Raw genomic sequence first — 57,671 nt, 5'->3', positions numbered from 1 at the left:
GTGCCAGTGATGAAAGCCCATTGATCAATACCATCGTTGAGCTTGAAGGTATTGTAACGGCGGATCTACAGGCCGACGATCAACTCAATGGCTTTTTTATCACCTCGCTTGATGCTGATATTGACAACAACCCACTGACCTCTGAAGGTGTATTTATTTACGCTAATACTACTGACGTTAATGTGGGTGATCACGTTCGTGTTAAGGGCAGTGTCGCTGAATACTTCAACGCAACACAAATTGGCGACGTTAGCCAAATTAAAGTCTGTGCAGCAGACTTAACATCTACAGCAACAAAAATATCTTTACCTGTTGCTGATACGAATGATTTTGAAGCCTTTGAAGGTATGTTGGTCACATTAGAGCAACCTTTAGTGGTCACCAATAACTATGCGCTAGGTCGTTTCGGTGAAGTTGAACTCGCCACGGAACGTCTATATCAGGGTACGCAAGTTGCCTTACCTGGTGATGCAGCCAATGCCCACGAAGCTGAGAACCTTAAAAAACAAATTTTAGTCGATGACGGCTCAACGAAGCAAAACCGCGATCCAATCGCTTACCCGGGTGTTGGGCTTGATGCTTATAATACGTTACGTTTAGGTGACTCTGTTAATACGATTACCGGAGTATTGGGCTACAGCTTTAATCGCTACCGTCTTCACCCAACGATTGCACCAACATTTATTGCTACCAACCCTCGCCCAGATGCACCTGCATTAAACGAGCAAGCCGACTTACGTATTGCCAGCTTCAACGTACTTAATTACTTTAATGGTGATGGTCAAGGCGGTGGTTTTCCAACAAGTCGCGGTGCAGATAACGAAGCAGAATTTGTTCGCCAACAAGCAAAATTAGTCAGTGCAATTACAGCGCTTAAAGCCGATGTTATTGGTTTAATGGAAATTGAAAACGATGGTTTTGGTGAATTTAGCGCCATTGCCAGCCTAGTTAAAGCACTCAATGATGAAGATGCTGAAAACCAATACGCTTTTGTTGATTTTGCTGTAAATCAAATTGGTACAGATCAAATCACTACCGCATTAATTTACCGCGCTAATAAAGTAGAAGAAGTAGGCACTGCGGCCATAACAACGCAAACACCATTTGATTACAGTAACCGTGCGCCTATTGCGCAAAGCTTTAAATCACTTAGTACCGAAGAAGTATTTACAGTTGCTGTCGCCCATTTAAAATCAAAAGGCGGCTGTCGTAGCGCAGAAGGTAACAACGCTGATTTAGGTGATGGTCAAGCTTGCTGGAATGAAATTCGCGTTGCGGGTGCAAATGCTTATGCTGACTGGTTAAACAGTAAACCTACCGGTATCGATGATGAAGATATTATCCTTGTCGGTGATATGAACGCATATGCAATGGAAGATCCAATTCGCGCATTTGCTGATAAAGGGTATAAGAATGTTGTCGCCGAACTTAATGGCAACACTTTTAGTTACTCTTATAGCTTCTCAGGACGATTAGGTAGCTTAGATCACGCTGTAGCAAGCCCAACCCTGCTTGCAAAAGTAGTCGCTGCGACAGATTGGCATATCAATGCTGATGAGCCTATTAGCTTAGATTACAACCTCGAATCAAAATCAGACACACAGCAAGCAAGCTTATACGCAGACAACGCATACCGTGCATCAGATCATGATCCTGTCATTATCGATATAAAATCTGAGCCACCAGTTGAGCCAATCCCAGAACCACAAGCGCCTGTTTTAGCGCCTGAACAAACCTTTAGCATTGCAGAGAATAGTGCGGTAGGTGCCGTAATAGGCACGCTTAATTTTAGTGATGCAGATGAAGCATACACACCTGTAGTTAGCTTTGTTGTATCAGGTAATGATGCCGTTACAATTGATGCACAAGGTCAGCTTATTCTCGCTACAGAACTGGATTACGACCTTGAACGTAAAATTACCTTAATGGTACAAGCTCAAGATAGTGCCGGGAATTTATCAGCAGCACAGTTGGTATTTATTAATATAGATAAAGTGGATGAAAAGAAGAGTAACTCTGGCTCATTAGGTTGGTTAAGTTTGCTCGCTTTACCATTATTAGCAAGAAGGCGTATTAAAAAGTAACTTACTAAATCTACATAACGAAATAGACCGCTAAAAAGCGGTCTATTTAATCTCAAGAATCATCATCTTTACTTAAGCATTACAGCGTTGATTGCTTTCTTTTTTACTGCAAGCCAAACTACGCGCATACAAATCCAGAATGCCCTTCATTTGCTCTTCATTAAATTGCCAATTGTAGAAAGACTCAACCTTTCCAGATGCCAACTGAACTTTAAACTCAGTAATAATGCTATGTCGCTTAAAAGTAATGGCTGTTATTTCATCCGCATTAATATATTGCCGACCTAAAATACCAGAATAATAAATACCCGCTTTGTAGCAATGCAAAAATCGTAATTTCATTACATTAAACAAAGTAAGCACAAGAAAAGTGGGAATAATTACCATAGTAACTATTTTCAAATCCATTACAGCTACAACACTGTATGTTGTAACGAGGGCAAAAATAATTTTAATTGCTTGCAACATCCAGTTCGGACTTAATTTTACTATATTCATATTAAGGCTCTTTTGTTTGCACCCTCTTCTGAGGAAGGTTTCCTTTTTTATTAATAGTTAAAAACTATAAATCAGAAGAGAATTTTACCCTTATAGAAACAGGTACACAAGAGCATTTACACTACCTTTTACCTAGACCTAAAGTATTTATTCTAAGCCGTTAATAAGCCACAAGTTAATTAATTATTTTTTTTAAAAAGAGAGTCTCTAAAAATGAACTAGCTCAATCCTTTTAGTTGAACAAATTAAAAACTATTAGGGCGTGTTGACCTTTCGTGATTGATTTTGCAGCTGTATGTTTGGTTTTTAGGCAAGGCAGAGCCTATGTAGTGTGGTTATTCCCCATTAATAGGCGATAACGCAGCATAAATGCCAAACATGCGCTGCCCTCCGGGTTCTTTCTAGGGACAATTAACTCTTTGTTGCTCGGTTTTTACTTAGCCCACTAGGTTACAAACCTCGCGCCGCGATTAAATTCCCCCTAGATTGAACAAATTTCAATCCACAAAGGTCAACACGCCCTAAACTAAAGTTCCAATAATCAACAAGTGAAGAAAAACAAATCAAGAAAAAGAGTTTCTCAAAAAAAAGTTGTACCAATCGTGTTAAGTTAATGGCCATTTATAGCGAAAGATAAATACAGTGATAACAAGGCAGAAATTTTGACATGGTGTTATTCTCGGCCATTGCTCCTGCATTGCTCTACCTCCTGCATCCATGCAGTCGTACATGAAAAACTTATAACGCTGTTAGCGCTTTATTTAGCCCGCTAGAATGGTTAAATATTTTTAGTGTTAGGCAATAAAAAACCCGCAACAAGTGCGGGTTTTTTCAAAGATTTAAAAGGCTAATTACTTAGCAGCTTTTTTCTCTTTTTCTGCAGCGATTACTGTATCAGCTACGCTTTGTGGGCACGGTGCATAGTGTGAGAACTCCATAGAGAACTGACCACGACCTGATGTCATTGTACGTAGTGTACCGATGTAACCGAACATTTCTGATAACGGAACATCAGCTTTAATACGGATACCAGTTAAACCAGCTTCTTGGTCTTTCATCATACCACGACGACGGTTAAGGTCACCGATTACGTCACCAACGTGATCTTCTGGTGTGAACACGTCAACTTTCATGATTGGCTCAAGAAGTTGTGCGCCCGCTTTAGGGATCGATTGACGGAAAGCGCCTTTAGCAGCGATTTCGAACGCGATTGCAGATGAATCCACGGCATGGAAACCACCGTCGAAAAGTTCAACTTCAACGTCAAGTACTGGGAAGCCAGCTAGAACACCTTCGTTCATCATTGACTTAAAGCCTTTCTCAACTGCAGGCCAGAATTCTTTAGGTACGTTACCACCAACAACTGATGATTTAAACGTGAAGCCTGAAGCAATTTCACCTGGCTTGATGCGGTAGTCGATTTTACCGAACTGACCAGAACCACCAGATTGTTTCTTATGCGTGTAGCTATCTTCGATTTCACGAGTGATAGTTTCACGGTAAGCAACCTGTGGTTGACCAACGATAAGGTCTACGCCGTAAGTACGCTTAAGGATATCAACTTTGATATCTAAGTGAAGCTCACCCATACCTTTAAGGATAGTTTCGCCTGAATCTTCATCAGTCTCAACTTGGAAAGATGGATCTTCTGCAACCATTTTACCGATAGCAACACCCATTTTCTCATTACCGCCTTTATCTTTAGGCTGTACAGCAATCGAGATTACTGGAGTTGGGAATACCATTGGCTCAAGTGTTACTGGGTGCTTAGGATCACATAAAGTGTGACCAGTTTGCACGTTTTTCATGCCTACGATAGCAATGATGTCACCAGCTTGTGCGCTAGTTAATTCGTTACGGTCATCTGCTTGCATCTCAACCATACGGCCAACACGCTCAGTTTTACCAGTAAACGCGTTAAGGATAGTGTCACCCTTATTTAGTTTACCAGAGTAGATACGTACGAATGTTAATGCACCAAAACGGTCATCCATGATTTTGAATGCTAACGCTTTGAATGGTTCATCAGTAGATACTACTGCGAACTCGCCATTTTCATTACCTTCTTCATCCATAAGAGGTTGAGGATCAACTTCTGTAGGACACGGTAAGTAATCAACAACAGCGTCAAGAATTAGTTGCATACCTTTGTTCTTGAAAGCAGAACCACAGTATGTAGGGAAGAAAGCAAGGTCACGAGTACCTTTACGGATACAACGCTTGATATCTTCAAGAGAAGGCGCTTCACCTTCCATGTATGCTTCAAGAAGTTCGTCGTCTTGCTCTAAAGCAGTTTCAACAAGCATTTCATAGTATTCGTCAGTTTTCTCTACCATGTCTGCTGGAACGTCTGTGATCTCGTAGTTCTCTGGAAGACCAGTGTCATCCCAAACGTATGCTTTTTTAGTTAGAACATCTACAACACCAACAAACTCATCTTCGATACCGATTGGTAACGTCATGATTAGTGGGTTTGCACCAAGTACTTTACGTACTTGCTCAGTTACACGGTAAAAATCAGCACCCATACGGTCTAATTTATTTACGAAAATAACACGTGCAACTTCTGATTCGTTAGCATAACGCCAGTTAGTTTCTGATTGTGGCTCAACACCACCAGAACCACAGAATACACCGATGCCGCCATCAAGTACTTTTAGTGAACGGTATACTTCAACTGTGAAGTCAACGTGTCCAGGAGTATCGATAACGTTAAAACGGTGATCTTTCCAGAAACAGCTTACAGCCGCAGACTGGATAGTAATACCGCGCTCAGCTTCTTGTTCCATGAAGTCAGTTGTTGATTCACCATCATGAACCTCACCAGTTTTATGGATTTGACCAGTAAGCTTTAGGATACGCTCAGTAGTCGTGGTCTTACCCGCATCAACGTGCGCGAAAATACCAATGTTTCTGTACTTCGATAAATCTGCCATTATTTTACTCTTAATAAAGTCGAAAAATTATTCGGCGGGAGTATAGCATTACTTATAGCGAACATCACCATACATGTCGCTTAAAATGCAATCAATTTTATAATATTTCACTTTCTATGGGTTTTGAAGCCAATAGCTACACTAAAGCCGTGCTTTTTAGCCGTTTTGAGCATCCCTAAAAAAGCATTGGCGACCTTTCACATAGGTAGCTTGAATACTGAAATCATTTTTTAAAACAGCAAAGTCAGCCTGTTTACCACTCGCTAAAGAACCAACTTGGCTTTCAATATTAAGAAATTGTGCAGGGACAATACTGGCCATATTTATCGCTTCACGTAGTTCAACGCTGCCTAATAGGTGCATATTTTTAACAGCGCGTTCCAGCGTTAGCGTACTACCAGCCAAAGAGCCCGATGCCGTTCTCGCCACGCCATCGTGAACAAAAACATCCATTTTACCTAATTTATATTGTCCATCAATTAAACCACCTGCATTAATACAATCACTGATCAACGCGATTTTTTGCGGGCCTTTGAGTCTATAAATTAACTTTAAAATAGTAGGATGAAGATGCACACCATCAGCAATAACCTCCACCAGCGCATTGTCATCCATTAATACCGCCCCCGCGCAACCTGGATCGCGATGGTGAATGCCGCGCATGCCGTTAAATACATGCACACCACCACATGCACCATGCCCAAGCGCCTGCTGCGTTTGTTCATAAGTGGCATCACAATGACCTAACATCACTCTAACACCTTGTGCTGTAAGGTATTGGATCAGCGTATTGGCACCGGGTTTTTCAGGTGCTAATGCCACCACCTTTAAGCTACCGTTGGCCGCCTTAATCATCGCTTCTAAATGCGGCTGCGATAATTCTAAAAAATAATCTTGGTTATGCGCACCTTTATGTATTTCACTAAAAAACAAGCCTTCGCTATACCCCCCCAAAACCTGTGCACCACTAGGTTGCTGCGTATATGCTTGGCCAATTATAGCCATCGCATTAAGGGTTTGTTGCCAGTCAGTCGTTACCGTTGTCGCTAAAAACCCCGTCACTCCATGCTCTGCAAGTGAGCATGAAATTGTTTCAATGCTACTCATTTTACAATCAATGACATCGCAGCCCTCGCGACCATGAATGTGTAAATCAATTAAACCGGGAATAATCGCAGCATCACCGTAATCATGAATTGGCACATCCGCTTTGGGGCTTTCTGTAAAGTCACTAATACGACCATTATCAATTAACATTAGGTGGTCTTTCAGTACGGTCTCTTGGCAATATATAGTCTCTGCCTTAACGTAAAAGACTGGCTCAGTCATGATAATACTCCAACTTGCGCTTTAGCTAAAATTGCAGCGCCACGGGCACCGCTAGCATCACCAAACTCAGCTAACACAATTTTTGGCACGCGAATATCAGCAAAAACATACGGTACTATTGCCTCTTCTAAGTTACTTACTAGCTCGTTAACTAATGACATACCACCACCGATCACAATTACCTCAGGGTCATACGCCATAATGATTGCCGCAAAGGTACTCCCCATTAAATCCAAGTAACATGCAAAGCTCTGCTGACAAAATACATCGCCTTTTCGTAAGCCTTCCACAATTTCAAAGGTGGTGAGTTCTTTTCCTGAAAAGTGCCGATGGATTCGCGCTAACCCGGGGCCAGCGATATAACTTTCAACACATCCTGTTAAACCACAGCCACATTTTAAAATAGGCAACTGGTATTTTTGTTGTAGCACTGCTGAAAGTGAATAATGCCCATATTCGCCAGCAATACCTTGCGCACTTTTGTACAGCTCACCATCAATGCATAACCCGCCACCGGCCCCAGTACCAATAATTGCACCAAACACACGAGTATGTTGTAAACCAATCGTGCTTTTTGCTTCAGAAAGTGCAAAACAGCGGCAATCATTTTCAATGGCGACTGGCCGGTTTATTAATTTTGCTAAATCTTGCGCTGCATTTTGACCTGTTGCATGAGGAACATTCGCGGATAAAACCTCTTGGTTCGCATTAATAATACCTGGCATGCCAATACCTACTGCACCACAGCACTGATATTTATGATCTGCACTTGAAATCATTTCCACTAACGCAGTTAAAAAATCTTGGTAACTCGTTTGCGGTGTTGCAATACGCCGTGACCCTAGTTGTTTTAATGAAGCGTCAAATACCGCAAGTTCAATTTTACTGCCGCCAATATCAATGCCATAAATATACTGCTTAGTCATTAATATCACCTTGTGAGAATGGATAAATAGTCACCCCTTGCACCACTCGGTTTACCTCACCGGTTGGACATGGGTTATCTACCGTAATACCTAGTTGCCACGCTTTATAGAAGGATATTATTTGTGCGCACACCATATAATACAGGCCATTAAATACATCATCTAACTGCTCAGCTGAAGCCTCACTTGGTAAGGCTAACGTATGTACTGCAATCGCTTGATTATCGCCTTGCAGCTCATTTAGAAGGTCAGTATCATATTGTTTTGTATAGTTATTATTTGAACCAAATAAGACGATTAACGTTTTATCATCAACTAATGATTTTGGCCCATGGCGAAAACCAAGCGGGGATTCAAAATACCCCATTACTTGGCCTGCACTTAACTCTAATAGCTTTAACGCCGACTCTTGCGCATACCCTTTTAATGACCCAGCCCCTAAATACACCAGCCGATGCATTGGCAACTCAGCCAACTCTTTTAATTGAGTTAACTTGCTCGGAATATTTTTATCAATACTGTCAGCCATCGTTAAAACGGCATTATCCACATCGCTAAATACCGCTAAGCTTGCCACCAGCATCGACGTAAAACTACTGGTCATTGCAAAGCTTTGGTCAAGTGTTTGTGTTGGCATCAATAACGAGAAATAGTGCTCATCCTGCGCCGCTTGCTTATTCAGTGCGCCATCAGGGTTACAGGTAATAAATAAATGAGCACAGTGTTTTACATAGTTATTCACTACACCAACAGCAGCAACACTTTCAGGGCTATTACCTGAGCGTGCAAAAGAGACCAATAACGTTGGCCTATTTTTTTGTAAATACTGCTGCGGGCAAGCCACTAGCTCGGTGCTACTAATACTGAGACATGGAATATCTAACTGTTGGTTTAAGTAACCAACAACCGCCTCGCCAACATACGCAGAGGTACCGGCCCCAGTAAAAACTATTTGCGCATTAGGCTTATCCAACACATTTGCAAGCCAAGCATCTAATTGCTTGCGTACAGCACTTACCAAGCTGAGTGTTTCTCGCCAGCAGCCACTTTGCTGCATAATTTCTTTTGCTGTCCATGCACTATTTCTAGCTTCTAAAAGCGTTTCATCAATTGCTAAATAACTCGACATTGCTACCTCACTTACGTCTATTATTGTTTAAAGCACGCATCTGCGTAGCGACTGGTTACTTGCATTATGTGATGAAGTACCAAAGATTTAGGGTTGTTCTGAAGTGTTTTATTACGTACAGCTAGATACTGTAACGGCATATACTGGCTTAGTAGTGGCAAGGGGATCGGCTGTTTTTGTAAGTTACTAAATAGCGTTTCAACCGCATTTTTATTGCCTTGCTGGCCCCAATAATAACGAATACGATCACTAAAGCTAAAGCGGCGATATAGCTGCTGCAGTGATTGTTCGACTTGATAAAAACGCTGCCAGTTTTTTGGAAACTGCTGCATATCGGCATCAACTACAGTGCGTAAATGCGAGCACTGTTCAGTACCTATGAGCGCATCTTCAATATGGCTTAATGCAAATAAAGCTTCACGTAGTGCAAATGTAAGCTCAGGGCCTACTTTTAAAATCGCGAAATGGTCATTCACTAGCTGCTGATATGCCACCGGCGTTTGGTAATCCGTTGAATGCGCCTCAAAGGCAATACCTTCAACGGTTGTTATGTACTGTTTTAGTTGCTGTGCTTTACTGCTGTCGTAATCAAATACTTGGGTATTATCAAATTCAACCCCCGGCTGTACAACTAATCCCACTACACGCTGCCATGCAGATGATAAACCGAGCTGTAAAAATGCATCGTGATGCAGCGCTAAGGTACTTGCAACATGGGCAGTTTGCGTAACAGCGAGCGTGTCAATATGCTCATCTGCTCCACCTGGTGGGGGGACTTCAGTGCCTATCACGTACACCAAATCACTGTGACCAAATGTATCAACGGCTGTTTTTTCAGCCACAGCACACAACTGCGCCGCACGTATTGCCACCGTTTCATCTGCTAAAATTGCGTCGTCATCAGCGCAGCGCATACTGGTATCTAGGTGGATTTTTTTGAACCCTGCCGCCACATAACCAGCAATTAACTGATCAGCCTTTTGCATCGCTGATCCAGCATCCTCGTCACACCAACACACTGGGCCTAAATGATCTCCACCTAGGATCAGTTTATCGACCGCAAACCCCTGCTCAGTCGCTAGCTGCTCAACAAATGCTATAAAATCAGTAGGCAACATGCCGGTATAACCGCCAAATTGATTAACCTGATTAGCAGTCGCTTCTATTAGTAGGTAACTGCTGTCTTGCTTGGCTTGCAATATGGCGGCTTCAAGCACCAATGGATGCGCCGAACACACGGCATAAATACCTTGTTTTTCACCCCGTTTATTCGCTGCGATTAATTGCTGTAATATCGTCATTGCAAGCCTCTATGTTGGTTAATCTTTTGTAGTTATGACTAAAGTCAAAGGTCAATTATGTGTAGCTGTACACCCGCATTCTCGATGGCCGTTTTAATCTCAGCTGGAATGCCACTGTCTGTTATCAATACATTTACTTCACTGGCGGCTATAATTTTATGCACGCCTTTACGGTTAAATTTACTGGAATCGGTAACAACAATGATCTCTCGCGATACTTCGCACATCACTCTGTTTAATAAGGCTTCCAATTCAAAATGCGTCGTGATCCCCACATCTTTTTCAAAACCATCAACACCTAAAATCAACTTATCAAAGTGGTACTGCTGCAAATGCTGCTCAGCTTGGCGGCCATAAAATGACAATGATTTTTTACGTAGCGTGCCGCCAGTCATTAATACTTCAACGGATGGTGCATTCAACAGCGAATGTGCGACATTCAACCCGTTAGTCATCACCACGACACCATGGTGATTGGTTAAATTTTTAGCGACCTCTTCCGTTGTGGTCCCTGAATCTAAAATGATCGATTCACCATCTTTAATTAAGCTTGCAGCAAATTTGCCTAGCCGCTCTTTAATTCCGCGATTTGCGTCATGCTTCTCTTTTAATGACAACTCTTGCGTAAGGCGATTACTCATTACAGCACCACCGCGAGAGCGCACCAACAAACCTTTTTCATCCAATTCATTTAAATCATTTCGAATAGTAACCGTCGATACGCCAAACAGCTGAGCAAGCTCAGGAACCTGTACGCGTTCTTGCTTGCAAACTAATTGCACAATTTCATGACGTCTTTCGATAGTGTTAAGCATGCCCGCTCTCTTTCATTATTTACTTTCATTCATTGTACTCAGCTTTCACTTACTTTCAATTTAATTTATTTACATTTTTTATTTATTAACAATAAATAACACCAAACAATTGAATTAAAACAATTTAAATGCAAATTAAAATTACACACCGCTAAAAGTGAAAGCAAATGAAAGATTTTTATCTTGCTTTGATGTTTTCTTGGGTGTACAAATAAAAGACTACGAAAGCGAATTCACAAATAATAAACATATAAGGGCAATGTCATGGGCGATCTCAACCGTAGACGGTTTTTACAATCAATGGCCGCAATTGCAGCAACAAGCGCAGCTTTAGGCTGCGCTTCGACAGTAAATCCCAAATCAATACTCAGAACGCCGCAACAAGGACGTTCAACCCTTGGCTTAACAGTGCCAAAAATGGATGTAGTAAGAGTGGGCTTTATTGGGGTTGGTGAACGCGGAGTTGGCGCTGTAAAACATTTTTGTCATCTTGATGGCGTTGAGATAAAAGCTATTTGTGACACCCATCAAGCCGTAGTAGACAGAGCTGTGAAAGTTGTTGTTGATAAAGGCTTTAAAAAACCAGATACCTACGGTAAAAGTGACCTCGATTATAGGCGTATGTTAGAACGCCAAGACATTGATATTGTCATTATTTCAACACCGTGGCAATGGCACACCCCCATGGCTGTCGATACCATGGAAAGCGGTAAACACGCTTTTGTTGAAGTGCCCGCAGCCGTTACCGTTGAAGAAGCATGGCAGCTTGTTAATACCTCTGAGCGCACACAAAAAAATTGCATGATGTTAGAAAATGTTTGCTACGGCCGTGACGAGCTCATGGTGCTTAATATGGTTCGCCAAGGCGTTTTTGGAGAGTTATTGCACGGTGAAGCGGCGTACATTCATGAACTTCGCTGGCAGATGAAAGAAATTGATCATAAAACAGGTTCTTGGCGCACCCCTTGGCACGCAGCTGTTGATGGTAATTTATACCCAACTCATGGTTTAGGCCCAGTGTCCCAGTATATGAATATTAACCGTGGCGACCGTTTTGACTATATAAGCTCAATGAGCTCGCCATCATTAGGGCGCGCCGCCTACGCTAAAAAAGAATTTCCCGCAGATCATAGCCGCAATAAGCTTAACTACATTGCGGGTGATATGAACACCAGTATTATCAAAACAGTAAAAGGTCGTAGCATTATGGTGCAACACGACACCACCACGCCACGCCCTTACTCTCGTCACAACCTAATTCAAGGCACTAACGGCGCATTTGCAGGCTTTCCAAATCGAATCGCACTTGAGCAAGGTGGCAGTAAAAGCTACCACGAGTGGGATTACGACATGGCTGATTGGTATAACAAATACGATCACCCGCTCTGGCAAAAAATGGGCGCTGAGGCTGAACGTAACGGCGGCCATGGCGGCATGGACTTTTTAATGTTTTGGCGCATTGTGTTTTGCCTGCGTAACGGCGAACCACTTGATCAAGATGTGTATGACGCAGCCGCATGGTCTGCTGTTTTCCCATTATCAGTAGAGTCTGTCGCTGATCGTAGTAACAGCAAGGACTTCCCTGATTTCACTCGCGGCCTTTGGCAGCAAGCAAAGCCACTTGGCATTATTTCGTGATTTCCCCCAAGCGTACTGGAAAAAGACACCCAACACGCTTGGTAATAAACCAATAAAAAATAACCATCAACAAGTAAAATACAGGTAACTATTATGAAAGCACAATTAAAACTGTCCACCCTGTTTTTGTCCATGAGTGCCATTTTCAGTGGTGCTACGCTGGCTGCTGAAGAAGACAAAAAAAAGGAAAAAGAAGCCGAGACCGAGCAGGTAGAAGTAATCGAAGTCAGAGGTGTTCGCTCAAGTATTAAGGAATCCCTGTATTTAAAACAACAAGCCGTTGGGGTTATGGATGCCATAGTAGCAGAGGATATTGGTAAGTTTCCCGATCAAAATATTGCAGAGGCACTGCAACGGATGACGGGGATTGCGATTACCCGTAACGGTGGCGAGGGCCAAAATGTTACCGTGCGAGGTTTAGGTGGTGACTATAACGTAACCACCGTTAATGGTCGGCGCATGGCATCAGAGCATTCCAGCCGTAACTTTAATTTTGACTTAATCGCCCCTGAAATCGTCCAATCCCTCGAAGTATATAAATCCCCACAAAGTAAAACACAAGAAGGCGGCATTGGCTCTGTCATCAATATCAAAACCCGTAAACCTCTCGATTTAGACGGTTTTACTTTATCTGGCAGTGCAAAAGGTATTTATGAAGAGCGTACGGGTGATATAAATCCACAAGCATCCTTTTTGATTAGCGATACTTTTTTTGACGACACCTTTGGCGCATTATTTACCGCGGTTTATTCTGAGCGTACTCAACGAGCAGATTCTTATGAAGGCCAAGGGTTTTATGATCCAGACGAAAATGTAGACGTTCGTATTCCAATCGATAGCAATGGTAACGGTATACTTGAAGATAATGAGCAATCATATCCCTCGATCATTCCAGGCTACGTACGTTATTCAAACTGGCAAGATACCCGTGAACGCCTTGGCGCAAGCCTAGCGCTACAATGGCGCCCCTCTGACAAGTTTGATGTGAACTTTGATAGCATGTACTCACAGTACGAAACCAATGGCGAACAATATCAGATTTCATTTGTCACCTATGATGAATCATGGACTCCCGGCATTCCGGCAATCGGTGAAGTAAAATTTAATGATGATGGCAATGCAAATTACGTAGAGTTAGTTGATGGCGCAATGGCAGAACTGCTTAATGTATCTGTACCGCGTAATACCGATACATGGCAATGGGGCTTTAATACAGTTTGGTATGCCACAGAAAGCTTAACGGTTGATTTAGATATTTCACAATCACAAGCAAAAAATGTGAGTAACGGTAATAACCGCTTTATTGTTGCGCGTGGCTTTGTTGATGGTATCACTATCGACCAAACCGGCAGTAATATGCTACCAGATGTAACAATGACACCAGCGCTTAGTTCTGAGCAACCTTTTGGCGCACATTACAGCTACAACTCCGGCACCGATGTTAAAGACAAAATCGAAGAAGTACGCCTAGCAGCAACTTACATCCCTTCGTTTGAACTCGTCAAAGATGTGCAATTTGGTCTACATTACGGTAAACAAACTAAAGAGCGCAGCGTATTTAAATCTAAAAATGCCTCCATGTTTAGTAACGGTGGTGCTTACTTCAAAAATTCTGAATACGATAGCTTTGATGACTCAAGTGTAGAAGAGCTTGGCGGCTTAAATTTATTCCGCTTACCTGCTGATGTATTAGTCCCTGCTAATTTTGATAACTTCTTAGATGGCGAACCCGGCAAACACCCTGATCCATGGGCAAGCTTTGATTACGACAAGCTGTATGCTTTTTATGAAACAATCAACCCACAAGCAGCTCAAGATAAAATAGTTGCAAAAAACAGCCCTAAAGATTCATTTGCACTAACAGAGCAAACCCTAGCCGCCTTTGTTGAAACAAACCTACAAGGCGATATAGGCCAATTACCGTTTGCACTGAACATGGGCGTGCGGGTTATTAAAACCGATGTAACATCGGATGGTTACACCTTTGATGTTGAAAATGTTCGCTATAATGTGACTGAAAAAGATGGCGCATTAAGCTACCGTGTTGATGGTGATATTGACGATTATTATGCACGCTCAACCACAGAAGAAAGCTACACGGATGTACTGCCTAGCTTAAACTTCAAACTTAATTTACGCGATGATTTATTGTACCGCTTTAGTGCCGCAAAAGTGATCACACGGCCAAACCTTGGTTACTTATCACCGTACAGTTATTTAGATTTTAATAATGCTGAATACCATGCCTCTAACCCAGGTATCAAACCACTGAGAGCAAATCAGATTGATACCACTATTGAATGGTACTTCTCTGATTATGGCGCACTCACATTTGCAGCTTATTATAAAGACATAGAGTCTGTCATAGCCCGTGGCCGTGTAGGCACAGCACAAGTAGGTAATTACTTTAAAGATGGCGTTGCAGTAGACGGCCCTATTTTTACTAAAATTTCACCTACATCAGAAAAAGGCGCAACCATTTTAGGCTTTGAAACAGCTTATCAACAATCTTTTGATGAAATACTCCCAGCCCCCTTTGATGGCTTAGGCGTACAAGTAAACTATACTTTTACAGATAGTAGCTATGACGATGAAGAATTAAACGACCTTCCTTTTGTAGGAATGTCTGAGCATTCGTATAACGCGGTTATTTATTATGAGAAAGGTGATTACCAAACGCGTATTGCTTATAACTGGCGCGACGATTACCTTGTATACCCAGACGCATGGGGCGGCCCAGAATGGGCGGCTGATTATGGTCAATTTGATTTTAGTGCTAGCTACAACATTACTGAAAAAATGCGCGTTGATTTAAGCGTAACTAACTTAACAAACGAACGACAATGGTCGTATGTTAAAACTGAAGAACAGATTCGTCGCTTGGCGCGCTATGGTCGCTCGATTAGCTTGGGCTTTTCGGCATCATTTTAAGCTGATTAGCGCCGTTTATCGGCGCTTTTTTATGGAACACACTATGAGATTTTTACTACTTGCTGCCTCATTAATAGGGAGCTTATTTTCTCCCTTTGTAACGGCGACTCAAACCACTGACTACTTTATTCCCAGTTATGGCAATAGTGCCACCAGCCATAGCATTAAAGAAAACAAAGAACTTATCAGCGATGAAGGGATTACGCATTGGCAAGACCCCACAATACCAATAAATCACTACTTTTACCTGCCAACAAAAACCCCTTTTAATTTAAAATTACGTGTAAAAGTGACCGATGGCAACAGTCAATTAAAAGTCGACTTTAATCAACACAGCCAAGTTATTAAACTCACTAACCAACAATTTCAAGACATCGATCTTGGGAAGTTCAACCCAACTGATGCTGGCTATCAGCAACTCACGCTTAGCGGGTTAACTCGCAGCAGCAACACCTTTGCTGATATTCAAGGGGTTATTGTCACGCTAAATAAAGACGCTGCTGCCCCATTATATGTAAAAAATGATATTTATTGGGGTCGTCGTGGGCCATCTGTGCATTTAAACTACCCAGTAGCTGATACCACTAAAAACTATCAATGGTTTTATTCAGAGCTGTCTGTGCCACAAGGTTACGATAAGCAAGGTTCTTATTTTATGGCCAATGGTTTTGCAGAAGGCTACTTTGGCATTCAAGTTAATTCAGCCACTGAACGGCGCGTATTATTTTCAGTGTGGAGTCCTTTTCATACCGATGACCCTGCTGCTATTCCTGTGGAAATGCGTATTCAACAACTTGCTAAAGGCAAAGATGTTTACACCGGTAAATTTGGTAACGAAGGGTCTGGTGGGCAAAGCTATTTAGTATTCCCTTGGCAAGCAGAGCAAACCTACCGATTTTTACTTAAAGTTAATCCGACTAACAATCTTGCCAATCATACTGATTACAGCGCCTACTTTTATGATCCTATTGCTGCAAAATGGCTATTTATCGCATCATTTAGACGCCCAAGTACCAATACATATGTAACAAGACCACACAGCTTTTTAGAAAACTTTATCCCTGATGCAGGCCAGTTTGAACGTAAAGCACTTTATGGCAATCAATGGCTTAAAGACACGCAAGGGCAGTGGCATGCACTTACTAAAGCACGTTTTACCTATGATGCAACCGCCGCTAAAAAATCGAGAATGGACTATCAAGGTGGCACTGAGAATACGGGGTTTTACTTACGCAACACCGGCTTTTTTACAGGACCTACTAAATTACACAGCGAATTTGAACGCCCAGTGAGTCAAGCGCCTGAGGTAAACTTAAACGCCTTGCCTAACAATTAAAGTTATTTCAACGTCGCGTTTTGTCCAATCCGCATATTTGTCGCTCCTTCAAGCGGCAAATATACTATAGTACGTAATCGACAACTGGCCTTACACGAATGTTTACAATCGATTTTCCTGACGCCCGGTTACAAGCAAATACTGTGTCACTTAAAAATAAAAACACGATAAAATTAATAGTTTTTTCATTATTTTTCTTAATTTTTTTAGAAGGAGACAGGTCTGCAAACTATAAGACCTGTCCTTGAGATTTCATAAAAGGCAAAATGCAAGACCTAACCCTAACACTTTTTTAGTAGCTTTCGAACCATTCATAAGGCGAGACTATCCCCCAAGCCCAGTCACCGAAAAAAAATAAAAAAGCAGCTGAAAAAATAATAATTACAATTATTAGTATTATTATTAAATTTAAAAAAGCCAATCTGGTTCCTTTAAGCCTAGTTATAACCTCAATAAAAAAAGAAACAGAGCCAAATAGTAAAACGACTATTATCAAACCTATTAATTTTGAAAGCTCTTGCTTTTCAAATATAAATTCAGTTACTAGTAACCAAATTAAAAAATAGAGCGCTGAAATATCGAGTACTAAAGTTAAGTCTGTATTTTTCTCTAAAAATAATGAATCAAATTTATCCGTCGCTAACAAGTATATAAACACAACAAAAAACTTTAAGTAAAAGCTAATTGAATAACCGATCTCAAACTTATCAAAATTTAAAAGGTATAAATCAGCCAATAAAAAAAGCGATATAACTAAAACTGATTGTAATATCGCACTTTTGTTAAAGAAATCAGGTCGACTATTCAATTACATACTTCCCATCTAGTCTAACTTTCATTCTTGGCTTTCCAGAACCCATTAAAGGTATTTTCATTCCTTTTCCCTTAAAAAACCTTGAACTTTGCATTACTGCTGGAGCTAAATCTATCAAACTAGTTGGTCGGACAGTTGCATTTGTTAATGTGGTAATCTCTCCGACTAAGCCAAACACTGCCGATCTTTCAGTTCGCGACATAAATGATAATCGCCCAACTCCTTTTCCTATTAAACCAGCTCCTGAATAAACTGCTGATGCAGTAATAGCTGTATCTATGAAAGCATTATAAACATTACTTTGACTTTCCAAGTAGTTACTTCTAATAGCGGCTAAACCAATACTAAAATCAGGTAAATGATCGTTAATCTCATTTTTAAAAGCACTCCAATTATCACCACCTAATATACTTGATACGTCCAAATCACTAGCTAAATCTTTTATACTTTGCAAAGTAGCATGATATAATTCTGGATTTCTCTGCATTTCAGCAATTTGTTTGCCATCAACCGAAAATCCATTCTGAGGCGCACTTCCTGGTGAAGTTGACCCCCCTGCCTCCTGAATTACTTGGTTTATTAGCTCCTTCCTCTACTGTAAGTGAAGGTGTTTCATTTCCACCATCAGTCTTGGTGGTAGCTTGCTCTTTAGGAGACTCTGAAGACTCGGGTACACACCCAGCTCCCGCTGCCATATTCAACATACAATTAACAGCGGCCCCTTTTGCAAAGCTTTTTGCAAACCCACCCGCAAAGTTGGCCATGGCTGTCCCACCACCATCTATCGCCTGAGCAATCCCTATCGCCATTTTCGCATAACCATAATACTCATAAGCCGTCAATATACCACCTATTACCGTGGCTGCTGCCCCTGTGACTATGCCATTGGCAATCGCTGCTTGTAATGCCCAAACCACCAAGGTCGCAAAAATATACCCACTTGGGTCGGTTTTGTTCAGCGGGTTATTCACCACGTACGAGTAACGGTTTAAGTTTTGAATATTCTCAGGTGCTTGCACCATGGGGTCTGCTTGTAAAAAGCGCCCAAGGATTGGGTCATAAATACGCCCGCCCATGTGTACCAGCCCCACTTCGTCCATTTGCTCGTGACCGGTATAACCACGTAAGGTGATTTTACTGGTAAATTTCGCTTGGTCGCTGAAATCCCTTGCCCATGTTTTGGCATCACGGCGCGCACCAAACACATCAAAGCTCATGGTTTGCTCAAGCTTACCATTGGCATCAGCAATCACATGGGTTGAACCTAAGTGGTCGTCTAGCATGTAGCGAGTGGTGGCTTGGTTATTAACCGAAATCAAGGGGGCAAATAAGCTTTTTAGTTTTTAAGTAAAGGCAAAAAGAAAAAGCTGACCCCATTATTTCAAACCATCGTGCATATTCACACCAATCGACGTCATTACTGGATGTATAGTCATATTTAAAGTGAGTTTAAAAAGTAACAACACTTGGTTTTTTGAATAAAAAGATCAAGAAAACACAGCTGCCTGCTTGACCGGAACTTTCTAATGGGTGACCCTATTCACTCTTTTTCCTATTTCTAAAAGCTTAATCTATGCTTCAAAACATCCATATTTAGATATAACCAGGCTGTTACTTGAAAACTCTCTGTACTCACTATTTATTTTCACAAATTCCATAAGCGAAACTATATACTCCTCTTCTGAAATGGTTAATTTATAAATTTTCTCTATTGGGATATCAATAATGAAGATTTCACCGGCTTTAATTTCAACTTCGAAAGGAGTTATTTTTTCATGATGTTTTAAAAAAATTTTCATGAAACTATTTCTATTACCAGTGTTAATGGCTTGCTTATATTCATCGTATTTAAATAAAGCTAACCCACTGAAATCAGTATTGAATCTTATTTTTCTTGAATCTTTTAAATTGTTATTACTGTAGCCTACTAATAAATTAAATTCTTCATTTTCAAAGTTACAGCTTAAATTGACTTTAACATCGACTGCCCTACTTTTAGCACAAGATAAACATGTGAATATCATCAAAGTTACAATAGCTAGTTTTTTAATCAACATAATTTTTCCCCATAATACTATGTTCTAAAACATAAGGGTTGTGCCTCAAATGAGAAATAGCAGACTGTCTTTTACTCGGTGAAAACGATCTATGAGCTACAGAATTAAGAGCCTTTATATCCTTAATCCTTGAGCCAAAACTGGTATCTCCATTATGCACATGACCATAATCAAAACTTGGTAAATGTGATACTTCATGAATAATTGTAGTTTGAGGAACATCACCATATCGAAGGTTACTCTTAAAGTAATTGTTAGAAAACCCGATTTGAGTAGAGCCAGCCTCAGCAAAGTCACTACCTCCAGTCTTATAATGATAGAAGTCATCTCTTCCCATAGAATTCATTTTAGAAACCATACCTTCTAGATCTTTAGAAAGACTCTCAGCAACTGAAGCAAATGCCTCCGCATCCATGTCCATACTCGCATTATAACCATAGTTATACGCAATTCGTTTGTAATCCGCAGAAGTTGGATCTTTGTAATAATTTAAGTTGACACCCATCTTAATTATTCACCGAAAGCAAACTTTAGGATGGGTGTCATCTTTGTTTCCCCCTTGCACCATGGGTTCTGCTTGTAAGAAGCGCCCAAGAATAGGGTCGTAAATACGCCCGCCCATGTTTTGGCATCACGGCGTGCACCAAACACATCAGAGTTCATGGTTTGCTCAAGCTTACCACTAGCATCAGCAATCAAGACCTGATAATCATATAGAAAGCTCCTCGAGTTTTTCGATACAGTTGTGTTGACCAAAACATAAACAGTATCACGAGGAGCTTAGTATGAAACTATATGGTGGAATTGACTTGCATTCAAATAAGCTTACGGAACATTTCAACACCAGTACAAGTAGAACGAGTTGTATCATTGATACCAACAATTTCTACTTCGTCATTGATGCGGATGATACCAGCTTCAACACGACCAGTTACAACAGTACCACGACCTTGGATTGAGAAAACGTCTTCGATAGGCATGATGAATGGCTTATCGATGTCACGCTCTGGCTCTGGGATGTAAGTATCAAGTGCTTCTGCAAGCTCAACGATCTTGTCTTCCCACTCTTTCTCGCCTTCTAACGCTTTAAGCGCAGAACCCGCGATTAGTGGTAAGTCATCACCAGGGAAATCGTATTCAGAAAGAAGTTCACGAACTTCCATTTCTACTAGCTCAAGTAGCTCTTCATCATCAACCATGTCACATTTGTTCATGAACACGATGATGTAAGGAACGCCAACTTGGCGAGAAAGTAGGATGTGCTCACGAGTTTGTGGCATAGGACCGTCAGTAGCCGCAACTACTAAGATAGCGCCGTCCATTTGAGCAGCACCTGTGATCATGTTTTTAACATAATCGGCGTGACCAGGACAATCTACGTGTGCGTAGTGACGTGAAGGAGTATCGTATTCAACGTGAGACGTTGAAATTGTGATACCGCGCTCACGCTCTTCTGGAGCGTTATCGATTGATGCGAAGTCTTTAGCTACACCACCGTATACTTTTGCAAGTACGTTAGTGATTGCTGCAGTTAGGGTAGTTTTACCGTGGTCAACGTGGCCGATTGTACCAACGTTTACGTGCGGTTTTACGCGTTCAAACTTTTCTTTTGCCATGACGGAACCTATCAGTTTTGTGTATCTAGATTACATATGAAAATAATCCACCAGTAGGTAGATTAAGTTAAATTTTTCAAATTTCAAATAGTTTTTTCTGACAGATAAAGGAAGTATTCAAGAAGATTCTTAGACTGGTGCTGATAGGCAGAGTCGAACTGCCGACCTCACCCTTACCAAGGGTGCGCTCTACCAACTGAGCTATATCAGCAACACCAGAAACTGGAGCGGGCAGCGGGAATCGAACCCGCATCATCAGCTTGGAAGGCTGAGGTAATAGCCATTATACGATGCCCGCGTTAGGAACCTGTTCTTAAACTACCTCTAACCGTCAAGAATAAAGTGGTGGAGGGAGCTGGATTCGAACCAGCGAAGGCTGAGCCGTCAGATTTACAGTCTGATCCCTTTGGCCGCTCGGGAACCCCTCCACGATAATTCTTGACTAAACACGACTCATAAGAGAAGTGGTGCCGACTAACCGAGTCGAACGGTTGACCTACTGATTACAAGTCAGTTGCTCTACCAGCTGAGCTAAGTCGGCACTGCTTTAGTACGGGGCGAGATATTAGAGTAAGGTGCGAGTTGATGCAACAGTAAAATTAAAAAAAATATGAATTTATGTGTTAAATGCTCACAAATCAGGCAAAAACCATGTTTTCTCTATTTATTATTCAATAAATACCACTGGTTCAGGCCTTTCATGACTAATTGCGAGTCAAAAACAGCGCCCGAAAACTGCGCTTGTAATAACTTGGCATAACCACCAGCAAAAATTAATTGTGGTTTTTTACCACTTAAGTGCAATTTAGCTTGTTCAACTGCACCAATAGTGGCCACTAATGCGCCATTTTTTAAACCGTTTGGTGTGTTTACGCCTAATTGATTACTAAATTCGGTATGTTGATCATCGAATACCCGCTGAGTATTTTGTGTTAATGAGCGAGTCATTAAATCAAGGCCAGGTAAAATCCAACCACCTAGGTGCTGTCCTTGTGCTGTAAGTACGTCAATTGTTGTGGCTGTGCCAGTGTCTACCACTATGCAATTTTGCTGTGGCCATAATGCAAATACGGCAATAAGTGCAAGCCAGCGATCAATCCCTAAATTATCATAGTGTTGATACGCGCATTGCAAACCGCCGAGCTCTTTACTTACTTTAGCCTCAAAACATGGCACTTTATGCAAATTAGCTTGCGCAAGTAGGGCGTGCAGCTGGTCACTTTTCCCAACACAGGCATAAATAAGCTCGTTAATTTGCGGCCAAGGCAGCGCATTTACATCACACGGTTTAATTTCGCCTTGCTGGTATAACGTCGCTTTAAGTGCTGTATTACCTACATCAATCAGTAATCTCATAGCTGCGCCTTGCGTAACGAAATTTCACCACCGTAATAACTTTTAACCTCGCCATCTTGGCGAATACGAATACCACCGTTAGCATCAATGCCTTCACAAATACCACGCCAGCTACGATGCCCGGTATTTAGTTCCACACACTGCCCAGCAAAGGCGTTGAGTAAATTCCATTGTTGGTACATGTCATGCAACCCCGTTTGGCTGTACTGTGCTAAACGCAGCTCAAGGTGATAGGTCAAATGCGCCACCAGCTGATTTTTATCTATTTGCTCACAGTGTTGATTCAAATCTGTCCACGCTTGGTCGATTTGCTGACTAAAACTCTCAGGCATTTGCAAGTTAATACCAATGCCGATTACTAGCTGACACGGCCCTTGTGGTTGACCATCGAGCTCAACTAAAACACCTGCTAGCTTTTCTTTATTAAGGTAAATATCATTGGGCCACTTGAGCTCAATATCTAACTGGTACAGTGCTTTTAATGTATCGTAAACAGCCAAACCAACAGCGATAGACATGCCCATTGCGGCTTGTAGGCCGTCATCTAACCGCCAGAAATAACTGTAGTACAGGTTTGCACCAAATGGTGACTGCCAAACTCGCCCACGACGCCCGCGCCCTGCCTGCTGCATTTCAGCCACAATTACAGTGCCGGAGTCTAGTGTTTGTTTTGCTGCAATACGACGCATCAGTTCACTGTTGGTTGAATCGATAATAGGATGTACTTCAACTTGCGCGCCACGAGATCCAAGTGCTTGGTAACACTGCGCTATTTTATTTTGATCAAGTAAGCCAACCGTATTATTCAAACTGTAGCCCTTACCGCTGACTTTAAAAATATCTAACCCCATCTCTTGCAGGCTTTGAATGTGCTTACTGACTGCAGCCCGGCTAATACCCAGTTGTTCACCTAATAATTGCCCCGAAATAAAGCCTCCTTGGTTGAGGGCATTCAAAATTGCGAGCTTATTACCATCTGGCGCCTTCATGCTGGCTCCTCTAAATTTATAAGGTACTCAGCATCGCCATTTATCAACCGTACTTCGTGTTGTAATTTTATTTGATAACGCTGCCAAACTTGCTGTTGGATGTATTTAACCATAGTCACAAGGTCGCTCCCTCGACTATTACCATGATTAACAAGTACCAGTGCTTGTTGTTGATGTACCTCAATACCCGCTATGCGGTGACCTTTTAAGCCAGCCTGCTCTATTAACCAACCAGCGGCCACTTTATGATGTTCGCCATCGTAATAATAATGGGGCAACTGCGGGTACACTAGGAGCAACTCATTGAGTAGCGCGTTTGCTATAATTGGGTTTTTAAAGAAGCTCCCTGCATTAGCAAGCACGTAAGGGTCGGGTAATTTGCTGTTGCGTGTTTTAATAACTTGTTCAAAAACCGCTTGCGGTGTGACTTGTTCAAGCTGCTGCAAAGGACCATAGCTTAACTCTGGTTGCCACAACTGAGGCAAAGCGAATGCCACTTTAGTAATTACCGCTTTATTTTTTAATCCGTGCTTAAAAATAGAGTCACGGTAACCAAACTCACACTGCTCGGCAGATAAGCGAATAAACTGCTTACTGGCAATATCAAAATACTCAACATATTCAACAAACTTTGCCAGCTCAACACCATACGCACCAATGTTTTGCACGGGAGCAGCCCCGACAGTACCGGGGATCAGCGCGAGATTTTCAAGCCCAGGCATACCTTGCTTGAGTGTATAAGCAACCAATTGATGCCAGTTTTCACCTGCAGCAATCTCAAGCAAGTAATCATGCACACGCTGCGTTACTGTGATACCTGTGGTAGCCATTTTAATAACCACACCTTGGTAGTCATTTAAAAAAACCGTATTACTGCCCTCTCCCAATATACAAAAAGGCAGGCTAAACGATTGCTGCTGCAATTGTCTGTTGTCGGTGATTACACTTATTTGTGGGCACTGACTCGGTAAAGAAAACGTATGAAAAGGTTGCAGGGACTGAGCCACAAAAGCCTCAAAGGTTACCAATAACTAATCATACTAGTGTAACTCATCATCGTTTATGCAAGCCACCTGATTGTAAAAATTGTTCAACCCTGATGGTCAATCATGATATAAAACCTGCACTTATTATTTCCGTTCAAGGCCAATATGAAACTCACACCTATTTTTTTAAGCCTTGCCATGGCGGGCGCTTGCTCACACGCCACGGCGAATGCTGTTGACGAACACACTTACGCAAACCTTAATGATGTTATTACCACTCACCTACACCTCGACTTAGATGTCGACTTTGCTGATAAGCAATTAGAAGGGTTTGTTGAGCACACATTACAATGGCAAGATAACAGCAGCAAAACGCTCGTACTTGATACGCGCGACTTAGATATTGATAAAATAATGTATCAAGATCAAAACGGCGGCTGGCATAAAGCCTCTTACACGCTCGCTAAGCGCGATGATGTTAAGGGCTCAAAACTGACCATTACATTTAAAAGCCAAGCGCAAAAAGCTCGTATTTATTACAATAGTCGCCCTGAGGCATCTGGTTTACAATGGTTAACACCTGAGCAAACGGCCAGCAAAACGCATCCATTTATGTACAGCCAATCACAGGCAATTCATGCCCGCAGCTGGATCCCAGTACAAGATACACCAGCAATGCGTGTTACTTACTCTGCGCGTATTCATACGCCAAAAGATGTGCGTGCAGTAATGAGTGCCGACAATAAAGATGCGCTTTATAAAGACGGTGACTACATTTTTGATATGCCTCAAGCCATCTCACCTTACTTAATTGCAATTGGTGCTGGTAATTTAGAATTTAAAGCTATGTCTAAGCAAACCGGTATTTTTGCTGAGCCAACTATTTTGGATGCATCGGTTGCTGAGTTTAACGATACCCAAGCAATGATCGACAAAACCAATGCAATGTACGGTGAATATGCATGGGGTCGTTATGACTTATTAATGCTACCGCCAAGTTTTCCATTCGGTGGCATGGAAAATCCACGTCTATCATTCATCACGCCAACGGTTGTTGCTGGTGATAAAAGCTTAGTTAACCTGATAGCACATGAACTCGCTCATTCTTGGTCTGGTAACTTAGTGACGAATGCCACGTGGGAAGATTTATGGTTAAACGAAGGCTTTACCTCATACGTTGAAAATCGCATTATGGAAGAAGTTTTTGGTCGCGACCGCGCCGTAATGGAACAAGCACTCGACGCAGCAGGCCTTCGCGCGCAACTTAAAACGATTGATGCACCAGATACCCGTCTTAACTTAAAACTTAATGGCCGTGATCCAGATGATGCATTTAGCTCAGTACCATACACTAAAGGCCAGCTGTTCTTAATTTACCTTGAAAATAAATATGGTCGCGATAAGTTTGACCCATTCGTTAAGACCTACTTTAACGAATTCTCATTTAAGTCACTCACAACAGCTGAGTTTGTAACTTATATCAAAGCAAACTTAATTGAAAAGTATCCTGGTGTTGTCAGCATGGATAAAGTAAACGAATGGATTTTTGAGCCAGGTTTACCCGCAGACGCGCCAAACCCAACATCAGATGCCTTTGATAAAGTAGATAACGCAACACAAACGTGGTTAACAGGCAGCACAACCGCAGCGCAACTACCGACAAACAATTGGACTGTGCATGAGTGGTTACACTTTTTAAATAATCTACCACGCGATTTAAGCATTGAAAAAATGACCGAGTTAGATGCAGAATTTAATCTTACGCAGTCAACCAACGCAGAGCGTGCTTTTGCATGGTATATGCTTGCAGTAGGAAATGGTTATCAAGCAATCTATCCGGCGCTTGATAATCATTTATCAGGCATTGGTCGTCGTAAACTAATTGTACCGCTGTACAAAGCACTTGTTACACATGGTAAACGTGAGTGGGCAAACAAGGTGTACTTAAATGCACGCCCAGGTTACCACCCTCTTGCACAAGGTACTATTGACGCATTATTTGTTAAGTAAGCATCAAAAGAAAGGGCGATAAATCGCCCTTTTTTGTTTTTAAATAGGCTTTTTGGTTCTTACTTTGTGATTTTTTTGATGAATGCTTGTCGTTCTTGCTCACTGGCTTGCTGCCACCAAAAATCAAGCATCGCTGCTGCATTGGGTACGCCCTCATTTATTGGCGCAGTACGAGAGACTGGTGCATTATTTGTGGTAGTAACAGTTCTATGGCCCGTTGGTGGCGCCTTTTTCTGACCCTTAGTACCAGTAATATCCTCAGCGGCAATGAGATCTAATGGGATCCCCAGTGATGCCCCCTTAGCTTGCAAACTAACTTGTGGAGCCTCGGCGAATACTTTGGCTGCAACTGCATTTTCAGCACGATTAAATACGACATCATAATCAGTGCCTGATGCGATGGTCACGTTTACCCAAAATGGTTCAGAGTCAATCACTTCATGCTCATCGTAACTTAACTCATAAAGGTCTGAATATTTAAGCTTGAATTGATACTGTCCTGGGGCTAAATCTAATTCATCTATACGATTAAAAAATGACTGTTCAATTTTTTTATCCCCGACCTGCAAAGGAATAATTTCCTCCGGAAAATAAACTGTCTCAGCAAAACTAGCTGCACTGAGTAATAACGATACGACACCACCTAATACTATTAATTTACGCATATGAACTCCTTGTTGTTTGATTTGAGTTTGACACTGCAAACAAAGTTTGTCATTAGTGCACTTTACTCCACGTTAATAAAGGATCTCAACCGTGAGCCAAGAAACTATATTTACAAAAATTATTAATCGCGAAATTCCCGCAGACATTGTTTACGAAGACGATCTCGCTCTAGCATTTAAAGACATTAATCCTCAAGCGCCTTTTCATGTACTAATTATCCCAAAAAAAGCGATTGCAACAATTAATGACATTACTGAGCAAGATGCTCCTTTAGTCGGCCATCTATACGTGGTTGCAGCAAAACTAGCTAAACAACAAGGTTTTAGCGAAGATGGGTTCAGAGTAGTAATGAACTGTAATCAACATGGTGGGCAAACTGTTTATCATATTCATTTACATATGCTTGCCGGAAAAAGTATGGGATGGCCACCATACCAAGATAAGAAGAAAGAATTGGTATAGTAATTTTTACTCTAAACTTTTATAAACACGCACAACTTTAATTAAATGTTATAAATGTGTTTATATTCAAATAGATAATCGAAAAAAGTATGGCTAATTTTTAACAACTAATACCTTGAAGCTAGTAAAATTGTATTTTTCCTGCCTATTAATAGGAAATTTCTAATACGAAAGGCGCGGATTGCGTGTTAGGATTAATTAGTCAACTTTATTCAAGAGTAAGTAAGTATGAGTAGTTCAGCCTTTTTGTTACTAGATCTAGAGCCAATCAATACAATTGGTATTAATGTATTAGAGCCTTTATTAAAAACCCAAGGGCTCAATGTTACTACAGGAACTAATATTTTAGACATTCCTGAGGGTACCCGCTTATTATTTATTGAAACATCAAGCCAAGATGCGTGGGGGAAATTAAAAGAACAATTAGTAAACCTACGTATAAAATGCGATATCGTGTTATTCAATTTAGATGAGAACCCTGAGTTAGCTAACCGCGCGCTATTGAGCGGCATCCGTGGCGTGTTTTACACCACGGATAATGCAGATGTATTAATGAAGGGAATTCGTTTACTACTTGAAGACCAGCTTTGGTATCGCCGCGATATAATGTGTAACGCCTTAAACCGCATGCTGCAGTTCAATAAAGACGCTTTACATAAACTAACAGACGGTGATATTGAGCCTGTAAAATTAACCAAGCGTGAAAAAGCCATCATCTCATTAATGAGCAATGGCTCTAAAAATAAAGAAATTGCTGAGTCACTCAGTATCAGCCCACATACGGTAAAAACGCATTTATACAGTGCATTTAGAAAAACCAAATGCCGTAACCGTATAGAGCTTCTTTCATGGGCTCAACAAAATATTCCTGACGAAATTCGCTAATACAGCAATATCATACTCGAATTAAAAACAGGTGCTGCAGCACCTGTTTTTGTGTTTATTAAACAACGTGCTATTTGCTAACATCGGCAATTGCCATTATTCTGAAGCCGTCTCTGTGATTTGCTTGGAATAGCCATGCTCGATTCCCTAACACTCTATTTTGCCAGCGCTGCCATGATGGCAGTTATGACACTGCTTAATTTTTTAACGTGGCGTGCTAATAAGCACACTCCTGGCACCGTACTTTATATATTTTACCCATTGGTATTATTTACCGCACTCATGAGTTTTGCACTACATGGCAATATCGACAGTGTCCTTACCGCGACTTTGGCTAATAGTTTATTATTTAGTGCGTCAATTATACATGGTTTAGCCATTAGCCAATTTTTAGGTTATAAGGGCAAAATCTTCCGTTTATTTGTTGCTGCAACGATTGTGTGCAGCGCAATATTGGTCTACTCAAGTGTTGTTGATCCCAGTTTGCGTATTCGTATTTTAGCCTCCGACTTACAACACATCAGCGAAGCCATTTTTTTACTTTATCTATTTTTTCGTTTTGCCCGCAAACCATACCCAAATGGCAGCATTGTCTATATTTTAATTCTCACCATTGTTTGCTGTATTTTCGCAGGCCGTGCCTTTTTAATGGAAGATATGAATAGCTTTAACCCATTAAAAGAGAACTGGTTTAGTATTACACTACTTGTAAATGGCGTTATTGCACCGATGTTTTATGCCACTGGCATGGCATTACTTTGTAATGAACGCCGCGAGCAAAACCTGAATCAACTAACTTTAAAAGCACAAAAAGATTTAGAAATTCGCGGGCTATTTTTATCCACTATTAGTCATGAAATTCGTACCCCACTCAATGGTATTTTAGGCAGTGCGCAGTTGATCATGAACCAATCCAGCGACCCTCGAGATAAGCCCTACTGCGAAGCTATTATTAACTCGGCCGAATCGCTCAATTTACTGGTTGATAAAGTGCTCGACTACGCCAGCCTAGATCAACACGATGAAGCCCTGTATGAAGAAGATGTAGAGTTTAAAACGTGGTTACATAATTTATGTTTGCTGTTAAGTCCTCTAGCAGAACAAAAGCGCTTACACTTTGAGTTGATTTATGACCTTCCCGAACAAGCGTGCTATTACTGCGATCAGCAAAAACTGCGACAAATCATCATAAATTTAGTCGGTAATGCCATTAAATTTACTGATCATGGTACCGTTAAAATTCGCGCAGAATTGCTCGAAGAACGTCAGCTTGAACATCACATTCGCATTAGCGTCATTGACTCTGGACCGGGTATCGAAGATGACGAAATTGAATATCTAACAGAGCCCTATGTGCAAAGCAGTGCCGGCAAGGAAAAGGGCGGAACAGGCCTTGGTCTTGCAATAACCAGTCGCTTACTCGATAAGTTAAGCTCCCAATTAGATATTATCAGTGAGCTTGAAAAAGGCAGTTCATTTAGCTTTGATATTAACTTAGCGCTAGGGGAGCTCAGTTTAGTGGAACAGCGTCACCAATGTAAAGACTACCTCACAGGCCTAGACGTGCTATTAGTTGAAGACTTAGATCTCAACCAAAAAATAGCCATTGAGTTTATGGCTGACGATGAGCATAAAATAAAACTCGCGCGTGATGGTAAAAGTGCCATTGATTTAATGCAAAAGCATCATTTTGATGTTGTATTGCTCGATATGAACTTGCCAGATCTCACAGGACAAGAAGTACTAAAAACACTCAAAAGAATTGAGCATAAAAACCAACGAACCCCCGTACTCGCATTTACTGCAAGCTTAAGCCCTGACGAAATAAAAGAATACTTTTCTTTAGGTATAAAAGATATTGTCGGCAAGCCAATAAAACAACAAAAATTACGCCAAGCGCTGAGTGATTCGCAAACTAGCCAAGCCCCCAGCATTGCCGTAGAACTCAGTGATGTTCTGTATGACGAAACGGCCGCAAAAACACTCCAAGGTTCATTCACCGACGATGAAGTATCATCTATCTATAATGAGTTTGTTTTATCCGCACGCAACAAGTTAATCCGCGCCCAGCAATTGCTCGATGAAGATAAAGAACAATGCATCAAAGTATTGCATCGCCAAGCCAGCACCGCATTGCAATTGGGTTTTAACCGCTATGGTATGGAGCTGAAAAAAATAGAACGGCGACTACTCGATAGTAAACCTCTAAAAGAATCCCTCACCGAAGCATTGGTGCTATGGCAAAACAGCTTAGAGCAGTATTTAAAGTATGTTCGAAGTCAGTTGGATTAGAGTAGTTAGCAGTATAACGTGTTGTAGTACGCCAATGACAAATTGATTGCTCAATTTATATTAACTTGATGTAATAGGTACTACATTGGATAATTAAAGAGTAGAACTCATGCTAATTTTTAAAGTTTTGATTTTAGTTGCTTTATTAAGGTTACTAATCACCACTGAACGACCTAATTTGTGTGCAGGAATTTACACTGGCCTCGTATTGTTAGTTAATCTTATGTCTGGCTTAGGGTTCATAACAGCTATTGTTGCAACAGCTATCTCAGGTGCATTAGCATTACTTTATTTTTGGCTGCTCAACCATTTCAGAGATACCGCAATTTTCTGGGTAATACTTGTTGTTGGCCTTGTTATCGGTTTAATTTAGTAAAATCATCTCTGTTAATATCGACCGTATACATCTTCGAACCGTTCGATGTCATTCTCATCAAGTATCGCACCGGTTTGAACTTCTATCAGTGTTAGCGGCTCACTTTGAGTATTCGCTAAGCTATGGATTTGACCGGCTGCTATATAACAGGATTGATCGGCTGTTAAAACACACGATTTGCCATCAATGCCTACATCAGCAATGCCAGATACTACCACCCAATGTTCAGCTCGGTGCTGATGGCGTTGGGTTGAAAGCTTGGCGCCAGGGGTTACGATGATTTTTTTTACTTTAAATCCAGTTCCTGCTACCAATACCTGATAACTGCCCCACGGTCGATATACTGCCTGATGGTGAATCAGTTTATCACCATGCTTAACCGCTAGTAGCTTTAATAATTCAGGCAACAGCCCTAACTGATTTCTATCGGCAACTAATGTGGCATCGTGCGTATGAATAATCGCAAGATCACTCACTCCCAGCGCAGCAATAGTATGACCATCTTCACTACTAAGTAAGTTGTTACTGCTATTTGAAACTACATCATCTGTACTTGCATTATTACCTTGCTCATCTTTATCAGCACTTTGCCACAACGCATTAAAGCCACCAACATCATTCCAATCAAGAGCTAACGGCAGTACCGCCACATTAGCACTGCGCTCTAAAATGGCATAATCGATAGAATCACTTGGGCAGTTTTTTAAAGCATCGCTATCTGCGCGGGTAAAACCTAAATCACCTGTAAAGTTAGCGGCTTGCACAATACAGCTCGCTATTTTTGGCGCAAAGCGCTCTAGCTCAGCAAGATATGCACTTGGCGTAAACAGAAACATCCCGCTGTTCCAACTGTACTGCGCGCAAGCAAGGTATTGCTGCGCTAATAAAGAGCTGGGTTTTTCTTTAAATTCATCAACCTCATAGCAATTTGTACCCGCTATTTTTGCGCCTTGTTTGATATAACCATAGCCACAATGTGCTGAATCTGGTTTTATTGAAAAGGTAATTAATTTACCTTGTTCGGCAAGTTTCAGTGCATCAGGTAACTGCTCAACGAGTAATTCAAAGTTACTAATATGATGATCGGCCGGCATCACCAATAATGGTGTATTGATCCCATGCTGTAAGGCAAATTGTGCGGCAAGTGCAATAGCTGGAGCTGTATTTCTCCCCTCAGGCTCGAGCAAGATAGCCTTAGGTTGCACCTGTAACTGTTCGCACTGGCTGCTTGCAATAAAGCGGTGCTGTTCATTACACACTAATATTGGAGGATTAAAACCGTTGTTTGCTACGCGTATTAATGTGCTTTGTAAGAGTGATTCATCGCCCAATAAAGGTAAAAACTGTTTCGGCATCGCGCTACGTGATAATGGCCACAATCGTGATCCAATTCCACCAGCCAATACAACGGGGGTGATTGAGTATGTCATAGCAAACTAACTATTTTGATAATAAAAAACCGAGTTTAACAGACAATCCAGTTTTGAATCATCGAATACCCTGTCGCGTTTTAATAAATGATCCTATAAGTCTGTAAATAAGCTTATTTTCGTTGCCTAATTCGCTTTTCAAATATGCTGTTCTACACTCTATACTATTATTTTATCAAGCGTATTTATTGCTTATATAAGGATGTTTATATGACGAATGCTATTGAGTTAGTAAGCGGTTTCATCCATCGGCTTGGGTTAACTAAAAAACTTATTGCCGGCTTTTTATTGGTTGCCTTAATTCCATTGGCGGTGGTAATAAGTATCGCTCTGTATAGTTCTTCTAACGCATTAAATAAACAAACCTACGCACAACTTGAAGCCGTTAGTGAAATAAAAAAAAGCGCTATTGAACGCCACTTTAAAGACATAAAAGCACAGCTCTTATTTTTATCACAAAGCCCATTGCTTCATCGCGCCGCACATGAATTTAGTGAAGCATTTAAACATCCTCTTCAGGCAAATAATCTTAATAAAATTGAAGAAAAAAAGCTTGTTAACTATTACCAAAATCAATTTTCAACTAAGTACAGCGCTGAAAACGAAGGGATGGCAGCGCCAACACAACTTTTTACTCAACTCTCTCCTGCTGCACGATTTTGGCAATATCAGTACTTAGCTGACAACCCTCACCCCCTTGGAGAGAAAGCAAAGCTGCAACACGCTACAACCCCAAATGAATACAGCCTTACACATGCTAAATACCATGGTTTTTTATATAATTTTGCTCAAAAATTTGATTTTTATGATGTATTTATCGTTGATAACAATTCTGCTGAAGTCGTTTACTCGGTATACAAGGAAGTCGATTTTGCCACATCCTTACAACATGGGCCTTTTGCTAATAGCAACCTTGCCTTGGTCTTTAAAAAAGCGAAAACAATTGCGCAAGATGAAATAGCCTTTGTTGATTACCAGCAGTACTCCCCGTCTTATGATGCACCAGCAAGTTTTATAGCGACCCCAATTTATGAGCAAGGCGTACATACTAGTACATTAATTTTCCAGCTATCTATTGATGCTTTAAATACCATAATGACGGAACGCGCGGGCTTAGGCGAAAGCGGTGAAACTTACTTAGTCGGGCCTGATTTTTTAATGCGATCAGATTCTTATCTCGATGCAGCTAAGCACTCTGTCGTAAACTCATTTCGCCGCCCCGTTCAGGGGGCAGTCAAAACAGAGGCTACAAAACTTGCTTTAGCTGGAGCAAGTGGCCAACAAGTCATAACTGATTATAATGGCTCCTTAGTGCTGTCATCTTATCAGCCTATTAATGTTCTAGGTGTCCAATGGGCATTGCTTGCTGAAATGGATAAGCAAGAAGCATTTGCTGCTGTAGCCCAATTAACAATTTTACTCCTCAGTATTTTGGTACTGTCAGTAATTGCGATTACCGTGGTTGCAGTTTTATTTTCTCGCTCCCTGACACGACCCGTACAGCTATTGGTCGATACAATGCACCACGTAGAGCGCCAAGGTGACTTTTCTGTTCGCGCGCCTGTACTCTCCCAAGATGAAATAGGTATCTCAGCTCAAGCTTTTAATTCTCTTTTAGATGCCTTGCAAGGCGCAATTTCACAGACCAACTCAGTAATGAACAAGATGGCGGTCGGTGAATTCCAACACCGCATAGATGTTTCTTGTAAAGGTGAACTTAACTCTTTAAAGCAAGCGACTAATGAATGTGCTGATTCTTTAGAAAGCGCAATGACTGAGCTAAATCAGGTTATTGATGAAATGAGCAAAGGTAATTTTAATACCGTAATTAGCACCCCTATGCAGGGAGAGCTGGCCACGTTAAAACACAATATAAATGGCTCTATGCAATCTATAAATGGAACTATAAATGAAATAGTCGATGTAATGAGTCATATAGAGCAAGGTAACTTTAAACAACAAGTCACTGTAATGGCGAAAGGCTCATTGGCGCAACTAAAGGACAGCGTAAATAATTCAGTACATAGCTTATTTGGTGCTGTTACAAGTATCAGCAAAGTAATGAGCGCATTACATGAAGGGGATTTCTCTCAGCGTATTGAGCAACCTTTGCAGGGGCAACTTGCGCTGCTTAAAGATGATATTAATGCAAGCGTAGATAATCTCGCTCTAATCATTAAAGATATTAGTGATGTGATGGCCGCCGTTAATCAAGGTAACTTTAAGCTACACGTGAATTGTAATGCTAATGGCCAATTATCATCGTTAAAGCAACATATAAATAATTCGATTCTAAATTTAGACGAAGCAGTTAGCGATATTTCTAACGTAATGACTGCCATTAGCCAAGGTTGTTTTGATAAAATAATTGACTCTCAAATGAATGGTCAACTTGATTCCCTCAAGCATGACGTGAACAATTCAGTAAGTAATCTAAGCACTGTAATAGCTGAGCTTGCAAAAGTAATGGCAGCAATGCGACGTGGTGACTTTAGTCAACAACTAACAAGCCAAATGCAAGGACAGTTAGCGCATTTACAAAAAGATGTTAATAGCTCATTAGCGATCACCGCACAAGCAATCGGCGAGGTCACTCATGTTCTAAGCGCCATTTCACAGGGGAATTTAGCTCAACCAGTACAGGGCGACTATCAAGGTGTATTTGCAACACTCAAAGAAGATGTAAACCATACTATAGGTAAGTTAACGAGCGTTATTACCGGTATTCAAAGCTGTGCAAACCAAGTATCACAAAGCGCCTCTGAAATAGCCGCTAGTAATATTGAAATAAGCCAACGCACCGAGGAGCAAGCATCCAACCTTGAAGAAGCCAGTGCAAGCAGCAGCAATATGCTCGATGAAATCGCTCACGTTGCAAAGCAATCAAGTGAAGCGGTAAGCTTAGCTGATAATGCTCACACAATAGCCACTGAAGGTGGTGAGCTCTCGAAACAAACAGTAAATGCTATTGTAGAAGTAAACAACTCAAGTAAAGATATTAATGAAATTGTCTCTGTAATCGATGAAATTGCTTTTCAAACCAATTTGCTTGCACTAAATGCAGCCGTTGAAGCAGCGCGTGCTGGTGAGCATGGCCGAGGATTTGCCGTGGTCGCAAACGAAGTGAGAAACCTAGCAGGTCGAAGTGCATCCTCAGCCAAGCAAATTAAAAGTATTATTAGCAATAGCAACCAAAAAATTAGCCAAGGCACCATGCTAGCTAACTCATCCGGCGACAAATTAGGGCAGATAGTAAGCGCAGTTGCAGCGGTAAATCATATGATTACATGTATTAATAATTCATCAATTACTCAGCAGCAAGCAATTAAAGAGGTTGACATTGTTGTTCAACGCCTCACCGTTTTAATCCAAGAAAGCTCAGCAATTACTGAAGAAACCATGGCCGCAGCAAAACAAATGGCGGAACAAGCTAATACCATGCGTGATCTTCTACTTTATTTCTCATTAAAGAAAATCCCTTTGTAATAAGCGAGTTAAAGTAAACATGAGCTTTTTATACAATAGCCTAATTAACTAACAGAGCGGTTAAAGTACTTGCTACACTGACACTTGATCGGCACTATATACCCAAACCACCTCTAGATGCAGACTTCAACGTTTCACAGGTGTTTAATATTAAGACGTTACTTTGCAACAATGGCAATCCATTTTAAGAAGTAACAACGATGAGAGTAAGTGCCTATGAAGCAAACGCGTGAGGGATAGATCGTGAAAGTATATTTAAAATGTTTAATGGGGTTACTAAGCTTACTAATTTTGCCTGCGCACGCAGCAGTTTATCAATGCACAATAAAAGGGGTTGCTACATTTAGCCAACAACCTTGCGGCGAAGATGCTGAAATCATCATTATCCCAGAAACCAATAGAACACAAATCGCTAAAAAGGATTCTGACAAAAAAAGTGATGATTCTGTCGAAAATTACATCAGCGGTAAAAAAATTGATAGAAAAATTAAAAAAATTGAGCGCGCGATAAAATTATTGCAAAACGCGCTCTCCGAGCAAAAAATAAAAATAGGTTATATGACTCAAAAAGCGGCAAACCGCTTAGGAGCAGAGTCTATTGCCGATGCGATTGAACAACAAACCATCATTCTTGAAAAAGAAGTGCAGCCTAAAATAGATGAGCTTCAACAGCAAATTGCAGCCTTAAATGTCATTAAAGCTCAACTAGGTCAATAAAGTCCCCTTTATGAGGGTGATAAATCGCTTCATATCAGCGTTATCATTATAGATATGCGGCGAAACTCTTACACCATAAGCACGTACGTCAACACTAATATCAGCCTTAGATAAAGCATCAATAATCGTACTTTGCTTTGCACCAAAATCAAATATAGCCGTTGCGCTACAACTCTCGGGCGCTGTTGGAGAAACTAAAAACTCCCCTAATTCTGCATTTAACAGCATCAACAGGGACAAATTATGCGCACGAATATTTTCAACCCCCAAATTAGCAAAGTAATTGATACTATGCCCTGCAATAACAAAAGGTGCGATTGACGGTGTCCCACCCCAAAAGCGCAGTGCCGTGGCATGATATTCAAAATGGTGTATATCGAATTCGAATGGGTTTTCATGAGAGAACCACCCGACATCTTGTGGTTTACACACTTTAAGCTGGGCCTTACTCAACCATAAATAGGCTGCACCAGGCCCCGAGCACAGCCATTTAACACTTGAGCCAATCATAAAATCGACCTTTACTTCACTCAAATCTAACGGTAGCACACCGGCAGATTGCGCAACGTCAACAAGGCTTAAGCTATTGTTCTGTACACAAAGCTCTGCAATTTTAGCAACAGGTGCCTGTTGACCTGTATTTGAGTATGCGTGGCTTATAAAAACTAAGTCGGTATCTGCTGTCAAATACTGCTGCCAAACCGCAATATCAGTGATATCTAAATGTTCGGGAATGAATTCAATCGATGCCGTTTTCGGTAATGCTTTTTGCATTACAAACCCCATACTTGGAAAGTCACTTTGCGCCATAAGCACTTTACAATGATTGTTAAGCAGTCGTGGGTGCGACATCAAAAGCTTTGTTAGCGCACTAGAAAGATTAACTTGTGGACAAAATTGCTCGCTCGGCGAATTAAATAATAATCCTAATGCATGTGTAAAACGTGTAATAACACCAAGCCATTGCTGCCAAGGTTCTTTATTAGTGTTCTGCCAAGGGGCAAAAAAGTGTTGATTAAAATCAGCTTGGCTACTTTTTAATGATCGCCCCACAGAATGGTTTAGTAAGTAGCAGCCTGATGTTAAATTAAAATCATCTTTGTACATTTACTTTTTCATCCATTGCTTTAGCTGTGTTAAATCATCAAAACGGGTTTTTATATCATCTCGCTGCGCGGCAGCACGGCGATCTCTTAATTGCTCGAGTGAATCAAGCAAGATATGTAATGGGGGGCCACTCGCCGTTACCTTATTTATATGTTGTTGCTGCATTTGCTGCGCAGGCTGTGCAATAAACTTACTCACCAACTGATTGTGATGGCCTATCGCTGTATCGCCATGCAGCTTGCATACTTGGATAAATAATTGCGCATTGGTTTGAAACCACTGACTGTCGCGCTCACTGCCTGCGGCTAAAAAGTCATCCATAATGCTCGGCATACGCATACTTTCACGCAAGGTTTGCTGATCTTCAGGCATCATATATAAAAACTTATCCACCAGCATTTGTGAATAGCTGGGCTCATTTGCAAAGCATAATCCCAACAACATATCGATTACATTTATACCTGCAAAATCCCCTGCATTCGCGCCACGATAAACCTCCTTTCCCACTCGATATGGCTTATAATATGGCCTTACACAAAAGAAGAATCTATCGGTATCCAATTGACTATAGAGCGCATTATTTGATTCAATAACCTCAAGCAAAGCCTGCTTCGCAACTTTAAGTAAATCTGCACATAATGGGTGCGAAATTCCCAATGGTTGAATTTTCAATAATGCATCAGCAACACGCTTATACGCTAAAATGCCCTTGGTGTTGTAATCAATAAACAGTTTCTCATCCGGTAAATCAGTAAAGCGTTTATATAGACCATTGACGGCTTTATTATGAGTTGTTAAATGAGCTGTAGCAAAACGAGGGGTAACTCCGATTGAAGCGCCAATATGCATAGCTAAGGCTGATGCTTCGACTAGTGGTGAAGTCGTTTCACGTGAAGGCTCTGTGATTTCATGTCGTCGACAAGCCCCCATAAATAAACCAACATTACCCAACAGATCAAACGCACTATCAAAACCTTCATCCGTATTACCCTCAGCCAGTAATTTACGAATATGCGCATTACCTTCCATTTCTAGCTGATGCTTATATTGCTCACCTACAAATTCAACATTTGCTTTGTCTTCTTGTTGCCAGTAAATGCTTTCTAGCTGATTATTTATTTCCACAAAGCGGGTTCTGAGCCACTCGTCAAATGCTTGAGTATTTTTGCTCACAGACATAACTCCACACCTAATTATTATTGCATTTATGTTAACAGATAGCATAGAGTACAAATCAACAAAACCGCCAATAAAAAACCAAACTATTAGCAGAAATCACTCTATAATATTAAAAAATAAAACTAAATCACTACAAAAATGAACCTAGATAAAAAAGATCATCAATTACTTCGGTTATTACAAACTCAGGGACGCACTTCCGTGTCAGAGCTAGCAACACATGTTAACTTATCGGACACGCCTTGTTTGAGGCGCATTAAAAAGCTTGAATCTAGTAATGTTATTTGCGGCTATCATGCAGCGTTAAACCCGCGAGCGTTAGGGCTAAATGTTTTAGTTTACGCATTTGTAAGATTAAGCCAAAATTCAGTGGGTGCGGCTCAAATGTTTGAAGAGCAAGTCGAAAAACTAAACCATGTACTTGAATGCTCTGTTATTTCTGGGAGCTACGATTATTTACTTAAAATCATTGCCGCGGATTTAGAGAGCTACGAAAGTTTTGTAAAACATAAACTCGGTAGTATTAATTGCATTGCCAATATTGAATCTACCGTCGTGTTAAAACAAACATTTAGTAAAAAACAATTACCCTTGTAAAAAACATCGCAGCTCAGTCGCAATTCGCTATACTCAATAAACTGTTGTAAATAATGACTCATAAGGAAACATGTGAAAGTATTTCGTTCAACATCCAGTTCATTTTGCTTTTATGTGCTTTTTGCCCTCGCCTATTTTATTATCGGTAAGCTACTAACTAACTTTGCGTTTCAATCTCAAGTTATTCCGATTTGGATCCCTGCAGGTATTGCTTTAGTCGGCTGCTTTATTTGGTGGTGGCGCTTTATTCCTGCTCTATTTATTGCTTCAGTTGCATTTAATTTAAGTATTGGTGATAGCCCAATAAGCGAAAATGCTTTAATCGGCAACACCCTTAATGAAGTACTTTTAATTGGCTGCGGGGCTGTATTGCAAGGGATCACTGGTGCTGCAATCTTAAGATACTGGTTAGGCCACCCTCTGTATTTAAAAACTCGCTTAGCAATCATTTATTTTATTGCGGTTGTTGGTATTGCCGTAAGCCTTATATCAGCTAATATTGGTGTTTTTGCACTTAGTGCATTTAATCCGGCATACAGCATGGTTAATCATTGGCAAAATGTGACTTACTGGTGGTTAGGTGATGCACTTGGGGTTCTTATAACAACCCCTGCTTTGCTCGCACTATTACAACCTAAATTTAAACAACACTATGTAACCCCCCTACCTACAGTTTTTGTATGTTTCATACTGTTCATTTCGGTCGCATCAACAACTAAGCTATACAATCAAGAAAGTAAATCAAATGCCTTACAAATTGCAAAACGCGAGGCACAAGTAATTGAAAATAGTTTATTTAGATATCTAAACCGTAGCCAAATTGCTGTACAAAGCTTAGCAAGCCAAATGCAAGCATCCCCAAATTTAAGTCAGCAAGAATTTCATAACTATGCAGCTGAGTTACTTGCTCAACACACCTTTATTAAAGCCCTGTCTTGGAATATAAAAGTACCTCAGGCAAGAGTCGATGATTTACGCAAAGACCTTGCTGAGATTTATCAAACTGACGTGAAAGTCAAAGGTGAGCCCCTTGCTTCAGACGATCCTTTAGTCGTTGTAAAATATATCGCACCTTTAGAAGGGAACCGCTCCGCGCTTGGCCTAAATGTATTTTCTAATCCAGCTCGTCGTGCCACGCTACTCGATCCTAATATCAAATATCAGCCCGTTGGCACTCAAATAATAAACCTCGTCCAAACCAAAGAGCCAGCGCCAGCTTACTTACTTTTTTCACCTGTCTATCAGCAAGGTACACAAGATGATCCAATAAAAGGTTATGCAACAGGTGTTTTTTTAGTTCGAAATATTATTGATCAAGCGATTAATGATGAGCAAAGCAATATGTTTAATATTGCTTTATTTGAAGATCAAGCAGACACCCCTTTCTATCTAGGAAATAAAAATACAACTGTAATCGGTGATGATTTTACCACTATAAAAATTAGTTTTTCAGGACAAGTATGGCATTTACAACTAGCAATAAAAGATGAGTTTATACCTCACCAAGCAAATCACTTAACGTTGTTTTTGCTTATTCTACAAGTGGTAGTGAGTACACTTATTTTGCTGGTTTTATTATTATTCAACCATCAACATATTGCATTATCGCGTTTAGTTACCGAGCGCACACGCTCATTAGTACGCGCTAAAAAGCAATCTGATTTAGCAAACCAAGCTAAAAGTCGCTTTCTCGCCAATATGAGTCACGAAATTCGCACTCCACTTAATGCTGTTATTGGTTTTTCGACGCTGGCAAAAAAAGATGATGACGCTAAAACATTAAATGGCTACCTTCAGAAAATAAATTTAGCGTCTAAATCACTATTAAGCCTTATCAATGATGTGCTGGATATTTCTAAGATTGAATCACAAAAATTAACACTGGAATTAAGCCCATTCGATTTAAATAACTTACTTGATCGTATTAATACTATGTTTGAACAAAGTGCACACAATAAAAAAATAAACTGGACTATGAACAATCAACTGCCAACAAACATCTGGTTTGAAGGCGATGCTATGCGTGTTGAGCAAATATTATTAAACCTATGCAGTAATGCAATAAAATTTACCGCTGAAGGTGAAGTGAGTGTCAGCGCGCTTGCCAAACAAGTTGATGATACTCGTATGCAAATAACCATCATCATTAAAGATTCTGGTATTGGTATAGAGCCTGCTGATCAACGCAAGCTTTTTGATGCATTTACACAAGCCGACAATTCAACATCAAGACGCTTTGGTGGCACAGGTTTAGGCCTAGCAATTGCAAAGGAATTAAGCTTATTAATGGCTGGCGATATAACACTAAGCAGTGCTAAAGGAGAGGGCTCTACATTTACTTTTACCGTGTTACTGAATATATGTGCACCGATAGAAAAACCGCAAAAAACTCAGGAAAATGTTGATTTAAGCACCCTAAGAATATTGGTGGCAGAAGATAATCAAGTCAATCAATTGGTCATAAAAGCAATGCTGAGCGCTCTTAAAATCACCCCCATAATTGTTGAAAACGGTGAGCTTGCTGTCGCCAAAGTTCAAGAGCATGATTTTGACTTAGTGCTCATGGATTGCCAAATGCCCATTATGGATGGCTACCAAGCAACAAGCTTAATTCGTAAAATTAAAACGGCCGAACAATTGCCAATCATTGCATTAACAGCAGATGTAATGCCTGAAGATAAAGCTCATGCATTAGCCATTGGGTTTAATCAACACCTTGCAAAACCTCTCGAACTCGATAAGCTAACCGAGTGCCTAACCAACTATGTAGATGTTTATGAGCCTTAATGGAATATTGCTAACCCTTACTTTACTTGTCACCTCTAATATTACTCTCGCTCAAACTAACTGTATTAATCAGTTAGCGGATCTAAGTTATATTATGAAAAGTAAACAACAAGGCCTGTTAAGGTTTGAAAGTAGCCGCCCTGCTACCGATTTTTCGTATCAAACGGATCTCGCATTTAGTGATTATTTAGCGTTTGCATATCAATATATTTTAGCTAAAAATCCACGTGCATCTATGCCTTGCCCTATTTTTACTGACACCTATCAACACCTAGTTAAACAACAACAGCGAACAAGCACACCAAATATTGTTGATTTGATAGCGCCATTTGAATTACGCCAAAATAACAATCATAAAGCCGTGTTATTAATACACGGGCTCACTGATTCGCCATTTACCTACCACGATCTAGCCCAAATTTACTTTCAACAAGGCTATACAGTTCGAACTTTATTATTACCCGGTCACGGCACTGCCGCTGATGCGTTAAGTAATATAAACGCCAAGCAATGGCAGCAAGCAACAGCTTATGCAATCAAGCGCACAGTTAAAGATTTTGATCAGGTGATTTTAGGGGGCTACTCTACGAGTGCCGCACTTTTACTTAATTACTTAACAGTGCAACCAGTTGACTCGAAAATAAAAGCGCTTATGCTGTTTTCACCCGCGACAGAACCACATAATAAAAATGGCTGGCTTGCCAAGTGGATTGACCGTATTCCCTTCATTAACTGGATAGATAAAGATGCCGATATTGATTTTGCAAAATATGAGTCATTTCCATTTAATGCAGCAACCGCCGCCGATGATGCAATGCACTCTATCGCGTTATCAACATTAATAAAACGGCCATTACCAAACTTGCCTATTTTTTCAGTGATGAGTGATGTCGATACCACGATAGATACTCGTGCGTCGCTGCAGTTATTAACGGCATTACACGATGTAAAAGCACGCCCAGCTAACCGTTTAGATACCTTGGTTTATTATGGTGATGCAACAAAAATCACCCGTGACTTTCCCGATGATTACACACTATTAAACCCGCAGTGCAAAAGTTCTACCTGTAAAAACATTCATGGCATTTCCCATATCGCCGTCGTTAACTCACCAAACAACCCTTATTATGGCATAGCTGATGTTTATCGTAATTGCGGTAGTTATCTTGATGACGATGCATTATATAAGCTGTGTAAAACAACCAAAACACCTAATATTGGCGAGCGTACTGCTGAAAACATTGCCGCATTTCCAACCTTTCAACGCCTCACTTATAACCCTTATTTTACTGAGCAAGCACATTATATAAAACAGTTTATAAAGCAGGTTGAAGGCTTTCAAGGTAATCAATAATGACCACATTTAGTCACCGCTGGCTTGCCAGCATTAGTGAGATTGAGGCTGGCGTTTGGCAGCAATTTTTTACCGATAATCCCTTTACGAACCATGCGTTTTTATTTGCATTAGAACAAAGCCAATGCGTATCAGCCACGACTGGTTGGCAACCACAACATTTAGCTATTTATCAAAATGATATTTTGGTGGCACTGGCCCCCGGTTATTTAAAAAGCCACTCATATGGTGAATATGTGTTTGACTGGGCGTGGGCGCAGGCGTATGAAAAGCATGGCCTAGAGTATTACCCTAAATGGTTATCGGGCTCTCCATTTAGCCCTATTGAAGGGCAGCGTATAGCGATTGACCATGCGCAACCAGATCAAGTATATCAATACATTACTGCGCTTTTAACAAGCCAGTGTGAACAACAAGGTTGGTCTGGCTGGCACGTTAACTTTTGCACACAGCAGCAAGTATCACATCTCACCTCTCATCAAGGCATGCATCGTACTGGTGTGCAGTTTCAATGGCAAAATCAAAACTACGCTACTTTTGATGATTTTTTACAGCATCTGACCGCACGTAAGCGTAAAGCTTTAAAAAAAGAGCGCAGTAAAATAGCACAGCAAAATATAACTATTAACTGGTTACAGGGCGAACAAATCACTGTAGAGGTGATGAGCCAGTTTTGTGAGTTTTACCAACGGACTTATTTAAAGCGCTCTGGCCACATGGGCTATTTAAACCATGATTTTTTTATTTTACTGCATGCCTTAATGGCCGAACAACTGGTGATCATGCACGCAATACATGATGGTGAAGTCATTGCGGCAACGCTGAGCTTTAAAAGCAATGACACATTATATGGGCGCTATTGGGGAGCCGTTGAAGAAGTAGACTGCCTGCACTTTGAGCTTTGTTATTACCAAGGTATTGAGTATTGTATTAAGCACCAACTTAGCTGCTTTCACTCAGGTGCGCAGGGCGAGCACAAAATAGCCCGTGGTTTTGCCCCAGTATTTACCCACTCAGTGCATAATGTGATAGATAGCAACTTTCGCCCTGCAATCGCAGATTACTTACAACGTGAACGCCAACATATACATATCTATCACCAACAGTGCGCTGAGTTATTACCTTTTAAAGCAGACGTTTAAAAATTAATAACTGATTATTGGCAGGCATAGCGATATCTTCAACAAACGTTAAACCTGCTTTTACGGCTAATTGCTGTACCCATTCAAAATCACGAATGCCGCTTTGCTCATCTTGCTGCTTTAAAAACTCATCAAAGCGCTGATTACTTTCACTAGTAAAAGCGCCATTGTATTTAAACGGTCCATAAATACACACAATGCCTTTTGCGACTAGATGCTTGCTCACGCCAGTAAAAAATTGCTCAACCAATGGTTTACTCACGATATGCAAAGTATTGGCGGTATAGATTGCGTCAACGGTACTTACAGGCCATGGATTATTTAAATCTAGCTCAATGGGGGCGTGTAAATTACTCAGCTGCACTTCATCAACCCATTGTTTAATGCCATTGTGATTCACAAGGCGATCACTGGTGTGCCATTGTAAATGAGACAAATTCGCAGCAAAATGCACGCTATGTTGACCCGTACCAGAGCCAACTTCGAGTACGCTTTCAGCATGCGCCAAATGGGGTATGATGCCACGTAATATTGGGCTCTTATTGTTTTCGCAGGCTTGTGAGAAAGGTTTTATCATATTGCAGTGCACCAATATTGGTAAATTATGCCTCCAAGTAAAACAAATATCCTTCATAATGTCGCGCAAAAAAACCACATTTAAAGTAAATGTTTTAATATTCAATGTAGTAAAAAAAGATTTAATCATGGTATGGGTTATGCACTCTCTTAATCGAATCAACTAAATGGAGAAAACTATGTATATATCCCCTTACACCGCTCTAGACGCTGCAGTTGCAGTTGCAGCAAGTGAAAAACCAGTGACTGATAAACTAGGCAGCGATGAACGTGCTACTGTAATTGATTTACTATCACAAAAAAATCAGGCATTAACACATGAAACCGACCAAATATTTATCCTTGGCTATAATTAAACAACTCGCCTCCTGTCATTATTTACAATTTGTGACTTGCACCGAAACCGATTAACTGTAATGATAACAATTATCGTTACAGTTAATCGGTTTTCTTATGCATGAACATCAAGCTATGCTTTATTATCAACAGCAAATGAAATGTGTTTGTCAACGTCCGGGGCTACATGCTCCCGCGTTAGTTGCAAATTATATTGAAGCTGGTTTGAGTGCTGCACGCTATTACGAAAAAAATAATAGCATGCTATTACAAGAGCTCTATCTAAGACGTACTTTTCATGAAATCCTCAACAAAATGTGCGACTCTTTAATTCATTGTGCCATTCGTAAGCAATGTTTAGAGCAACTGTATAAACCTTTACTGGCGTTAAAGCGCTTTTATAGAAGCCATAATAGTACCGGGAAATACCTCATATTAGAGCGTGAAGCCCGTATTCTCAGTCACGAATTCAACCCTTTCTAGGAGCTTTTATGAGCGAATTTAGAACCGAATCAGATAGCATGGGCGAACTACAAGTCCCTACAGAAGCACTTTATCAAGCGCAAACTCAACGAGCTGTAAATAACTTTCGCATTAGCGACTTAGTAATGCCAAAACAGTTTATTACTGCTCTTGCGTACATCAAACAAGCCGCAGCTCAAAGCAACAACGAACTTGGTCATTTAAGTAAAAATAAAGCACTGTTAATCGAACGTGCATGCCAAGAGATCATTGATGGTCAACATTTAGAGCACTTCCCTATTGATGTGTTTCAAACTGGTTCAGGTACCAGTACCAACATGAATGCGAATGAAGTAATTGCAACACTGGCAAGTCGTTATGGTGATGAAGTTATTCATCCTAACGATGATGTAAATATGGGCCAAAGCTCTAATGACGTGATCCCCACAACCATTGCGGTGAGCAGTGTTATAAACGTGGTGTATGAATTATTCCCGGCGCTAGATCAGTTATCACAAACGCTAGAGCGTAAAAAATCTGAAGTGGGTGACATTGTCAAAACTGGCCGTACCCACCTGATGGATGCCATGCCAGTTACATTCGCGCAAACTCTTAGCACGTGGCAACATCAAGTTGATACTGCGATGGCGGGTATTCGCTTCAGCTTAGACGGCGTGTCAGCTTTAGCGCAAGGCGGCACTGCAGTTGGCACTGGTATAAATGCTGATCCTCTCTTTGCGGAGCAATTTTGTAAAAACCTCAGCGCCAATGTTGGCGTACGTTTTACACCGAGTAAAAACTTCTTTTATAATATTGGATCGCAAGATGCGATTGTTGCTTTATCGGGGCAATTAAAAGTACTTGCCGTCGCACAAATGAAGATAGCTAACGACCTACGTTGGATGAATTCCGGCCCGTTGGCGGGCCTTGGTGAAATAGAGTTAGAAGCATTACAACCTGGCTCTTCAATTATGCCAGGCAAAGTAAACCCTGTGATCCCTGAAGCGGCTGCTATGGTCAGCGCACAAGTGATTGGCAACGATGCAACGATTACAGTTGCAGGCCAATCAGGCAACTTTGAGCTCAATGTCATGCTACCTGTGATCGCCTATAACATTTTGCAAAGTATCGAACTGCTAGCAAATAGTAGCCAAGCCTTAGCCGATAAAGCAATCCGCTCTTTTAAAGTTAATCAAACTAATATTGATAAAGCACTCGCTAAAAACCCAATCTTAGTAACCGCACTTAACCCTGTAATTGGCTATGCTAAAGCCGCTAAAATAGCCAAACAAGCATACCAAGAAGGTCGCCCAATACTCGATATTGCCGAACAAGAAACAGATCTATCACGTAGCGAGCTGGAAACTTTACTTAACCCCGCAAAGTTAACTCAAGGCGGGCTATAAAAAATATTAAACCCGTCCACAGCGACGGGTTTAACCTTTGAATGCCATAGTTTTTATTGCTGTGTAATCTGCAAAGTGTATGATGGTGATTACTTGTTCATCACTGTGAAGGTTATTATGCGCTTATCTCTTATCGCTGTTTTGCTGCCGTTATGTTTATCTGCATGCTCAGATGCTGGTACATCAGGTTCTAACACTACAAACTCTGTGGCTGAAAACTCTGACACTTCAGAGCACGCTCAACTAAGCCCAGCTCCCGCAGCCCTTATTAAAGACAATCAAACAACTAAAGTAGACCCACTAACAAACGTTGTAGCCAGCAAAGAAAGTCTTAGTATCGCTCACCAACAGTTAAAAGATTTAATTAGCGATCCACAGTGTGATGACCATACTCAGTGTAAAATATTAGCTATTGGCAGTCGTGCTTGCGGCGGCCCGAGTAGCTATGTTGCTTATTCAACTAAATCAGCCGATGAGCAAGAAGTGCTCGCATCAGCAAAGCAAGTCACTTCATTAGAAAGCCAATTTAATGCGCAAACGGGTATGATAAGTATTTGCCAACACCTAACTGAACCAAGTGCTCAATGCATTGAAAATAAATGTGTTAAACTTGAAGGCTCTGCAGCAAGTGTTTATTAAGGGATAATAGTATGAGCCGTTTTTCTTATTCTAAATTATTAGCTACCGCAACTGGTTTGCTGATGCTCAGTGGCTGTGCTAATACTGCTGACTCTTCAAAAAATAATAATGTAGATTTATCTAAATCTAACAAAGCATTGGGTGAGTTGATCCAAGAAAATAACTGTACAGCCAGCTTTCAATGTAAAGTGCTTGAAGTCGGGCAACGTGCCTGCGGTGGGCCGAGTCGGTATGTAGTCTATTCAACGTTACAAACGCCACAAGAAAAAGCAGAGCAATTAGCACGTCAAATTACTGCACAAGAAACGGCTGAAAATAAAGCGAACGGATTAAGTGATTGCTTACCGATTTTACCTATTCAAGCATTATGCATTGCTCAGCGGTGCCAGTCTTTTGACCTGAAATAATATGGTATTCACTATGTTATTAATGGAAGCAATGAGGAAATCACTACAACCGCCACGATGCAAACCCCGGCCTTAAAAATATACTGTACTGGCATTTGTTTTTTTATCCAGTAGGCATAAATAAATCGTACAAAATAACTTGCTGCAGTACCAAATAAAGCAAATATTAGTAGGTAGGCGATTAACAGTATATTCACGGCAGCTCATTCTTTAATAATTTAAGCCCTCAGTGTAAGGGCTTAAATTCAATAAGGCAAAGCTTAGCGCTTACTTGTGTGTGCAATTAACAGTTCAGCAACTTGCTGTTTTACTGCGCGCTTATCATCGACTGCAACCCCAAAACGATCTGCAAGTAAGGCGATCTCTTCGTCATTAAGATTAAACGACAATCGCTGCCGCGTCTTTTTTGATTTTACATCAAGAGCCAAAATTTTACGGATCATATCTGATGGTGTCAGTTCTTGGTCAATCGCTTGTTTTTTTATCGATTTTTGTACTTCACTGCTTAAATCAAAGGCCATTTGGGTTGCTCTAACCGCTTGCTCTTGGCGCTGCCATTTAGCCTTTGCATCACTCACTTTGCGTCTCCAGGAAACAAATCAACAATATCACTCATTGGACGCGTAAGCGTAAGTGATACCTCTGTTTCACCGCCATCCCAAATTTCAATATTTAAGCCAAAGCCTTCATCGGGCGATGCTAAACAGATCATCTCACATGGTTCACCACCTTCTTGCTCATAACGAGGCAAGGTTTGACCACGGTAATCTTTATTATGAAAATAACAAACATAAGGCGACTCACTTTGTTGATAGCTTTTAGCTAAAAACTGCATGTGGCGCTCAGGTGTATTTTGTACATCAATTTGTGTCAGTGAATCTTCATCAAAAATACGCGAAAACTCATCTAAGCCAAAAATCTCTTCAACTTCATCGCGCTGAATCTTTATTGAGAAGTTAGCCCACTCCTCACCATCGTCTTGCTCAATTTGTAAAAAAACAACTTGGCCACTGTTTGTTTCAAGTACAAATTCAGTATCACTGCTGTGCTGATATTGATACGTTTGAATATCAATAACACGCAATGTTTCGCCTTTTAACCACGAAGGGTAAGCAAACGAATCAATAACGCTAAACATGTCGCCTTTTTTAAGTTCGCTGGCATGATTAAGCTGACGCTCTGGCTCTTTTTTAGATTTAAAAAAATTAAACATAGGAGACTGCCTTTAAGCAAAAAAGGCAACAAGGCCGAAAGCCTGGTTACCTTTTTAAAATATGGACGTAAATATTAGCTATTTTGCTTCGCTTTAATGCGAGCTAAAATATCAGCGCTTTTTGGACTTGAATCGCCAATGCCTGCTTCAGCCATTTTTGCTTTTAGATCATCGCCGTTTACATCAGACTCAAGCTGTTTAGCTGCACCAAGCTGGTCGCTACGATCTTGCTGACGTTGCTTAATACGCTCTAAAGATTGACGAGCCGACGTCATAGACGAGCTGTTTGTATTTAGCGTGCTGTTAACAGCCATTGTCGCTTGTTGAACGCTTTCAGTCGTCTTAACCATAGTAAGCTGACGTTGATTTTCTTTGATCGATTTCTCAGCGTCTTTAACTTGCTGCTTAAGGGCAACAATGTGGTTACTAAAACCCGATAATACTTGTTCGTTTTCAGCTTTCTCAGCTTCAAAATCACCAATTTTTTCTGCAATTTCTAGCGCCAACGCTTCGTTGCCCTTTTCAAGCGCTTGCCCTGCATATGCTTCATGTTCAGCGATTGATGCATCTACAGCGCTAATTTTACGCTTAGTTTGCATTTCTTTAGCCATTACTTCCGTAAGGCTTTTCTTAGCGCGGTGGAGAGCATTTTGCGCGTCAGCAATTTCTTGCTCAAAAATACGGATGCCATTTGCATCTACAATTGCTTCGCCTGCTTCACGAGCGCCGCCACGTACTGCTGTAAATAATTTTTTCAAAATACTCATAATCTTAACTCCACTAACTAGCTATTAATCATTTAAATACAAAGTCACGGCTTCTAGTGCATCTATAGCGTTATCTGCTAATGTCACTAGTTCGTGGGTAACATCATCTAATGATGAGTTTACCGACAGTGCACCAAAAATCGCGTATTTGTTATCGATTTTAGCAAATGCACTCAGCGGAATTGGCACGTTTAAACGTAGTAATGTTTCGTTTAATTCGTTGCGTAATTCACTTTTAACTTCATTTTCGTCAAACAAGTAGCTAATACATAATAACTGCTCTTGTGTTTGCGTAACAAAAATTGGAAGTTCATCATTTCCATCAACAATGACTTGTAACACATCCTGCTCACCTGGATTGGCAATCAAGAAAGATTCAAAGTTAGCGCCTTCAGTTTCAAAAGCCGCTAATTTTATTGAAAGTTCGTTTAATTCCATGTCTGTGCCTTTTTGTCGTTTGACATATTATGTCTGAGTTAAGATTCGCACGGGCGACATATTATGTCAACCATGTTTTATTAATTTTTGTATAATTCGCTTTCTACCTGCCACGCACTTCGGTAATAATCATACAAAGTACCTGTGCCTAATTGATTGACTTCAATATCATTTATTTGTTCAAAATAATGATTTGGAAACACAAATGAAGCCAATAAATATTTTTGACTGATCCACCTAGAAGCAATAGGTAGCGTTTTTATATCGCTAATTCTGGCACTGGCAGGTTTCCCTGCGGTTGTTGCAATCGTCCAGCCCCACTGACCAAAAGACGGAATATTTTGCTGATACTGCTCAACATGCTTAAATCCAGCTGCTTTCACTGTTTTACCAATGCTTAAAAATGCGTTTTTAGCATGGTACGGTGACGTTGACTGCACTGCCATGGCCCCATCAGCAGCTAGCAGTTGACGCACGTGATTGTAAAAATAATCACTGTACATTTTATTTAAGTCGGGATGGTTTGGATCCGGTAAATCAATAATTATAGTATCAAAGCGCTCCCCTTCACCGAGCAACCGCTCGACTTCTAAGAATGCATCACCAACAATGATATTAGCTCGCGGATCTAACATCGCATTATTATTAAGCTTACTTAAACGTGCAGTGATCTCAGCAGGTGCAATAAACTCATCACTTGGATAACCAAATAAATCAAGTAGCTGTCCATCTAAGTCAATTAAAGTAACTTTTTTAACGGGCCATTTTAGTGCATCTCTTAATGCTAAACCGTCGCCACCACCCACAATCAAAATATTATCATGACGGTTTGAAGCCAACATCGCAGGATAAACTAACATAGAGTGGTAAATCTGCTCATCAACACTAGAGAACTGTAAACGTCCATTTAAATAAAGATCTGTAATAGGCTCTGGCTGATTAAGGCTTAAACGCTCTGTGAGTACTAAGTGCTGATATTTAGTCGCTTCAGAATAAATAACTTTATCCTTATACAATACGTTACTTAAATTTTTCATCCAGCTACTGCCAAGCACTAAAATAAAAGCAAATAGCACGAGCAAAAGGATATGGCATACAAGTAATAATTTGGCGAAACGTACATGGGTGTGATAACGCCATAAAAATGCCAGCCCTGCAATAATATTAAACAAAGCGGTCCATGCGGCTGCTTGCATAATCGGCATAGACAGCATGATACTCACCCAAATAGCCGCGCCAATACCGGCACCAATATAATCTGCACCATAGATAGTGCCTGCATTATTTTCTAAAAAGCGGCCATAAACGTGCTGACGAATACGCGCTATTAACGGTATTTCCATACCAATCAATAAACCAAGTAATAGGCCAAACACATAGGGTAAAAATCGAGACCAATCTTGAAGCTGTTGGAACACATAACCATTTAATATGGTATCGGCAGGTAAATTGAATATCTCAGAAAAAATATGAGGTAATGAATAGCTTACAGCAATGATACTCGCTATTGCTAAAATACAACCCATACCAACAAGTGCAATCAAACTCTCTAGCCATGCAAAAGCGGTAAACGCATCTTTAAACCAGCGCGCTAAAAATGCACCGATCCCCATAGCAACAATCATGGTGCCAATCATCGCATAAATAGCACTTTCAACAGAGCCTAATACACGCCCGGCATAATGCGACAAAAGATATTCATATATAAGGCCACACCCGGCAAGTACGGCCATAACAGTAATTAATAAAAAATCATGCCCAAGTAAGGCGTACTTACTTGGGCTTTGCTTAGAATGTGACAAGTTTTATGCGCCTAGTAATGTAGCCATGGTAACACCAACAGCAAACGATACCGCTGCTGAAATAGCCGCTACGCCTACATTTTTCTGACGGTTAACTTCATCTGAAATATCGCAACCTGATAGAATAATTTTGATTGTGATCAGATGTAACACTATAAATACAAGCAGGCTTATCATTGCGCTTACAGCCCAGTAAAGCAAACTAGCACTAATATTATCAGCAACATACGGTGCAATACCTGTTGCAGCAGTAATCGCAAGTGCGCTACCGATTAGGAAACCAGCATAACGAATCCCAACAGCCAAATTGCCATCTACAATAGCCTGCTGCAAACAATCGCCGCTGCGATTTGTACGCTTAAACAGTTGCACTCGATACTGACTTACTAACAAAAGTACAATGCTACCAATCACAAATGCAGCAATAACAATTGGAAGTCCATACCAACCATCTGTTGCGACCCAAAATAGTGCAGAACGGATGACAATTGCAACACTCACAACATGGCCAAAATCAATCACTGCCGCTGTGACATTACCTTTTACTATCTCATCATGTAAGCTAACTTTTCGTAAAGCCACTTTATCCTGAAAAAAGTGCCCTAACTTAATTAGGGTAATTGCCAATAAACCGTAAGCCGTCATTTGCAGCGCTTCTTGCTGTAGCGTTGCAGCAAATGAGCCACTGCTTACACCAGTTAAAACAATGGCCAATGCAACTAAACCAGCAGCAAAACTAATTCCAAACGCAAAGTTATCGCGCTCTGTAATTTCATCATTCGCGTGTAAGTTTGATACCCAGCCTTTGATATATTTTAGACTCACAAATAAAGCGATAATAATTGCGAAATCGATCGCTATCGCTTGTAGTGACCACATTGTTATTCCATTAAATTCGTACATATTATTTACACTCCAACACTAATTCTTTAAATAGCCGTTTACTTACCGCGACTTACGCCACGAGAGGTTCTATTATTGCTGTTTCTCACCGTTCCAGAGCCTTTGCTATAACTACTACGGCTTTTAGGTGGCGTATAACTGCTGCGACTTAACCCTGATGCACCTGTCTTTTTAGAAGCATACGGGCTTGAGAATTGCTTACCTTGGCGTTGATATGATTGTCTGGTGCGGGTTTCAACCGCAGTTTGCGCTTTAATTTGCTTGGGACTAGAGTAGCGTGAGCGCCCATAATCACTGTAATAACTATATTTACGACGTTTACTCCAGCTACCATATTCAACGCGATCAAACACATCACCTAAAATACGATACATGCCGTACCACTGCCAAAAACTAATTCCGTTACTGTTAGTCTGCCAATTGCCGTAGTTAGGATTGCCGACTAGCTGATTACCTTCACCAACGCCTTCAGCCTGTTGGCTAATTGCTCCAACTCGTGCTAAAGAGCCCCCTGACATATCAGCAAGCATATTAATCGGATCAGTCAATGCATCAGCAAACAAAGTAGGTTTGACGGCATCGCGCAACAAATCTAAATTTTGTAAAGAATCTTCATAAGGAGGGATTAAATAAGTGCTTTTTATATCGGTAAGACGCTGTGTCAGGCCAGCATAAAGTGCACCTTTTTGAGTTGCGTCTTGTGCTATAACAGATGCAACCTGTGATAACTCCGGTTTTTCATTTGCGATAATACGTGCATATTCACTCAATAGTGTCGCATTACGAATTGAGCCATTATCCAATGCTTTGCCGAGTTCATTTAACTCAATTTCAGCTTTAGCAATAGATTGTTGAATTGTTTGTTGCAACTGCTCTTCTTTCGATTGGCAGCCCATAAGCAAGCTTATCAAACAAAACAGGCTTATAAGTTTCCAAGCTTTTATATTCGACATTCATGTCACCTGATTTTCTAAATTAACCTGCCTAGTTTTACACAGCTCAGAAAGTAAACCAAGGATGAAATTGCAACAAGATGATATTTTCTAAAGGTCAAAGCCTATGTTTTACTGCACTCAACTTTTAATTAGCTAGATGGCAACTAGAAGGTGACACGAGCTCCCCCTCATAGCCGACAAACACTCTATACGATAACCCCCTCAAAAATTTGAAGTGCTCTGCTTTATAAACATAAGCTCAGCGAGTTAATCTAGTAATGGTTTTTGCAAATTTAGTTGGACGCTCTCTCATTTGAATTTAAAAACTGCTCAATTAAAAATGGATACTTAAATGTACAAATACCCAATACATAGTATGACCCTATCTAACTAGGCTGAATGATTTATTCTTATTACATTGACAATGTTGTCTCATTAAAATAATTTAAAAAGGTACAAAACCAAAAATGAAGAACTCTTCAATTATAATAAGGAATTTTTAATGAAGAAAATATCCATTGCCGCTTTTCTAATGTCTTCGCTATTTTTAAGCAGTCAAACATTCGCCGCTGATTTCTGTATAACTAAAGAGAAGTAACCAAGCAGGATGCTAGTATTAAGCTCTGCCGGTGGTTTGTCATCGTCCCTATTTCCTATACTGCATGGCGATTTAAGAGATATTCCACTTGAGAGTAAAACAGGTAAAATTACTGGGATTAATTACACATCTGCAAATTACCCAGATTCTTTTGGCGAGATTGTTGAATTGTGCTTTTATCGAGCATATAACAACAATCCCGTTAAGTGCGAACCGGTGTTTGTCAAACTAGTTGTCGCGATCACTACGTTATGCACTCTCCACGTTGACGATTTCACGTTCGGGGTTTAGGTGCACTTTTTCTGGTAAATCCCAGTTGCGGATGTCACCACTCCAGCGCTTAACAATCATCTGTGTGGACACTACGAACAAATAAGTTCTAAATCGTATAAGGAGGTGATCCAGCCCCAGGTTCCCCTAGGGCTACCTTGTTACGACTTCACCCCAGTCATGAATCACTCCGTGGTAAACGTCCTCCCGAGGGTTAGACTATCTACTTCTGGAGCAACCCACTCCCATGGTGTGACGGGCGGTGTGTACAAGGCCCGGGAACGTATTCACCGCGTCATTCTGATACGCGATTACTAGCGATTCCGACTTCATGGAGTCGAGTTGCAGACTCCAATCCGGACTACGACGCACTTTAAGTGATTCGCTTACTCTCGCGAGTTCGCAGCACTCTGTATGCGCCATTGTAGCACGTGTGTAGCCCTACACGTAAGGGCCATGATGACTTGACGTCGTCCCCACCTTCCTCCGGTTTATCACCGGCAGTCTCCTTAGAGTTCTCAGCATTACCTGCTAGCAACTAAGGATAGGGGTTGCGCTCGTTGCGGGACTTAACCCAACATCTCACAACACGAGCTGACGACAGCCATGCAGCACCTGTATCAGAGTTCCCGAAGGCACCAAACCATCTCTGGTAAGTTCTCTGTATGTCAAGTGTAGGTAAGGTTCTTCGCGTTGCATCGAATTAAACCACATGCTCCACCGCTTGTGCGGGCCCCCGTCAATTCATTTGAGTTTTAACCTTGCGGCCGTACTCCCCAGGCGGTCTACTTAATGCGTTAGCTTTGAAAAACAGAACCGAGGCTCCGAGCTTCTAGTAGACATCGTTTACGGCGTGGACTACCAGGGTATCTAATCCTGTTTGCTCCCCACGCTTTCGTACATGAGCGTCAGTGTTGACCCAGGTGGCTGCCTTCGCCATCGGTATTCCTTCAGATCTCTACGCATTTCACCGCTACACCTGAAATTCTACCACCCTCTATCACACTCTAGTTTGCCAGTTCGAAATGCAGTTCCCAGGTTGAGCCCGGGGCTTTCACATCTCGCTTAACAAACCGCCTGCGTACGCTTTACGCCCAGTAATTCCGATTAACGCTCGCACCCTCCGTATTACCGCGGCTGCTGGCACGGAGTTAGCCGGTGCTTCTTCTGTCAGTAACGTCACAGATATGCTCTATTAAAACACACCCTTTCCTCCTGACTGAAAGTGCTTTACAACCCGAAGGCCTTCTTCACACACGCGGCATGGCTGCATCAGGCTTGCGCCCATTGTGCAATATTCCCCACTGCTGCCTCCCGTAGGAGTCTGGGCCGTGTCTCAGTCCCAGTGTGGCTGATCATCCTCTCAAACCAGCTAGGGATCGTTGCCTTGGTAAGCCATTACCTTACCAACTAGCTAATCCCACTTGGGCTAATCTTTTGGCGTGAGGCCCGAAGGTCCCCCACTTTGGTCCGTAGACATCATGCGGTATTAGCAGTCGTTTCCAACTGTTGTCCCCCACCAAAAGGCATATTCCCAAGCATTACTCACCCGTCCGCCGCTCGTCAGCAAAGTAGCAAGCTACTCTCTGTTACCGCTCGACTTGCATGTGTTAGGCCTGCCGCCAGCGTTCAATCTGAGCCATGATCAAACTCTTCAATTAAAAGTTTTTTCTGTTCTCATCCAATAA

49 protein-coding genes, 4 tRNA genes, 1 rRNA gene and 1 pseudogene (1 of these 55 running past the window's edge) are annotated in these 57,671 nt (G+C 41.0%); 21 read left to right on the top strand and 34 right to left on the bottom strand.

The window, feature by feature from the left end; translation table 11 throughout:
* A protein-coding gene (locus ACJJVX_RS04350) for an ExeM/NucH family extracellular endonuclease (RefSeq protein WP_054205305.1) crosses the window boundary here: on the top strand, window positions 1–2,084 show its 3' portion. 655 nt of this gene lie to the left of the window's left edge; the window shows 2,084 of its 2,739 coding nt (coding positions 656–2,739); the start codon falls outside the window, past its left edge; its stop codon occupies window positions 2,082–2,084.
* 72 nt (window positions 2,085–2,156) lie between these two features.
* Here the strand turns inward: ACJJVX_RS04350 and ACJJVX_RS04345 are convergent, their stop codons facing one another.
* The 7 genes from ACJJVX_RS04345 to agaR form a co-directional block, all read right to left on the bottom strand.
* Complete coding sequence (locus tag ACJJVX_RS04345; protein WP_054205306.1) at window positions 2,157–2,582, bottom strand: hypothetical protein; 426 nt, start codon at window positions 2,580–2,582, stop codon at window positions 2,157–2,159.
* 851 nt (window positions 2,583–3,433) lie between these two features.
* Window positions 3,434–5,518 (bottom strand): elongation factor G, encoded by a 2,085-nt coding sequence (gene fusA / locus ACJJVX_RS04340; protein WP_054205307.1) that lies wholly within the window; start codon window positions 5,516–5,518, stop codon window positions 3,434–3,436.
* A 156-nt stretch (window positions 5,519–5,674) separates the two neighbouring features.
* Window positions 5,675–6,847, bottom strand: a complete 1,173-nt coding sequence (gene nagA, locus ACJJVX_RS04335; protein ID WP_054205308.1) for an N-acetylglucosamine-6-phosphate deacetylase — start codon at window positions 6,845–6,847, stop codon at window positions 5,675–5,677.
* On the bottom strand, window positions 6,844–7,773 hold the full coding sequence (locus ACJJVX_RS04330; RefSeq protein WP_054454488.1) for an ROK family protein: 930 nt from the start codon (window positions 7,771–7,773) through the stop codon (window positions 6,844–6,846). The genes nagA and ACJJVX_RS04330 overlap by 4 nt, the downstream gene beginning before the upstream one ends.
* Window positions 7,766–8,902: an SIS domain-containing protein gene (locus ACJJVX_RS04325; RefSeq protein ID WP_405630352.1), complete on the bottom strand. Its 1,137-nt coding sequence runs from the start codon at window positions 8,900–8,902 to the stop codon at window positions 7,766–7,768. Before ACJJVX_RS04325 ends, ACJJVX_RS04330 begins: the two co-directional genes overlap by 8 nt.
* A 20-nt stretch (window positions 8,903–8,922) precedes the next feature.
* Entirely contained in the window at window positions 8,923–10,203 is a 1,281-nt protein-coding gene (locus ACJJVX_RS04320; protein ID WP_405630350.1) for a D-tagatose-bisphosphate aldolase, class II, non-catalytic subunit, read from the bottom strand.
* A 44-nt stretch (window positions 10,204–10,247) separates the two neighbouring features.
* The gene (gene agaR / locus ACJJVX_RS04315; protein WP_054205312.1) at window positions 10,248–11,018 is read right to left on the bottom strand and encodes a transcriptional repressor AgaR; all 771 of its coding nucleotides are present in this window, start codon (window positions 11,016–11,018) and stop codon (window positions 10,248–10,250) included.
* 264 nt (window positions 11,019–11,282) lie between these two features.
* On the opposite strand from agaR, the gene ACJJVX_RS04310 reads away from it, so the two are divergent.
* The 3 genes from ACJJVX_RS04310 to ACJJVX_RS04300 all read left to right on the top strand — a co-directional run bounded on the left by ACJJVX_RS04310 (window position 11,283) and on the right by ACJJVX_RS04300 (window position 16,923).
* Complete coding sequence (locus tag ACJJVX_RS04310) at window positions 11,283–12,656, top strand: Gfo/Idh/MocA family protein (RefSeq protein ID WP_054205313.1); 1,374 nt, start codon at window positions 11,283–11,285, stop codon at window positions 12,654–12,656.
* Window positions 12,657–12,749: 93 nt separating this feature from the next.
* Window positions 12,750–15,587, top strand: a complete 2,838-nt coding sequence (locus ACJJVX_RS04305) for a TonB-dependent receptor (RefSeq protein ID WP_054454494.1) — start codon at window positions 12,750–12,752, stop codon at window positions 15,585–15,587.
* Window positions 15,588–15,630: 43 nt separating this feature from the next.
* Window positions 15,631–16,923: a DUF3472 domain-containing protein gene (locus tag ACJJVX_RS04300; RefSeq protein ID WP_405630345.1), complete on the top strand. Its 1,293-nt coding sequence runs from the start codon at window positions 15,631–15,633 to the stop codon at window positions 16,921–16,923.
* Window positions 16,924–17,215: 292 nt separating this feature from the next.
* Here ACJJVX_RS04300 and ACJJVX_RS04295 read toward each other — a convergent pair whose 3' ends face one another.
* The 13 genes and pseudogenes from ACJJVX_RS04295 to murB form a co-directional block, all read right to left on the bottom strand.
* Window positions 17,216–17,731 (bottom strand): hypothetical protein, encoded by a 516-nt coding sequence (locus tag ACJJVX_RS04295; protein WP_064435643.1) that lies wholly within the window; start codon window positions 17,729–17,731, stop codon window positions 17,216–17,218.
* Window positions 17,724–18,224: a hypothetical protein gene (locus ACJJVX_RS04290; RefSeq protein ID WP_054206955.1), complete on the bottom strand. Its 501-nt coding sequence runs from the start codon at window positions 18,222–18,224 to the stop codon at window positions 17,724–17,726. Before ACJJVX_RS04290 ends, ACJJVX_RS04295 begins: the two co-directional genes overlap by 8 nt.
* A 19-nt stretch (window positions 18,225–18,243) precedes the next feature.
* Window positions 18,244–19,056 carry an RHS repeat domain-containing protein gene (locus ACJJVX_RS04285; RefSeq protein WP_064435642.1) on the bottom strand — a complete coding sequence of 271 codons (813 nt, stop codon included), beginning with the start codon at window positions 19,054–19,056 and terminating at the stop codon, window positions 18,244–18,246.
* 252 nt (window positions 19,057–19,308) lie between these two features.
* Window positions 19,309–19,794 carry a hypothetical protein gene (locus tag ACJJVX_RS04280; RefSeq protein WP_054205894.1) on the bottom strand — a complete coding sequence of 162 codons (486 nt, stop codon included), beginning with the start codon at window positions 19,792–19,794 and terminating at the stop codon, window positions 19,309–19,311.
* Window positions 19,784–20,299, bottom strand: a complete 516-nt coding sequence (locus tag ACJJVX_RS04275) for a hypothetical protein (RefSeq protein WP_054205893.1) — start codon at window positions 20,297–20,299, stop codon at window positions 19,784–19,786. The genes ACJJVX_RS04280 and ACJJVX_RS04275 overlap by 11 nt, the downstream gene beginning before the upstream one ends.
* Before the next feature lie 313 nt (window positions 20,300–20,612).
* Window positions 20,613–21,410: pseudogene (locus ACJJVX_RS04270) on the bottom strand (elongation factor Tu); the annotation flags it as partial.
* A 135-nt stretch (window positions 21,411–21,545) separates the two neighbouring features.
* Window positions 21,546–21,621: transfer RNA gene (locus ACJJVX_RS04265), tRNA-Thr, on the bottom strand.
* A 12-nt stretch (window positions 21,622–21,633) separates the two neighbouring features.
* Window positions 21,634–21,708, bottom strand: a tRNA-Gly gene (locus ACJJVX_RS04260).
* Window positions 21,709–21,753: 45 nt separating this feature from the next.
* Window positions 21,754–21,838, bottom strand: a tRNA-Tyr gene (locus tag ACJJVX_RS04255).
* A gap of 37 nt (window positions 21,839–21,875) precedes the next feature.
* Window positions 21,876–21,951: transfer RNA gene (locus ACJJVX_RS04250), tRNA-Thr, on the bottom strand.
* A gap of 119 nt (window positions 21,952–22,070) precedes the next feature.
* Entirely contained in the window at window positions 22,071–22,766 is a 696-nt protein-coding gene (locus ACJJVX_RS04245; protein ID WP_405630340.1) for a type III pantothenate kinase, read from the bottom strand.
* A complete protein-coding gene (birA, locus tag ACJJVX_RS04240; RefSeq protein WP_054206796.1) occupies window positions 22,763–23,755 on the bottom strand; it encodes a bifunctional biotin--[acetyl-CoA-carboxylase] ligase/biotin operon repressor BirA in 993 nt (330 codons plus the stop codon). Before birA ends, ACJJVX_RS04245 begins: the two co-directional genes overlap by 4 nt.
* Window positions 23,752–24,762, bottom strand: a complete 1,011-nt coding sequence (gene murB, locus ACJJVX_RS04235) for a UDP-N-acetylmuramate dehydrogenase (protein ID WP_054206823.1) — start codon at window positions 24,760–24,762, stop codon at window positions 23,752–23,754. Before murB ends, birA begins: the two co-directional genes overlap by 4 nt.
* 144 nt (window positions 24,763–24,906) lie before the next feature.
* Between murB and ACJJVX_RS04230 the strand changes: the two genes are divergently transcribed.
* Complete coding sequence (locus ACJJVX_RS04230; RefSeq protein ID WP_054455962.1) at window positions 24,907–26,751, top strand: M1 family metallopeptidase; 1,845 nt, start codon at window positions 24,907–24,909, stop codon at window positions 26,749–26,751.
* Between the two features lie 59 nt (window positions 26,752–26,810).
* On the opposite strand, the gene ACJJVX_RS04225 is transcribed toward ACJJVX_RS04230, so the two are convergent.
* Complete coding sequence (locus ACJJVX_RS04225) at window positions 26,811–27,416, bottom strand: DUF2057 domain-containing protein (RefSeq protein WP_054206798.1); 606 nt, start codon at window positions 27,414–27,416, stop codon at window positions 26,811–26,813.
* Between the two features lie 91 nt (window positions 27,417–27,507).
* Here ACJJVX_RS04225 and ACJJVX_RS04220 point away from each other — a divergent pair, with 91 nt between their 5' ends.
* The 4 genes from ACJJVX_RS04220 (at window position 27,508) to ACJJVX_RS04205 (ending at window position 31,429) form a co-directional block, all read left to right on the top strand.
* Entirely contained in the window at window positions 27,508–27,879 is a 372-nt protein-coding gene (locus tag ACJJVX_RS04220) for a histidine triad nucleotide-binding protein (RefSeq protein WP_054206799.1), read from the top strand.
* 228 nt (window positions 27,880–28,107) lie between these two features.
* Entirely contained in the window at window positions 28,108–28,764 is a 657-nt protein-coding gene (locus ACJJVX_RS04215; protein ID WP_054206800.1) for a response regulator transcription factor, read from the top strand.
* Window positions 28,765–28,899: 135 nt separating this feature from the next.
* Window positions 28,900–31,056, top strand: a complete 2,157-nt coding sequence (locus ACJJVX_RS04210; protein WP_054206801.1) for an ATP-binding protein — start codon at window positions 28,900–28,902, stop codon at window positions 31,054–31,056.
* A 109-nt stretch (window positions 31,057–31,165) separates the two neighbouring features.
* The gene (locus ACJJVX_RS04205; protein ID WP_054206802.1) at window positions 31,166–31,429 is read left to right on the top strand and encodes a hypothetical protein; all 264 of its coding nucleotides are present in this window, start codon (window positions 31,166–31,168) and stop codon (window positions 31,427–31,429) included.
* 14 nt (window positions 31,430–31,443) lie between these two features.
* On the opposite strand, the gene ACJJVX_RS04200 is transcribed toward ACJJVX_RS04205, so the two are convergent.
* On the bottom strand, window positions 31,444–32,862 hold the full coding sequence (locus ACJJVX_RS04200) for a mannose-1-phosphate guanylyltransferase/mannose-6-phosphate isomerase (protein ID WP_405630335.1): 1,419 nt from the start codon (window positions 32,860–32,862) through the stop codon (window positions 31,444–31,446).
* A 210-nt stretch (window positions 32,863–33,072) separates the two neighbouring features.
* Between ACJJVX_RS04200 and ACJJVX_RS04195 the strand changes: the two genes are divergently transcribed.
* Both ACJJVX_RS04195 and ACJJVX_RS04190 read left to right on the top strand, forming a co-directional pair.
* Window positions 33,073–36,348 (top strand): methyl-accepting chemotaxis protein, encoded by a 3,276-nt coding sequence (locus tag ACJJVX_RS04195; RefSeq protein WP_342884468.1) that lies wholly within the window; start codon window positions 33,073–33,075, stop codon window positions 36,346–36,348.
* Window positions 36,349–36,591: 243 nt separating this feature from the next.
* Window positions 36,592–37,065: a DUF4124 domain-containing protein gene (locus ACJJVX_RS04190; protein ID WP_082379079.1), complete on the top strand. Its 474-nt coding sequence runs from the start codon at window positions 36,592–36,594 to the stop codon at window positions 37,063–37,065.
* On the opposite strand, the gene ACJJVX_RS04185 is transcribed toward ACJJVX_RS04190, so the two are convergent.
* The gene (locus tag ACJJVX_RS04185; RefSeq protein WP_054206805.1) at window positions 37,054–38,172 is read right to left on the bottom strand and encodes an aminotransferase class V-fold PLP-dependent enzyme; all 1,119 of its coding nucleotides are present in this window, start codon (window positions 38,170–38,172) and stop codon (window positions 37,054–37,056) included. The genes ACJJVX_RS04190 and ACJJVX_RS04185 overlap by 12 nt on opposite strands.
* Window positions 38,173–39,351, bottom strand: a complete 1,179-nt coding sequence (locus ACJJVX_RS04180) for a monodechloroaminopyrrolnitrin synthase PrnB family protein (protein ID WP_054206806.1) — start codon at window positions 39,349–39,351, stop codon at window positions 38,173–38,175. It lies immediately after the preceding gene.
* A 138-nt stretch (window positions 39,352–39,489) separates the two neighbouring features.
* Between ACJJVX_RS04180 and ACJJVX_RS04175 the strand changes: the two genes are divergently transcribed.
* The 4 genes from ACJJVX_RS04175 (at window position 39,490) to ACJJVX_RS04160 (ending at window position 45,231) form a co-directional block, all read left to right on the top strand.
* Window positions 39,490–39,948: an Lrp/AsnC family transcriptional regulator gene (locus ACJJVX_RS04175; protein WP_054206807.1), complete on the top strand. Its 459-nt coding sequence runs from the start codon at window positions 39,490–39,492 to the stop codon at window positions 39,946–39,948.
* A 72-nt stretch (window positions 39,949–40,020) separates the two neighbouring features.
* On the top strand, window positions 40,021–42,735 hold the full coding sequence (locus ACJJVX_RS04170; RefSeq protein WP_405630332.1) for an ATP-binding protein: 2,715 nt from the start codon (window positions 40,021–40,023) through the stop codon (window positions 42,733–42,735).
* A gap of 94 nt (window positions 42,736–42,829) precedes the next feature.
* Window positions 42,830–44,089 carry an alpha/beta fold hydrolase gene (locus tag ACJJVX_RS04165; protein WP_331458722.1) on the top strand — a complete coding sequence of 420 codons (1,260 nt, stop codon included), beginning with the start codon at window positions 42,830–42,832 and terminating at the stop codon, window positions 44,087–44,089.
* A complete protein-coding gene (locus ACJJVX_RS04160; RefSeq protein ID WP_054206810.1) occupies window positions 44,089–45,231 on the top strand; it encodes a GNAT family N-acetyltransferase in 1,143 nt (380 codons plus the stop codon). Before ACJJVX_RS04165 ends, ACJJVX_RS04160 begins: the two co-directional genes overlap by 1 nt.
* Here ACJJVX_RS04160 and ACJJVX_RS04155 read toward each other — a convergent pair.
* Complete coding sequence (locus tag ACJJVX_RS04155; protein WP_054206811.1) at window positions 45,215–45,808, bottom strand: DUF938 domain-containing protein; 594 nt, start codon at window positions 45,806–45,808, stop codon at window positions 45,215–45,217. The genes ACJJVX_RS04160 and ACJJVX_RS04155 overlap by 17 nt on opposite strands.
* A 178-nt stretch (window positions 45,809–45,986) precedes the next feature.
* Between ACJJVX_RS04155 and ACJJVX_RS04150 the strand changes: the two genes are divergently transcribed.
* The 5 genes from ACJJVX_RS04150 (at window position 45,987) to ACJJVX_RS04130 (ending at window position 49,057) form a co-directional block, all read left to right on the top strand.
* Window positions 45,987–46,163 (top strand): hypothetical protein, encoded by a 177-nt coding sequence (locus ACJJVX_RS04150; RefSeq protein WP_405630328.1) that lies wholly within the window; start codon window positions 45,987–45,989, stop codon window positions 46,161–46,163.
* 97 nt (window positions 46,164–46,260) lie between these two features.
* The gene (locus ACJJVX_RS04145) at window positions 46,261–46,626 is read left to right on the top strand and encodes a hypothetical protein (protein ID WP_054455978.1); all 366 of its coding nucleotides are present in this window, start codon (window positions 46,261–46,263) and stop codon (window positions 46,624–46,626) included.
* A gap of 8 nt (window positions 46,627–46,634) precedes the next feature.
* A complete protein-coding gene (locus tag ACJJVX_RS04140) occupies window positions 46,635–48,011 on the top strand; it encodes a lyase family protein (protein ID WP_054206812.1) in 1,377 nt (458 codons plus the stop codon).
* Window positions 48,012–48,128: 117 nt separating this feature from the next.
* Complete coding sequence (locus tag ACJJVX_RS04135) at window positions 48,129–48,650, top strand: hypothetical protein (RefSeq protein WP_054206813.1); 522 nt, start codon at window positions 48,129–48,131, stop codon at window positions 48,648–48,650.
* Between the two features lie 11 nt (window positions 48,651–48,661).
* Complete coding sequence (locus tag ACJJVX_RS04130; RefSeq protein ID WP_054206814.1) at window positions 48,662–49,057, top strand: hypothetical protein; 396 nt, start codon at window positions 48,662–48,664, stop codon at window positions 49,055–49,057.
* Between the two features lie 11 nt (window positions 49,058–49,068).
* Here ACJJVX_RS04130 and ACJJVX_RS04125 read toward each other — a convergent pair whose 3' ends face one another.
* From ACJJVX_RS04125 to ACJJVX_RS04090, 8 genes are all read right to left on the bottom strand, one after another.
* Entirely contained in the window at window positions 49,069–49,254 is a 186-nt protein-coding gene (locus tag ACJJVX_RS04125) for a hypothetical protein (RefSeq protein WP_082355731.1), read from the bottom strand.
* A 63-nt stretch (window positions 49,255–49,317) separates the two neighbouring features.
* The gene (locus ACJJVX_RS04120) at window positions 49,318–49,635 is read right to left on the bottom strand and encodes a hypothetical protein (RefSeq protein WP_054206815.1); all 318 of its coding nucleotides are present in this window, start codon (window positions 49,633–49,635) and stop codon (window positions 49,318–49,320) included.
* Window positions 49,632–50,270 (bottom strand): DUF4178 domain-containing protein, encoded by a 639-nt coding sequence (locus ACJJVX_RS04115; protein WP_054206816.1) that lies wholly within the window; start codon window positions 50,268–50,270, stop codon window positions 49,632–49,634. The genes ACJJVX_RS04120 and ACJJVX_RS04115 overlap by 4 nt, the downstream gene beginning before the upstream one ends.
* Window positions 50,271–50,344: 74 nt before the next feature.
* A complete protein-coding gene (locus ACJJVX_RS04110; RefSeq protein ID WP_054206817.1) occupies window positions 50,345–51,037 on the bottom strand; it encodes a PspA/IM30 family protein in 693 nt (230 codons plus the stop codon).
* 24 nt (window positions 51,038–51,061) lie between these two features.
* Window positions 51,062–51,475, bottom strand: coding sequence for a YjfI family protein (locus tag ACJJVX_RS04105; RefSeq protein WP_054206818.1), 414 nt, complete (start codon window positions 51,473–51,475; stop codon window positions 51,062–51,064).
* Window positions 51,476–51,555: 80 nt separating this feature from the next.
* Window positions 51,556–53,208: a polyamine aminopropyltransferase gene (locus ACJJVX_RS04100; protein ID WP_405630448.1), complete on the bottom strand. Its 1,653-nt coding sequence runs from the start codon at window positions 53,206–53,208 to the stop codon at window positions 51,556–51,558.
* 72 nt (window positions 53,209–53,280) lie between these two features.
* Window positions 53,281–54,180 carry a DUF350 domain-containing protein gene (locus ACJJVX_RS04095; RefSeq protein WP_054455984.1) on the bottom strand — a complete coding sequence of 300 codons (900 nt, stop codon included), beginning with the start codon at window positions 54,178–54,180 and terminating at the stop codon, window positions 53,281–53,283.
* Between the two features lie 38 nt (window positions 54,181–54,218).
* Complete coding sequence (locus ACJJVX_RS04090; RefSeq protein WP_054206821.1) at window positions 54,219–55,133, bottom strand: hypothetical protein; 915 nt, start codon at window positions 55,131–55,133, stop codon at window positions 54,219–54,221.
* Window positions 55,134–55,722: 589 nt separating this feature from the next.
* Here ACJJVX_RS04090 and ACJJVX_RS04085 point away from each other — a divergent pair.
* Window positions 55,723–56,004, top strand: a complete 282-nt coding sequence (locus ACJJVX_RS04085) for a hypothetical protein (RefSeq protein WP_405630324.1) — start codon at window positions 55,723–55,725, stop codon at window positions 56,002–56,004.
* 98 nt (window positions 56,005–56,102) lie between these two features.
* Here the strand turns inward: ACJJVX_RS04085 and ACJJVX_RS04080 are convergent.
* A 16S ribosomal RNA gene (locus ACJJVX_RS04080) occupies window positions 56,103–57,644 on the bottom strand.
* Window positions 57,645–57,671 lie beyond the last annotated feature (27 nt).

It is taken from the genome of Pseudoalteromonas sp. Ld20 (assembly GCF_045064175.1).
Taxonomy (GTDB): Bacteria; Pseudomonadota; Gammaproteobacteria; order Enterobacterales; family Alteromonadaceae; genus Pseudoalteromonas; species Pseudoalteromonas neustonica.
The sequence above is the reverse complement of the archived record's forward strand: the minus strand, read 5'-3'. Positions and strand labels throughout refer to the sequence as shown.

Coding starts and splice junctions, on each gene's coding strand:
- ACJJVX_RS04325 (WP_405630352.1), bottom strand. CDS start 8,902: ATGTCGAGTTATTTAGCAATTGATGAAACGCTTTTAGAAGCTAGAAAT.
- ACJJVX_RS04130 (WP_054206814.1), top strand. CDS start 48,662: ATGAGCCGTTTTTCTTATTCTAAATTATTAGCTACCGCAACTGGTTTG.
- ACJJVX_RS04180 (WP_054206806.1), bottom strand. CDS start 39,351: ATGTCTGTGAGCAAAAATACTCAAGCATTTGACGAGTGGCTCAGAACC.
- ACJJVX_RS04200 (WP_405630335.1), bottom strand. CDS start 32,862: ATGACATACTCAATCACCCCCGTTGTATTGGCTGGTGGAATTGGATCA.
- nagA (WP_054205308.1), bottom strand. CDS start 6,847: ATGACTGAGCCAGTCTTTTACGTTAAGGCAGAGACTATATATTGCCAA.
- ACJJVX_RS04105 (WP_054206818.1), bottom strand. CDS start 51,475: ATGGAATTAAACGAACTTTCAATAAAATTAGCGGCTTTTGAAACTGAA.
- ACJJVX_RS04160 (WP_054206810.1), top strand. CDS start 44,089: ATGACCACATTTAGTCACCGCTGGCTTGCCAGCATTAGTGAGATTGAG.
- ACJJVX_RS04115 (WP_054206816.1), bottom strand. CDS start 50,270: ATGTTTAATTTTTTTAAATCTAAAAAAGAGCCAGAGCGTCAGCTTAAT.
- ACJJVX_RS04310 (WP_054205313.1), top strand. CDS start 11,283: ATGGGCGATCTCAACCGTAGACGGTTTTTACAATCAATGGCCGCAATT.
- ACJJVX_RS04225 (WP_054206798.1), bottom strand. CDS start 27,416: ATGCGTAAATTAATAGTATTAGGTGGTGTCGTATCGTTATTACTCAGT.
- ACJJVX_RS04275 (WP_054205893.1), bottom strand. CDS start 20,299: ATGGGTGTCAACTTAAATTATTACAAAGATCCAACTTCTGCGGATTAC.
- birA (WP_054206796.1), bottom strand. CDS start 23,755: ATGAAGGCGCCAGATGGTAATAAGCTCGCAATTTTGAATGCCCTCAAC.
- ACJJVX_RS04215 (WP_054206800.1), top strand. CDS start 28,108: ATGAGTAGTTCAGCCTTTTTGTTACTAGATCTAGAGCCAATCAATACA.
- ACJJVX_RS04305 (WP_054454494.1), top strand. CDS start 12,750: ATGAAAGCACAATTAAAACTGTCCACCCTGTTTTTGTCCATGAGTGCC.
- ACJJVX_RS04320 (WP_405630350.1), bottom strand. CDS start 10,203: ATGACGATATTACAGCAATTAATCGCAGCGAATAAACGGGGTGAAAAA.
- fusA (WP_054205307.1), bottom strand. CDS start 5,518: ATGGCAGATTTATCGAAGTACAGAAACATTGGTATTTTCGCGCACGTT.
- ACJJVX_RS04100 (WP_405630448.1), bottom strand. CDS start 53,208: ATGGCCGTACTTGCCGGGTGTGGCCTTATATATGAATATCTTTTGTCG.
- ACJJVX_RS04280 (WP_054205894.1), bottom strand. CDS start 19,794: ATGTTGATTAAAAAACTAGCTATTGTAACTTTGATGATATTCACATGT.
- ACJJVX_RS04085 (WP_405630324.1), top strand. CDS start 55,723: ATGCTAGTATTAAGCTCTGCCGGTGGTTTGTCATCGTCCCTATTTCCT.
- ACJJVX_RS04095 (WP_054455984.1), bottom strand. CDS start 54,180: ATGTACGAATTTAATGGAATAACAATGTGGTCACTACAAGCGATAGCG.
- ACJJVX_RS04135 (WP_054206813.1), top strand. CDS start 48,129: ATGCGCTTATCTCTTATCGCTGTTTTGCTGCCGTTATGTTTATCTGCA.
- ACJJVX_RS04345 (WP_054205306.1), bottom strand. CDS start 2,582: ATGAATATAGTAAAATTAAGTCCGAACTGGATGTTGCAAGCAATTAAA.
- ACJJVX_RS04175 (WP_054206807.1), top strand. CDS start 39,490: ATGAACCTAGATAAAAAAGATCATCAATTACTTCGGTTATTACAAACT.
- ACJJVX_RS04300 (WP_405630345.1), top strand. CDS start 15,631: ATGAGATTTTTACTACTTGCTGCCTCATTAATAGGGAGCTTATTTTCT.
- ACJJVX_RS04195 (WP_342884468.1), top strand. CDS start 33,073: ATGACGAATGCTATTGAGTTAGTAAGCGGTTTCATCCATCGGCTTGGG.
- ACJJVX_RS04290 (WP_054206955.1), bottom strand. CDS start 18,224: ATGCAGAGAAATCCAGAATTATATCATGCTACTTTGCAAAGTATAAAA.
- ACJJVX_RS04140 (WP_054206812.1), top strand. CDS start 46,635: ATGAGCGAATTTAGAACCGAATCAGATAGCATGGGCGAACTACAAGTC.
- ACJJVX_RS04110 (WP_054206817.1), bottom strand. CDS start 51,037: ATGAGTATTTTGAAAAAATTATTTACAGCAGTACGTGGCGGCGCTCGT.
- ACJJVX_RS04230 (WP_054455962.1), top strand. CDS start 24,907: ATGAAACTCACACCTATTTTTTTAAGCCTTGCCATGGCGGGCGCTTGC.
- agaR (WP_054205312.1), bottom strand. CDS start 11,018: ATGCTTAACACTATCGAAAGACGTCATGAAATTGTGCAATTAGTTTGC.
- ACJJVX_RS04245 (WP_405630340.1), bottom strand. CDS start 22,766: ATGAGATTACTGATTGATGTAGGTAATACAGCACTTAAAGCGACGTTA.
- ACJJVX_RS04150 (WP_405630328.1), top strand. CDS start 45,987: ATGTATATATCCCCTTACACCGCTCTAGACGCTGCAGTTGCAGTTGCA.
- ACJJVX_RS04185 (WP_054206805.1), bottom strand. CDS start 38,172: ATGTACAAAGATGATTTTAATTTAACATCAGGCTGCTACTTACTAAAC.
- ACJJVX_RS04330 (WP_054454488.1), bottom strand. CDS start 7,773: ATGACTAAGCAGTATATTTATGGCATTGATATTGGCGGCAGTAAAATT.
- ACJJVX_RS04155 (WP_054206811.1), bottom strand. CDS start 45,808: ATGATAAAACCTTTCTCACAAGCCTGCGAAAACAATAAGAGCCCAATA.
- ACJJVX_RS04210 (WP_054206801.1), top strand. CDS start 28,900: ATGCTCGATTCCCTAACACTCTATTTTGCCAGCGCTGCCATGATGGCA.
- ACJJVX_RS04090 (WP_054206821.1), bottom strand. CDS start 55,133: ATGTCGAATATAAAAGCTTGGAAACTTATAAGCCTGTTTTGTTTGATA.
- ACJJVX_RS04205 (WP_054206802.1), top strand. CDS start 31,166: ATGCTAATTTTTAAAGTTTTGATTTTAGTTGCTTTATTAAGGTTACTA.
- ACJJVX_RS04165 (WP_331458722.1), top strand. CDS start 42,830: ATGAAAAGTAAACAACAAGGCCTGTTAAGGTTTGAAAGTAGCCGCCCT.
- ACJJVX_RS04145 (WP_054455978.1), top strand. CDS start 46,261: ATGCATGAACATCAAGCTATGCTTTATTATCAACAGCAAATGAAATGT.